Genomic DNA, 57,671 nt, shown 5'->3' on the forward strand with positions numbered 1-57,671 from the left:
GAGAGGTTCTGTGTTTGTATTCTGTTGTGGCTTTGTTGGTTGCGAGTTGCTGGGTATAGGTAACTGTTGAGCTTGCTGTGCAGAACGGTTAACCAATAGCGATAAGCTACTCACTGCTCCAATCACCAAACAGATATAGAGCAAGTAAAGGTGAATCGGTCGCAGTTGCGCTGCCGGCAAATGTCGCCAAGTAGGCTTAATAAACTGTATAGCCGACCCTATTGGAAAAGTGCTAGCAAACTCTGCCCCATTTAGACCTAACGCATCCGCAAAGCGTTTGATAAAGCCTTTAATATATACAGGTTCTGGTAACTGATCGAGCCGACCTTCTTCAATTGCATTCAATAAGCGTGCCTGAATTCGGGTTCGAGCCGCAACTTCCTCTATAGGGAGAGACTGTTCAGTCCGGAACTGGCGCAGACGCGATCCCAGTTCTTTGAGCTTCTCGATTTGTTCCTGCTGAAAATGGAGTTTATTCTCCTTCATAGACTGTACTCCTTGATATCTGCTGGCACGTTTACTGATGTTAGGTGGACTCGGTTGTGGAGGAAACGAATTTCAAACTCTTTCAGGGGACGGTAGTAACCACTAGGTAGTACCGATTCCCCCTTAGGTTGTAATTGAATCGGACCAATCGCAGTGCGGTGCAGATGAATCACTGGATAGCTTAGCAGTTCGGCGACACGACGAATCTGACGATTTCTCCCTTCTGTTAAAACAATCTCCAAAAGTGTTTCCTCTCTCCCACGCTTAAGTAGCCGGACTTGAGCAGGCAAGGTTTTTTTTCCCGACAGATCGACACCCTCACGCCAAAGTTTTAGTACTGATTCAGGCGGATGACCCTGCACCCAAACATGATAAGTCTTAGGAACGTGATGACGAGGATGGGTGAGATGAAATGTTAAGGCTCCGTCATTGGTTAGTAGTAGAGCACCTGTAGAATCTGCATCCAAGCGTCCTACAGGATGAATACCCTGTCCTCTGGAGAGGATAGGCGGCAGTAAATCAAGAACAGTAGCACGATGAGCAGAATCACGACAAGTGGACACAATTCCAAGGGGTTTATTTAGTAAAAGATAGAGTGGTTGAGGGCGATCGCTTGGTGCTACAGGTTTGCCATCAACTTCAATCAAATCTATTTCTGGATTAGCTTTTTGTCCCAGATGCACCACAGTATGATTCAGCCGAACTCGTCCCGCTAAGATCATCTTCTCAGCTTCACGCCGTGAGGCGATACCCCACTGTGAAAGAACTTTTTGTACTCTTTCTTCCATGATTCGACTACTGTGTGAGCGTTTTCATCTAGAGACAGGTGAGTTAGCAATAAACTACTTTATCCTCTGGGGCACCCTTCCAGGAAGCGGAGCGCTTGCGCCTAACACTGACCTGGATTGACTATGTACAAATATTACAAGAATGTGGATAATTGCAAGTGTTTCGCTTAGGGGTAAGAAAACAATTGACCTCGGAGGCATTATACCTAGGGATCTAAGCATGATTACATATAGTTTTCTGAGGTTAATTTGTGAGTGAAACTCCAAAAGCCTCGAAGTCCAAAAAAAGCCGAGTCATCAGTACCGTATTGTCACCAGCACTACAGCTATGGTTGCGATCGCAAGTTGAGCAGATTGAAGCCTTGCAGTTCAAGCTGATAGGGGGCGATCGCCAAATCCTCAGCGGTCATATTCCGACAGTCACAGTTACCGCAAACCATGCCGTCTATCAAGGACTGCATCTTAGCAAAATTCAGCTAGAAGGTACTGATATTCGCGTCAACCTCGGTCAAGTTATTAAGGGAAAGCCGCTACAACTTTTAGCCCCTGTGCCAGTCGTTGGTCAGCTACTACTCCAGCAAGCCGATCTCCAAGCATCGCTACAGGCACCATTATTATCGAAGGCATTGACTGAAGTACTAGATACACTGCTCAAATCCGATGAAACAACTAATCTAGTTGACTACATAAGCTCTAAACAAGTCACCTGGCAACAGATTGATATTGATGCTGAGCAACTCACCCTAAGAGGTAATTTAGCAGATGCAGAGCTTCGGACAGCACAAGTCGTCATTCGTGCTGGTCTTCAGCTAGTCACGCCCAGTGTACTACAACTGAATCCCCTCCAAATTCAAATCGAACCTGTGTTGCCAGCAAAAAACTTCGCTGCCTTTCAGATAGATTTAGGTCGAGACGTTGAACTCCAAGAACTTACTCTATCGTCTGGACAGCTAATCTGTAGCGGACGCTTGAACGTTATCCCTTAATGCTAGGTGTACAACCGCTTGTTCTCGTCACTAGACTTCTTGCTCCAAGTTAGGGAAAAGGTTAAAAGGGATGACCGATTTCTTGGCTGACCAGAGTTTCCTTGAACGTCTCATTCCTGGTCTTTACAGAGCTTAGATCTGCATCCCACCTCTAGAAGCTGATTACAAGCCCTGAAACTTTCAGGAGACTTGCTAATGTCAATAGTTTTGACTCACTGGGTCTGATAAGTTGATTAAATAGTAGATATTCAATACGTCTTGACATCGAGTCTCAGATTTGACTCCTCAACAATTCACGATGTCACGAAAAAAGTGGGTGGGATAAACATTATGTCGCTAGTTGTCCAGAAATACGGTGGTACCTCTGTTGGCTCAGTAGAACGCATTCAAGCTGTTGCTCAACGTGTTATGAAAACAGCAACTTTGGGGAATTCCCTAGTTGTTGTCGTTTCCGCAATGGGTAAGACTACCGATAGTCTGGTGAAACTAGCGAATGCGATCTCGACGAATCCCAGCCGTCGAGAAATGGATATGTTGCTTTCTACAGGGGAGCAAGTCTCCATTGCTCTGTTGTGCATGGCTTTACAGGAGTTGGGACAGCCAGCAATTTCCTTAACGGGCGCTCAAGTAGGAATTGTTACAGAAGCACACCATAGCCGCGCTCGGATTCTCAAAATTAAAACGGAGCGGATTGAACAGCATCTGAACGAGGGTAAGGTGGTTGTTGTCGCGGGGTTCCAGGGCATCAGTAGCACCGACGCTTTGGAAATTACCACACTCGGTCGTGGGGGTTCGGATACTTCAGCCGTAGCCTTGGCAGCGTCATTAAAGGCGAGTCGATGTGAGATTTATACCGATGTTCCAGGTATCTTGACCGCTGACCCTCGAATTGTACCGGATGCTCAGCTGATGGACGAGATTACAGCCGATGAGATGCTGGAGCTAGCTAGCTTGGGGGCGAAGGTGCTACATCCCCGTGCTGTCGAAATTGCGCGGAATTATGGTGTTCCTTTGGTCGTGTTATCGAGTTGGACAGATGACCCTGGTACAAAGGTAATTTCCCCAATGCCTCAACCGCGTCCACTGGAAGGGTTGGAGATTGCTCGACCTGTCGATGCGGTGGAATTTGATACAGATCAGGCGAAAGTGGCGCTTTTGCGAGTGCCTGATTGTCCGGGTGTGGCGGCAAGGTTGTTTGGTGAGATTGCCCGTCAAGATTTGGATATAGATTTGATTATTCAGTCAATCCATGAGAGCAATACGAACGATATTGCCTTTACAGTGAGCAACGGCATTCTCAATCGAGCCGAAGCCGTAGCACAAGCGATCGCACCTGCCCTCCGTACCCAATCTGCCGATCCCGAAGAAGCTGAGGTAATGGTTGCTCGTGGGATCGCAAAAGTGTCGATCGCAGGTGCTGGGATGATTGGACGCCCAGGCATTGCAGCGCAGATGTTCGTCACTTTGGCAAGTGCAGGCGTTAATATTCAGATGATTTCTACCTCAGAGGTCAAAGTTAGTTGTGTAATTGATATCAAAGATTGCGATCGCGCAATCACAGCACTCTGTCAAACCTTCAACATCAATAGTTCCCCACTCCAACTCCCAAAAGCAACTGAATCAATTCTCCCTACTCACCCCTCCCCTGTACGCGGTGTTGCGCTCGACCTCAATCAAGCCCGTTTAGCGATTCGCTATGTACCTGACCGTCCTGGCAGGGCAGCCCGTTTGTTCGGACACCTAGCCGAGCAAAACATCAGTGTAGATATGATCATCCAGTCCCAACGCTGCCGTGTAATTGACGGTGTTCCTACCCGCGACCTTGCCTTCACGGTGTCACAATCAGATGCGGAAGCCGCTCGGTTGGCATTAAAACAAGCTTCTCCTGATCTAGGGTGTGGAGAGATTCTTCTCGATACAGACATTGCTAAAGTCAGTATTGTTGGGGCAGGAATGGTCAGACAGCCCGGAGTTGCCGCACGGATGTTTGAAGCACTAGCTCAAAATCAAATCAACATTCAAATGATTACCACCTCGGAAATCAAAGTTAGCTGTGTCGTTGCCCAAGAGCAAGGCGTTATTGCCTTACAAGCGATTCACAATGCTTTTGGTCTTGCCGGAAGCAAAAAAATCCAAGTTTCTGCCTAGCTGTCAGGGAAAGTCAAAAAAGGTTCAAGATACCTAGCCTAGGGGCATACAGCTAGCTGTGTTAATGGTTTTATAGTGGTCTCCTGGAGAGATGAGGTACAGCGGGAGGTGTGTGAAACAAGAGATAGAGCAAGGAAAACAAAAAAGCTGATAGCTGACGGCTTTCTTCTATATCTCACCAAAGTGTATTTAGTCCTAAGCCCTGCAAACTGTTTACACCAGCAGCATCGGTGAGATTATATTGCAGAGGGGTTACGGTGATGTAGCGATCGCGAATTGCCTGAACATCTGTGGGGATATCTTTGGGAAGGTGGAGATGGTCGGGTTGTTCGACATCTTCGAGGGCTTCTCCAGCTAACCAGTAATAAATTTTGCCCCGTGGATCAACCCGTTTCTCAAAGGTATCGATATAGCGACGAAGCCCTTGACGAGTGATTTTGACACCAGCAATTTCTTCTGGTTTCACGGGCGGTACATTCACATTGAGTAACATCAATTCTGGTAGCGGTTGCTTAGAGAACTGAGTAACCAAGGTTTTGGCAAACCTCGCAGCCGCCTCAAACTCCCTTGAAGTATAGCTCGCCAAACTAAAGGCAACGCTAGGAATCCCTTCAATCACGCCTTCCATTGCGGCTGAAACCGTGCCGGAGTAGAGGATATCTGTACCAAGGTTAGAGCCGTGGTTGATGCCAGAAAGAACCAAATCCGGAAAGCTGTCCATTAATGCTCCAAGGGCAAGCTTCACACAGTCTGAGGGGGTTCCTGAACACGACCAAGCTCTAACGGTAGGATGAAAAATTGTCTCAATTTTTTCTGCACGGATGGGGTCGTGGAGCGTTAAACCGTGACCTGTGGCTGAGCGTTCGCGGTCAGGACAAACGACAGTAATCTCATGACCCGCTTCGGCAAGCGTATCGGCAAGAGCACGAATACCAAGGGCGAAGATACCATCGTCGTTGCTGATTAACAATTTCATTAAATAGTGATGCGGTAATCATGAAAGTCGTTGTTCGATTTTAGCTTGACAGTTGGGGTGACATAGAACAAGGGGCAGACCAAACCTTCCAGGCGCATCAGTCTGGAAGCAGGGGAAGAGTTTTTAGGGTGGGTTATTTTTGCCGAACTGGTCTAGAGAAGAGCATTGATCATTCAACAAGGTACTAAATACATCGAACTCCTAAGAGCATAGGTAAGCCTTACCTGTAAACTGGTAAAGGTAATCGGCTTCAATAATTTAGCTATTTCTAACCGCTTAGTTTAAGAGCCGATCGCTGAATTCAGCCACAGCAGTTTGTGGTTTTTCGTGTCAACCTACTTCGCTCATAGGTCTGCTTATAGGGTAGGTGCCACAATAATATTCAAAAACCAAAACTTAAAATCTCACTACCTAGCATGACCACTCCGCTCAACGAGCTTGAAGCCCAACTAGCCACACTGAAAGAAGACGCAACAAAAGCGATCGCACACGCTGATACCCTAGAGCAACTAGAACAGTTGCGTATCAACTACCTGGGCAAAAAAGGACAGTTGTCTTTGGTTTTGCGGGGTATGGGTCAGTTATCGCCAGAAGACCGACCCCGCATTGGGGCTTCAGCAAATGAAGTCAAAGAAGCGCTGCAAGAGAACTTAGAGCAAAAGCGATCATCCCTACAAGCGGCACAAATTCAGGCACAACTAGAAGCTGAAACTATTGATGTGACGATGCCAGGGGTTTATCGTCCTCAAGGTCGGCTGCATCCCCTCAACAGCACTATTGACCAAGCCCTAGATATCTTCGTTGGATTAGGTTATACCGTCGCCACTGGACCCGAAATGGAGACGGATTATTACAACTTTGAGGCGCTCAATACTCCACCTGACCACCCAGCGCGGGATATGCAAGATACGTTTTACCTACCGGATGGTAACTTGCTGCGGACTCAAACATCTTCGGTGCAGATTCGCTACATGGAAGCTAACGACCCACCAATCCGGATTGTCTCGCCAGGTCGCGTGTATCGTCGGGATACGGTAGATGCTACTCACTCGGCTGTGTTCCATCAGATAGAACTATTGGCAGTGGATGAAGGGTTAACGTTTACTCACCTCAAAGGCACGATTCAGGTATTTTTACAAGCCATGTTCGGGGAGGATTTACCGATTCGTTTCCGAGCCAGTTACTTCCCGTTTACAGAACCGTCTGCGGAAGTGGACGTGAAGTGGAAAGGTAAATGGCTAGAGGTGATGGGCTGTGGTATGGTCGATCCCAATGTACTTAAGGCAGTTGGATACGACCCGGAGATTTATACAGGTTTTGCTGCTGGTATGGGTGCTGAACGCTTTGCCTTGGTGTTGCATGAGATTGATGACATCCGTCGGTTGTACAGCAGCGATTTGCGTTTCTTACGGCAGTTCTAAGCACACGATCTAGGGATGCAGGTAATCATTGGTGTCAATATAAGACGAGAGCGAATGGAATTCGCCGCTACACAAACGAAGTCCGCCTGCGCGGACTGACGAAAAAATAAGGTTTTTGAAACCTGCGTAGGCGGTAGCTTTTGTTTGTGTAGCTGCGGTTTCAACCGCCAAGTCCATCTTAAATTCAAACCAATGGTAAGTAATACAGCCTACAAATCTAATCAATTAGTAGTTTTTGATGAGAACTCCTGGTTCTTTCTGGATAGGCAGGACATCCAAGGTATCGGTTTGGGCGCAGTACTTTAAGTCTTCGACAACCCCTAGACGTAGTAAACGTTTGCCGTGACTTGCCTGGTGGAACATCGCGAGTAATTGGTCTTTCCATTGAGCGTAGAGTGAGATTGCACCGACTACTTCATCATTCCCAACGAGTTCTTCTAACGGACAGTTGAGTTGGGTGCGTAGGCTATGTGCGATCGCACCAGCACAAACGGTATCCTCTAGTGAGTAACTACCTTCCCAACCTGACCCTACAAGCCAAATCGTCTCAGGTTGTTGCGCCACTATGTACTCGACGACGGCTTTGCGGTTCACCAAGGCAGCCGCTAGCACAACTGGGGCATCCTGTATCCGTTGTAAGGCGCGAGTGCCATTGGTGGTACTGATAAACAAGCGCCGTCCCTGGACTCGTTCGGGTGTGCAATCCAGAGGAGAATTACCCAAGTCGCAGCCAGCCACCGTTGCACCACCACGTTCCCCGGCTCGTAGGCGTTTTTCAGGTAACCACTCTTCGCTGACTTGCATTAGCTTTTCCATATCGCTGAAGACTTGAACCGCTTCTGCACCTGCATTTAAAGCTGTAGAAATTGTCGTTGTGGCTCGCAGGACATCGATTGCGATCGCACAGTCGGGTAAGTGGTCTGTTGGAGTTAGTTCGGGCGTGTGGTAGATGAATAGCTTCACTGGTTGGCTGTACCTCCTTATTAAATTGCTGACTTCCTAATTTTATGGGTCAGTGCTACCCGATTTGAGATTTTGGATTGAACTTTGTTCCACACCAAGTTGCATTCAAACACCTCTCCTAGGTAAGATCTATCAGCTCAAAGCGAATGGCTGAGCGCTGACTGCTACTTGAGATCAGCAATTAAATTAAAAAACTCGCAATCATCAATACCTCTCCATCAGAACGCAGGTAGGGAACTGAGGTATTTTTAAACCCCGTAATGAAGGGTCTGCCATACAGTTGCCAATAACTTGGACTCAGGTCATGCGCGATCGCTTTAAGTGCCCGAAGTTCTTCTGCTAGTTCGGCTGCCAATTCATTAATGCGCTCGGCATGGTCATAAGCACGTTGCGTTGCCTGTTCGACTTGCTCTTGTAGAGTAAGAGGTTGTTGAGGGGGTAATGGCTGTAACTCACGCTCTTTTTGCTGGAGTTGAGCTTCCAAAGCTGCGATCGCCTGATCAATGCCTTCAATTTCCGCTGATACTTGTGCGGCTTCCCTAGCTTGACGACGGTAAGCTTCGGCAATTGCTTCAGGTGACTGATTTTCTGGCAGTATCAGCTTCGCTGTCAGGGTATCTCGTTCAGTGCGTAACACTTCGATCTGAGAGCGAATCGCTTCAATTTCTGCCTGTATCTGATCCATCACTTATCCTGCTTAGGCTGTTAGTTTCGTGAAGCTTTTAGCTCCTTTACCCTTGACTCTCCCTGCCCTAGAACGGCAGGGTTTCTCGGAGGTTTCCTATGAACAAAAGCCTGCGTCAGCAGGCTTTGTTTTTAACCACAAAGGAACCGCGTGTGTCCCCTCCTTCAACAAACAGATTTCCGAAGCCGTAGGCAAGGATGAACGTTTGTAAGGAGGGGCGGTAAGCGGAAAAAAGAGATGGTATCATACTATATACATTTTTTAGTTAGACAATGCCCACTCGCAGAACTACCTTTCGCCTCTATCCCACTAACTCGCAGGAACAAAAACTGCGCTTTTGCAGGGCTATGCACAAGGAGTTGTACAATTGGGCGTTGTCTAACCGCAAGACTCAGTACCAGAAGTTTGGCAACAAAGTTGATTATTACCAGCAGCAAGGCAGCTTGCCAGCTTTCAAAGAAGTCTGGACAGAATACAAGTTGCTCAATGCTGGTAGCTTGCAAGCCACCCTGAAAAGGGTTGACTTTGCCTATCAACGCTTCTTCCAAGGGTTAGGAAAATATCCCCGATTCAAGTCAATTCGTCACTATTCTGGCTGGACATATCCAGACGGTCGCCAATGCTTCAAACTACACACCACAAGTGTTAATGGCTATCTTGAGCTAGGCGACTTGGGTATTCAAGTCCAGATGAGAGGAAAGGCAAGAGTCTGGGGGAGACCAACGACCTGCACCATTGTGTACCGCAACAATAAGTGGTACGCATCAATAACCGTTGATGTTCCAAGTATTGAGAGAGAACTAGGAATAGGTGCTATTGGGATAGATATTGGTTGTAATGCAGCCCTAGCTATAACAGATGGGGAAACCCATCAGTTAATTAAAGCGCCTAAGTTTTTGCGTAAAGCTGAAACTCGAATCAAACACGCATCTAAGTCAAAACGGAGAAAGAGAGCGCCAAATCGTAAATCTAAAACAAAGGCTTCTAGAAGATGGAAGAAGGCAGCTAGTCGAGTCAGTAAAATCATCGCACAAGTTGCTAACCAGCGACAAAACTGGGTTCATCAAGTTGCAGTAGAAATAACGCGCAGTAATAGCCTCGTTGCAACTGAAAAGCTAGAAGTCAAGAACATGACCCGTAAAGCCAAGAAGGGTAAGCGAAGACGGCAGAAGGCAGGACTGAATAAGTCCATCCTTGATGTTGGTTTTGGGATGTTGAAGTCCGCAATTAAGTACAAGGTAGAAGAGGGTGATGGGCAGTTCATTGAAGTCCCCACGAAGAAAGTTAAACCTTCTCAAACCTGTCCTAAATGCGGACATCAGCATCCCAAAACTTTAGATGAACGCATTCATCAATGCAGTGAATGTGGTTATCAGCAGAATCGAGATATCGCTTCTGCCGAAGTCTGTCTTTACTGGGTTAAAGGAACTTTGCCGGGGTTAGGAACTAACCTCGTAGGCGCTGATGGGTCTAGCTCTACTTCGTCACCCAAGGGACGCAAGTCCTGCGGAGGAATGAAGCAACTGGCTCAGAAGAAGCGTCAGAAATCTCAACCTGCTGTCGGGGATGCAGAAACCCCGACCTCCGCGTAGCAGGTCGGGGTAGTTCATCTTCAGAATACTTCGACAAGCTTCACTCGTGAGCAAGGAATTTATTTCATAACACCAAGTAAGGGGTGAGCCTTAGCGGTAGGTAGCTTCGGTGTAGTTAACGCACCATCCAATTGGGGTAGTGAAGCTGTTCTTGCAGAATCTTGCTGCTGTGCAATCAGCGGTAACACATTGCGAATCTGAGCCGTGACAGCTACAGTCTTCACATCATAGGTCTGTGTAGCAATCTTAGGATACAAACCAATACCGATAATTGGAACCAACAAGCAAGCCGTGATGAAGATTTCACGAGGATTAGCATCACCCAGGTAGTTATCAATCGCCAGTTCCGAATTCATGTTTCCGTAGAACACCCGACGCAGCATTGAGAGGAGATAAATCGGTGTCAGGATTAATCCTACGGCTGACAAGAGAACCACTACTACCTTGAAGGTTGAGCTATAAGCCTCACTGGTTGTTACACCGAGGAATATGGATAACTCACCGACAAACCCACTCATCCCTGGTAAGGCAAGAGAAGCCATTGAACCTGCTGTGAAGAGTGCAAAAACCTTGGGCATCATCTGCGCCATGCCACCCATTTTTTCCATGACTAGAGTATGGGTGCGCTCGTAAGTAACACCAGAGAGGAAGAACAGCGCGGCGGCAATCAACCCATGAGACAACATCTGAAGCACTGCACCATTCAGCCCCAACTCGGTGAATGAGGCAATACCAACTAGCACAAAGCCCATATGAGAAATCGAAGAGTAAGCCAGTCTCCGCTTGAGGTTTTCCTGAGCAAAGGCAGTCATTGCACCATAAACGATGTTGACTACACCCAAAACTACGAGAACTGGTGCGAAGTGAATGTGGGCATTGGGTAGCATTTCCATGTTCATGCGAATCAACCCATAGCCACCCATTTTGAGCAATACACCCGCCAAAATCATTGATACAGGTGCAGAAGCTTCGCCGTGTGCATCCGGTAGCCAAGTGTGGAGGGGAAAGATCGGCAGTTTCACACCGAAGGCAATCAGGAAACCTGAATATACCAAAAGTTCAAAGGCGGTCGGGTAGTGTTTGTCTGCAAGCTGTTGCATATCGAAAGTAACAGTATCGCCAAAGAATGCCATGGCTAGTGCCGCTACCAGGATAAATACTGAGCCTGCCGCTGTATAAAGAATAAACTTGGTTGCTGCGTAGAGGCGCTTTTGACCTCCCCATATAGAAATCAGCAGGTAAACCGGGACTAACTCCAGTTCCCACATTAAGAAGAATAAAAGTAAGTCCTGAGCAGCAAACACGCCGATCTGGGCGCTGAACATTACCAGCATCAGGGCGTAAAACAGACGCGGCTTCTGCTTAACTTTCCAACCCGCTAAAATTGCCAAGGTTGTCACCAAGCCAGTCAAGACAATCAGTGGCATCGATAATCCATCAACAGCCAAAGACCAATTCAGTCCTAGCTGGGGTATCCAAGGATACGTTTCGACAAGCTGGAATTTTGAGTTTTGTAAATCGTACTGACTCCAAAAGGCGTAAATTGTCAAAGCAAAATCCACTAACCCAACCCCAAGGGCATACAAGCGGACGGTTCGGCCCTCCTTATCGGGGAGTAGAGGAATCGCCAGGGAAGCCAGTAGGGGCAACAGAATGATAGTGGTTAACCAGGGAACTTGAGTAGTAATCATCACTGGGAATAAATACCTATCGTTGCCAACTTTTCTATTGTATTAAGTTTAGTGAAGCTTTGAGAAGAGTGATTAACCAAGTAAATCAAATCTTCATCATAGATAGGGATAAATACTTAACAAAGAACACAGGAGTTCAGAAGTTCAGGAGAATCTGTAAGTTGCTCCAAGTGTCATCCTCGTGCTATAGGAGGTAGCCTTGAGCCATAGCTTTTGAATAGACTTCTTGCAAAAGCTGAGGAGACAAAGCGATCGCGCTAGACTTTCCCTAGATGTAAACACGGTAAATGTTGATGAGCCTGAAAGACCGCATTTCGGAAGACATCAAAACCGCCATGAAGGCGAAAGACAAAGTTCGATTGGAAACAGTCCGCAGTATCAAAAAGGTCATCCTGGAAAAAGAAGTGAGCGTGCGCCCTCAGGGACAAGACACCCTCACAGAAAGCCAGGAAACTGAAGTCTTGGTACAGCAAGCCAAACAACGTCGCGAGGCAATTGAGATGTTTCGCCAAGCTGGGCGGGATGACTTAGTGGAACAACAAGTTCAAGAGTTAGCGATTATCGAAGAGTATCTGCCAAAGCAACTCTCCGATGAAGAGGTGGGTGTAGTTGTGGATGAGGTTGTTGCCTCTGTTGGGGCTAGCTCAATTAAAGATATGGGTAAGGTAATGGGGCCAGTGATGCAACAGCTCAAAGGTAAAGCGGATGGGCAGAAGATTCAAGCGATCGTGAAAGCGAAGCTAGGTGGTTGATTGTTATTTGTTGTTCGTTGTTTGTTAAAGACCTAGAAATAGCCAACAACCAATAGCCAACAACAAATTTAGACAGTTCTTGCTCCTTGGGTGTCGATAGAAAGCGATCGCGCTTGAGCCAAAATCCCTTGAGCCTTCCAAGCCTCTGCCATCGCTACCGCAACATCAGCCGCCTGTGCTGTATCCACCAATGCAATTAGGGTTGGGCCTGCACCACTAATTACCAGTCCGTAAGCCCCAGCTTTCAAAGCGGCTGAATTGACAGCATCATAGCCAGGAATCAAGGATTGTCGGTAAGGCTGATGTAATTTGTCTTGCAAAGCGGTTCGTAACCAGTCTCCTCGTCCGGTTTCCAAGCCTCTGATGAGCAACCCAAAATGGGCGATGTTAAAAATCGCATCAGCACGACTAATCTCAGTCGGGAGAACGCGCCGCGCTTCTTTGGTGGAAAGTTCAAAATCTGGAATCGCGATTACTGGCACAATCTCGCTATGCCAAGGAATGTCGCAAATTTCCCATGCCTTTAGAGGAGCTTCACCACTAGCAGCAAGGCGACAGCCTCCTAGGAGTGCGGGAACTACATTATCTGGATGTCCTTCGATTGCGATCGCTAATTTCATCACCTCAATCTGATCGAGAGGTTTCCCTGCCAACTGATTAGCCCCAACTAATCCACCAACAATTGCTGTTGCCGAACTACCTAATCCTCTAGCGAGTGGTACACCTAGCTCAATCTCAATGTGTACTGGCGGTGGTGTCTGCCCAAGGTGTTGGTACAACTGCAAAAATGCTTGGTAGGCAAGATTATTTTCGCTAGTGTCCACCAGTTTCGCCTCTGTTCCCGTAACACTAATCCTGACAACCTCAGCGTCATCTGACTGTGTAGGAACATCAGGGATTGCCTCAAGGCGAGTGAAGCGGAACTGATTGTATAGCGTCAACGCTGCGCCAATACAATCAAACCCTGGTCCCAAGTTAGCTGTTGTGGCAGGAACAGTGACAGTAGTAGTGGAAACAATAGACATTAGCAATACTCGAAATTAATCAGCAGGTTGCGATCGCTACTTATTATGGTTTATTTCTGCCCAACCATTTGGTTAAGAAGTCAAACAATATGAGTGAATCAGGACTTATTATCCTTTCCAATCAAAAAGTGGTGGAGCGATCGCATCATCACCCCACCACTTTTGTCTCATGTAATCTGACTAAGCGCTAAATCTCTCAACTTGAACGGCTACGAGTTGAAGATTTCTTTGTACCAGTCGAGGAGGTTGTCTTTTTTGTCGTTGTTTTGCGGCTACTGGATGTCCCTGTTGACTTCTTCGTTGTTGAACTGGTTGACTTACTCGATTTACTCGTTGATTTCTTAGTAGATGCCTTAGCCGCTAAAAGATCTACCGCCGTTTCCATCGTTATGTCTTCCACTGATTGACCTTCAGGGAGTGAGGCGTTGGTTTTCCCATGCTTCACATACGGTCCATAGGGACCATCGTAGATATTCACGGGTTCATTATCCTTGGGATGGGCACCTAGCTCTCGTAGGGCTTTCTTTGATTTTCCAGCAGCACGTCCTTTCTTCGGTTCTGCTAGTAGCTCTAATGCACGTTCTAGTGTAATTGTCAATACATCATCGCCTGCTTTGAGCGATCGATATTCTTTCTCTCCTTTCCCTTGGTCGTGAACTACATAAGGACCGAAGCGTCCCAGACTTGCCTGAATTCTGCCACCAGTAGCGGGATGAGTACCTAACGTGCGGGGCAAAGCCAGTAGCCCAACTGCCATGTCCAAGGTCACAGTGTCCATGGTGACGCCCTTAGGCAGAGAAGCCTGTTTCGGCTTTTTGTTCTCCTCTGAGACATCACCCAGCCGGACATAAGGGCCATAGGGACCAATCAAGATGTAAATCGGTTCTCCCGTTTCTGGATGAAATCCGAGTTTATCGGGTCCTTCAGTCTTCTGGCGCAGCAATACCTCCACCTGTTCTGGGTCGAGTTCAGACGGGGTTAAATCCTTGGGGATCGAAGCTTTGACTATGCCATCACCATTCTCTGCTTCGAGGTAAGCCCCAAATCGACCGATACGCACTTTGGCATCTAGGTTTTCCAGTTCCACTGTGCGGGCTTCGTTGGGATCAATCTGGCTTTCTTGTTCTTTGACTTGAGTTTCTAGTCCTTTCTCTCCTAGATAAAATTTCTGTAGGTAGGGAAGCCAATCCGCTTCACCTGTTGAAATCTCATCGAGAGTCTGCTCCATCTGCGAGGTGAAGCTCGTATCCACAAGGTTGGGGAAGTACTTTTCCAATAAGCCAGTGACGGCAAAAGCAGTAAAGGTAGGAATCAAGGCATTGCCGTTAAGTTGGGCGTAGCCTCGGTCAATAATGGTGCCAATAATGCTGGCGTAGGTACTAGGACGCCCAATCCCCTCACTTTCAAGCATTTTCACCAAAGAGGCTTCGGTGTAACGGGCTGGAGGTTGGGTTTCATGACCGTCGGCTTCGAGTTCCAGGCAGTTAGGATTGTCGCCTACCTTCAGGGGCGGTAGGATTACTTCCTGGTCTTCTAGGGCAGCTTCTGGGTCATCCGAACCTTCGACATAGGCGCGTAAGTAACCTGCAAAATCAATCCGCTTGCCACTGGAACGAAAACCCGCGTCTTCAACTTGCAACTGAACAGTTATTTGAGTTTGCCGTGAGTCCGCCATCTGGCAAGCAACTGTGCGCTTCCAAATCAGGTCGTAGACTGCGAGTTCTCGACCGCCAAGTCCTGTTTCTTTCGGAGTACGGTAAGTACTGCCTGCCGGACGAATCGCTTCGTGGGCTTCTTGAGCGCCTTTACTTTTGGTTGTGTACTGACGGGGTTTTGGGCTGAGGTACGGCTTGCCATACATCTGCTCAACACAACTCCGTGTTGCTGCGATCGCTTGTTCAGATAAATGCACTGAGTCTGTCCGCATATAGGTAATATACCCTTGCTCATACAGACTTTGAGCCGTCCGCATCGTGTCACGGGCAGACAAGCGTAGTTTCCGGTTTGCCTCCTGTTGTAGCGTCGAAGTTGTAAATGGTGGAGCAGGCTTGCGGACAACGGGACGTTCTTCGATGTCACTAACTGTCCAGGTTTTATCCGTGAGGCGTTCTTGCAGTTCTCTGGCTTCCGCTTCCGAAAGCAGCCTCACCTGCCGCCCAGCAATAATTTGACCCGTGTTGGGATCGAAGTCGCTACCAGTAGCTACCTTAACGCCAGCTAGAGAAACAAGCCGTGAATCAAACCGTGTTTTCTCCTGTTCTAGAACGGCTTTCAAATCCCAGTAGCTCCCCTGGCGGAAAGCCCGACGCAGTCGTTCTTTAGTCACCAACAGGCGCACAGCTACCGACTGGACACGACCTGCCGACAAGCCCCAAGCGATTTTCTTCCACAGCAAAGGGGAGAGGGTATAACCTACCAATCGGTCTAAAATCCGTCGAGTTTCTTGAGCATGTACAAGCTGTTCGTCGATATCACGGCAGTTTTTCAGAGCTTTTTTAATCGCTTCTTGGGTGATTTCATGAAACACCATCCGCTTGGTGGGGACTTTCGGTTTTAGCAGTTGCAGTAAATGCCAACTAATGCTTTCTCCTTCACGGTCTTCGTCTGTAGCAAGAACAAGTTCATCAGCGTCTTTAAGGGCATCCTTAAGCTGCTGAACAATTTTCTTTTTATCTTTGGGAACAACATATAGGGGTTCAAAGTTAGCCTCCACGTTTACCCCCAACTGCGCCCAAGGTTCCTCTTTTACGGATGCCGGAATTTCTGTGGCGGACTGAGGGAGGTCACGAACATGTCCCATCGATGCCTCAACACGATAGCTAGAGGGCAAGTAGTTACGAATGGTACGTGCTTTGGTCGGAGATTCAACAATAACGAGGGTTGACATAGGAATGTTAACTTCCTTCGGGGATATAGCAGCGGGCTAAACAGACAAACGTGATGAAGGGAGGGCGAAATGACGATGGCGAGTTATTCAAACGGAAGCTGAGGAGATACCCATAAAGAGATCAACCACCAGCCTTATTGCTAAATGTAGCTTGATATCTACTTATAGCCGATACTCAGTAGCAACCCTTAATGCTCCGGATTATGCCAGAATGAATGCCAACGTCCGGGTTCGGTGTGATTATAGCTGAGACATCCAAGCAAAGTTGGGGGAAGTACCGATGCAGCCAATTCGACAAGGGGATGTAATTTTGGTTACTGTAGAACCCAATCAGGGACAAAAGCCATCTCATCTGACTTTGGCAGAAGTTAAGAAGTTAAAGTGACAGGACATAAGCACCGCCTTAGTTAGGGATAAGCCCAGTTGTATGAGAAAGATGGCACCCTCTATCTGCGAGTCCTCTCAGAGACGGCTTTGCTTACCCACGAAGAGCATAACGCGATCGCAATTCCTCAAGGCAACTAGATGGTAAGGATTCAGCAAGAATATGAGCCTCAAGGCTGGCACTATGTCGCAGACTAACATTGAAAAGCTAACGCCACAAGAAATGCTAATTCCAGTTTACCGACTCCAGAGACAACTACAGGGTAAATATGGGCAGCCCATACTTGATTCAAGGAATTGGTTACGCCTGAATTTGCCAAGAATTGCAAGCTACTAAAATTAGATTTTTGGCAAGAATATACATTAATAAGAATCGGTTATGACGTTTATATCGAACCAATTTAATTATTAAAGATGACTTGTCCTAGTACTGGAGAAATTCATATCTTGCGTATCCCAACTAAGTTGAAATCAGCTAGAGAAGCGATAGGCTGGGCAATTTTAGGAAATTGAGCCAGATAAATTTCTGATACAAACCTGAAAGTTTTCTTGATAGGTTGACTATATAAATTTAAACTTAAAATAAAAAGAGATTTTCCTCTAAATTTACTGTCTAAGGCATAACTTAGACATTTAGAGTAAATTTAGCTGCTCAAGGGGTGAAATCACCGATAAGATAAATAAGGTCAATCTTGATACCAACATAGCCATAGACAATACTGATAGAACCTATGGATTTTGCCAATCTTGCTGCTCAGCTTAATGCTGGGATAATTTTGCCAGAGGGAATTGTAATTATTACCCTCATACTGGTTTTAGTAATTGATCTGATTGCTGGTAGGAGTGCCGCTAATGGGCTACCTTATGTTGCAATTGGAGGTCTTCTTACTGCCCTAGTCGTTCTGTACTACGAATGGGATGTTGCTGACCCGATCGCCTTTCTGGGGAGCTTCAACGGTGATGCCCTGAGTGTGGCGTTTCGTGGCATTATTGCCCTATCGTCGGTTGTAACGATTTTGATGTCGATTCGCTATGTGCAGCAGTCTGGCACATCCTTAGCAGAATTTATCGCAATTTTGCTCACCGCTACAGTGGGAGGAATGTTCCTCTCAGGCGCGAATGAGCTGGTGACCATTTTTATCTCACTGGAAACTCTCAGTATCTCATCGTACCTAATGACGGGTTACATGAAGCGTGACCCCCGTTCCAATGAGGCAGCATTGAAATACTTGCTGATTGGGGCATCAAGTTCAGCCGTCTTTCTCTACGGTGTCTCCTTGTTGTACGGCTTGTCTGGAGGAGAAACTCAGCTAAATTCGATCGCAGAGGGTATGACGGCTATCCAGTCGGGTGAATCTCTAGGGATTTTAATTGCGTTAGTATTTGCGATCGCAGGTATTGCCTTCAAAATCTCGGCTGTTCCCTTCCACCAATGGACACCTGATGTATACGAAGGTTCTCCAACTCCAGTGGTTGCCTTCCTCTCTGTCGGTTCCAAAGCAGCAGGCTTTGCGTTAGCAATTCGCTTAATGACAACTGCCTTCCCTTTAGTTACCGAACAGTGGCATTTTGTCTTCACAGCCCTTACCGTCTTGAGCCTAATTTTGGGGAACGTTGTCGCCCTCACCCAAACCAGCATGAAACGGCTGTTAGCCTATTCTTCCATTGCTCAAGCTGGTTTTGTGATGATTGGTTTGATTGCTGGAACTGATGCCGGGTATGCCAGCATGGTATTTTACCTCCTGGTTTATCTGTTCATGAACCTAGGCGGCTTTACTTGCGTTATTCTCTTCACCCTCCGCACGGGAACTGACCAGATTAGCGAGTACGCTGGTCTTTATCAGAAAGACCCTCTTTTAACTCTGTGCTTAAGCATTTGTTTGCTCTCCTTGGGTGGAATTCCACCATTGGCAGGGTTCTTCGGCAAAATCTACCTATTCTGGGCAGGTTGGCAGGCAGGGCTGTATGGCTTAGTCTTGCTGGGTTTGATTGCCACTGTGGTGTCGATTTACTACTACATCCGCGTCGTCAAGATGATGGTAGTCAAAGAACCGCAAGAGATGTCCGACTCCATAAAGAATTACCCAGAAATCCGCTGGAATCTTCCTGGTATGCGTCCCTTGCAAGTGGGTTTGGTACTATCGCTGATAGCAACTACCTTGGCGGGGATTCTATCAAATCCCCTGTTTACCTTAGCAAACAGTTCCGTTACCCGTACTCCAATGCTGCAACAGGCAAGACTTAACAATCAGCCTGCTGTCGTTAGCGTTCAGCCAATCTTAGATAAAGACACTGAAAGCTAACACTCTCATTATTTTTAGTAAACGCCTGACTTGAGAGAGTTGGGCGTTTTTTGTTTAGCAGATAGCTGAGGAAAAGAAGAAGTCGATCACTTTGCCTACAATATATCGACTCTCCGTTGACAAAGTTGAAGCGACTACTCACTATAGTTTTTTGTCCAATGTCCCGACAACTATTCAAAAAGTCATTGAGATCCAGATTAATAATCAGTAATCCTCAAACTTTATACTAAGTTTCAACAACCTTTGTAGAAAGCCCTGCATAGTCCCCCGTTGGGGTTTTTCCAACAATATAGACATCCAGACTTCTTTCACCCAGCCGATAGACCTTTATCTGATTAAGGTTGTGCTTGAGCATCTCGACAAGAGCCTTAAACCGATTGAGTGTTTCGTGTTCCTCTGGGTTGTGCCACTCCTGTTCAGTAGTCGCTACGACAAAAAAAGAATCAATGTCTACAACTTCAATAGGTGTGTCTACAGGGTGTCCTGTATGATGAAGAATTGTTTCTGGAGTGATAGCCAAGCTGTCTGATGATTCCCACAAGAAAACTTCAAAGGGATAGTCAGACTCGCTGATGAATAGTAAGCCATCAGAAGCTTGTTGAAGTTGGTCACTTAGTTCAGAGTTTTTCTTAGTCATTTAGGTCAGCCAGATACTCCTCTTTGAAGCTAGTCTGAAGATGTGGCTGTGTCTACAAGACTCTATCCGTAAAAGTAACTGCCAAGCCTGTAAGTTATCCATGTAACTACAAACCCCTAGTCTTGAATTCGGTTTTTTGACCATAAGCCGGAGGTAATTCTCAATAATCCCTCAACTGTCACACTCGTTATCGGTAACTCCAAGGCAATCTCTAGCTTTATTGCAGCTACACCGGAATAGTTTTGAGACATTCGATTCGATTGCTACTGCACTATCTTAAATTTTGGGATGTGCCAGTACCGCAATGATTCATACTACTGTTCAGCAACGCCCAGCAACGTCAATCACGTCAAAATAGCACCACCCATCAACTTAGAATAGCGATACTCCAACTCCGCTCTGATTAAAGGCACACCTTTGAGTGTCTCATTGTTGAGAATTATCTTCTCAGCCGCATCTCGCGCCAAGTTCAACACTTCTTGGTCTTCCACCAAACTAGCTAGAGCAAAATCCGCTAACCCTGATTGGCGCCTGCCTAATACTTCACCAGGACCACGGAAACGCATATCCATCTCGGAGATGAAAAAGCCATCCTGCGACTGTTCCAGTACCCCAAGACGCTGACGTGCTGTATCCGTTTTGGAACCACTCATCAGGAGACAGTAAGACTGATGTGACCCTCTACCAACACGACCTCGTAACTGATGTAATTGAGATAATCCAAAACGCTCAGCATTCTCAATCATCATCACTGTTGCGTTAGGGACATCAACGCCAACTTCAATCACTGTAGTCGAAACAATAATTTGAGTCTGATTATCACGAAAAGCATTAAGTGCTTCATCCTTCTCGGCTGAACTCATTCGACCGTGAAGTAGACCGACTTGAAACTCTGGGAATATCGTTTCAGATAGCCGCTGATGCTCTTCAACAGCAGAACGCACATCTAACTTTTCCGATTCCTCAATCAAGGGCAACACAATATAAGCTTGACGCCCTTGAGCAATTTCCCGACGCATCAGGTCGTAGGCGTGGTTGCGTTCCTTACCCGATAGAACAGTGGTATGAATTTGCTGACGTCCTGGTGGTAACTCATCAATCTGACTGACATCCAAATCTCCATGCAATGTCAATGCCAAGGTGCGGGGGATGGGTGTCGCTGTCATCGTTAGGACATGGGGAGACTGACCTTTTTGTTGTAAACGTGCTCGTTGCTGTACGCCAAACCGATGCTGTTCATCAATCACAACTAAGCCTAACCGCTGAAAATTCACAGGGTCTTGAATCAAGGCATGAGTACCAACGAGGAGGGGTAGTTCACCTGTTTCTAATTGAGCATGAATTTGACGGCGCTTTTTGGTAGTCGTGGAACCTGTGAGGAGTTCGACTGGCAGATGCAGGAGGTTGAACCAGCTAACTAGCTTGCGGTAATGCTGTTCTGCTAAAACTTCAGTCGGTGCCATTAGTGCAGCTTGGTAGCCAGATTGAATCGCAGCAAGGATGGCAACAACACCAACAACGGTTTTACCAGAACCGACATCCCCTTGCACTAAGCGGTTCATTGGGGTAGATGATTGCAAGTCTTTGAGGATGTCGCTAATGACTTGCTTCTGTGCATTCGTGAGTTCAAAGGGAAGGAGTTGATTGAATTGGTCAATCAGTTCCCCTGTGGGAGCGAGTACAGCACTGGTTTCTTGTCGCTTTTGAGCATGACGGCGTTGGAGAAAGCCTAACTGTAAATAGAAAAACTCGTCAAAGACTAATCGACGACGGGCGCTTGCGAGGAGTTCACTGTCTTGGGGAAAATGGATATTTGCGATCGCATCACTCACTCCAATCAAGCCATACTGCTTTCGTATGGCAACTGGAAGTGGGTCTTTGAGTTGAGACGTGTAGGGAAGTGCTGCAATTACTGCTCGTCTCACCAAGTCCGCAGGTACACCCTCCGTCAGAGGATACACCGGAACAACGCGCCCGATTTTTATCGAGTCAATACTACCGCCTGGACTATCTAAGACTTCCAGTTCAGGGTCTTCTAGGGTAATACCATACTTATTCTTCTTCACAAGACCAGACGCTGCAACGACTGAACTAGGGGGATATCGGCGCTTTTGTTGCTCCTGCCAGCCGCGATTACTATAGCGAGTCCCTGCAAAAAAACGATTGAGTTTAATTTGACCCGTAGGGTCTCTTAAGACGACCTCAAAAATGGTTAATTTCTTGTTGCGGGGACTGCTGAAACAGCTACAGCTTTTCACCGTACCCACAACAGTGACAGTTTCACCAGCTTCAAGCTGATTAATATTGACCTGACGCGCATAGTCGATATGGTCACGAGGATAGTAGTATAGGAGGTCACGAACTCTATGTAGACCGAGACGGGCTAAATATCCACTTTGTCTAACACCCACATCTTCTAACTCAGACAACGGTCGATCAAGCGTGAGCGTCTGGCTTTCTTTGATTTCGCTTTTGGCTGGTACAAGGGGTGTTGTGCGAGGAGACTTGACTTTAGGAGATTCTGAGGGTGAAGAAGTGACGTTAGACACATCAGCAGGTTCATTCTCCGCTAAGCGACTTAACTCGTCTTGCTGTAATTGGGAAAGAAATCGGCGAGTTTCAGTGACTAGATGTTGCCGCTGTTGAGCCGTCATTTGAGGATAACGGGAAAACGCGGCAGCAATTTCTTGCCACTGCCGTCGCTGGGCTAATGTTAGGATGTCCGGAGTTTTGCCAAAGCTGAGACAGAGGAACTCACTAAAGCGATACTGGTTGCCCAGCAAGTCAGTAAAGCCTTTGTCCGCTTCTACTGCAAGGGCTTTTTGCAATCGCAACCAATCTGGTGATTCTGTTCCCACAACTTTCTCCTATAGTTAGTTATTAGTTATTGGTTTTTTGTTTTTAGTTGTTAGACAGAATTTGACAAGTTGCCTAAAATCTTAGGGTTGATTTTTTATTTATTAAACAACCAACAACTAACAACCAACAATTAACAACCAACAACCAACAACTACTTATCAAACCAGCTAGAGCGCCATGCGGCTTCGGCTTGTGCAACAGCTCGCTCGCGTTGATATTTATGATACTCTCGCCGGAGTGTGTTTGCTTTGGCGGCAAGCTTACGAATTTGATTACGTGCAGCGGTTAAAGTTGGATCAGCAAACTCAATCTCTGATAATCGTAGATGAATTGCGATGATGCGCGTTAGGGTCGAATCTTCTTTTTCACCCTCACTTTCAGTTTCCATCAACAAATTTAAGAGATGGGGTGAGCCAGCGGTTGCATCCCCCGGTACCTCAACTTGGACAGCGGCTTCTAAGATAGCGACGGGTAACTTGTTGGGCAGGATACTAGTTTGTTGTAGTAGACGATTAGTATTCAAAGAGAGCGTTTGAAGGGTTTTTGCGATCGCTTCTTCCAACTGCTCTTGCCATCGCGCTAATTGCTCTGGTTTACTCAGCTCAGTCAGTTTAACGGTTTGAGGCGCAACTGGAGACTCATCATTTACTATCATTTCAACAGCATCTGGCAACTCATCTTGAATGGGTTCCTGCGGCTGTTCGTCACTGACAGGTGATGCCTCTGGTTCAGCTATCGTTTCTTGCTCATTCAAATTGGTTGAATCTTCCAGATGAGAAAGCAATTGTTCTTGAGCCTTCCCTCCTAGTTCGCGTAATGCTTGCTGCAACGTTTGCCGCTGATTAAATGACAAGCTCAAAAACGACTCAGGATACCCTTGAGTGCAAACCTGATAACTTGCCAAAATGAGCTGCTGCCGCAGGGCTTGCCCTAGTAACTTTAGATATTGAGAATAGGTACTGTGGAATTCTACCCTCAAAAGAGCGATCGCTTCCTCAAGCGTTGCCAAATCCTGTTCAATTCGTTCAACTGTTCGCGCCATAGTGTTCTATAACTGCTCAGTAGAGTTGTCTCCTTGCTGAGTGATTCCCTCACCCAGAACATAGCGGACAAAACGACGCACTCGAATATTTTCGCCCAATTGTGCGATCGCTTGTTTAACTAACTCTTCAACCGAGATACTTTGATCACGAATATATGCTTGCTCCATCAAACAAAGTTCTTTCAGCCGTTTCTCTATCCGGCCTTGAACAATCTTCTCTTTAACACTCTCTGGCTTATCTGCCAAGTCATCTCGGCCCATCTCAATTTCTTTTTCTTTGTCAGAAACTTCTGCTGGAATGTCGCTAACCTGGACATACTCTACATTCGGACAGGCAGCAATTTGCATAGAAATGTTCCGCACCAAAGCTTGGAATACTTCGTTGCGGGCAACAAAATCTGTGTCACAGTTGACTTCTAGCAGCACACCCACCCGACTACCTGTGTGGATATAACTTGCGATTAAGCCTTCCGCTGGCTCTTTTTCAGAATTTCCACCAGCAGCGGCAAGGAGTTCTCCTTTTTGGCGTAGCCGTTCAATGGCTTGTGCGATGTCCCCATCACTTTCTTGAAGTGCCTTTTTGCACTTCATCAAACCAACACCAGTTTTGGCACGGAGTTCTTGAACAAGCTTTGCTGATATTTCCTTCATGTTGCCCTACCGAATTCAGCTAGTTAGCAATAAAAGGCAAAAGTTAGCGAGAAAACGCTTTGCTTTTGCCTTTTTTCTCCCCCTTTGCTTAGGTAGGGCAAGGGGGAGAATCGCCGTTTACCTTCTGTTATTTGCCACCCATTTGTGCGGCGACTTCCTCAGCAAAGTTCGTTTCTTCCTTTTCAATGCCTTCACCCAGAACAAATCGGGTAAAGCGACGCACTTGGATGTTTTCACCTAGCTGAGAAATCGTTTGCTTCACCAACTCTTCTACCGTGATATTTTGGTCACGAATATAAGATTGATCCATCAACGATAACTCTTTTAAGCGTTTGTCAATTCGACCTTGAACAATCTTCTCTTTGATGTTCTCTGGCTTACCTGACAAATCATCCCGTCCCATTTCGATGTCCTTTTCTTTTTGGGCGACGTCTTTGGGAATGTCTTCTACCTTCACGTACTCAACGTTGGGACAAGCTGCAATCTGCATTGCAATGTTTCTCGCCAGTTTTTGGAACTCTTCGCGACGGGCAACAAAATCCGTTTCGCAGTTCACTTCAACCAGAACGCCAACTCTACCGCCAGTATGGATGTAGCTATCTACAATGCCTTCAGCCGCCACACGCCCGGATTTTTTCTCTGCGGAGGTAATCCCTTTTTGCCGCAGCCATTCTGTCGCTTTGTTGATGTCGCTGTCGTTCTCTTTAAGAGCCTTCTTGCAATCCATCATGCCAGCGCCAGTTTTGTCGCGTAGCTCTTTGACGAGTTTTGCCGAAATTTCCGCCATCTTCCCCTTGTTCCTAAATTTATGAACAGAATTACACGCTAATTATTCTTCTGTTTCTTCTACATCTTCTGTTTCTTCTACATCTGACGAGTCAATGTCGTCAGTTTCCTCTTCGTCGATGTCATACGCTGAGGTGTCGAAATCTTCGTAGTCTTCTTCGGCTTCGAGCTGACCATGACGCCCTTCGTAAATAGCATCAGCCAACTTACCCACTATCAGCTTAATCGACCGAATTGCATCGTCATTCGCTGGGATTGGAATATCTGCAACATTGGGATCGCAGTTTGTATCCAACATGGAAACAATGGGTAGTCCGAGCTTTTCGCATTCAAGAATTGCGTTGTACTCGCGGCGTTGGTCTACAATCACGACCACATCGGGGACTTTCCGCATCAGCTTGATGCCACCCAAGTACTTTTGAAGCTTGCCGAGTTCGCGACGCAGCACTGAGGCTTCTTTTTTGGGTAGTAAATCGAGAGCGCCACTAGCTTCCCGGCGTTCCAAGTCTTTTAAGCGCTCAACTCGTGTCTTAATCGTCTCCCAGTTGGTGAGCATCCCACCCAACCACCGTTGATTGACGTAGTAGGCTCCACAACGAGAAGCTTCTTGGGCAATGATTCCAGCAGCTTGCCGCTTTGTACCGACAAAGAGAAACTTTTTGCCCTGCTCAGATGCTGTACGCATATAGCTGTAGGCATCTTCCATTAGCTGGGCTGTCTGCACCAAGTCAATGATATGGACACCATTACGAGCTGTATAGATGTACTGAGACATTCTAGGGTTCCACCTACGGGTCTGATGACCAAAGTGAACCCCTGACTCCAGCATTTCAGCCAAAGAGATGACTGGCATAATTTTGAACTCCTAATTCGGGTTTATCCTCCATCTAGGTGGATTTCCTCTATAAAACTTAGGAAACACCCGAAATCCTAGATGTGTGAATTTTAGACAACCCTCTTAAGGTAACACAATTAAGCTACCACTGAGTTTAGAAGCTCTGGTTTATTCTTCGGGTAAATTTCCTAGAAGTCGTTTTTTTTCAGCTTGAGCGCCGTCTTTTAACCAATCAATAGGTTTCTCTTCTTCTGTTTTATCCGGGTTTACCCATACAACATTTCGGAGTTCACCTACCGGAACTGCTGCTTTATCAAAAAGTTTCCTTACGGTGTCATCAAGCGAAATCACAGTTTTATCTGTTGCTAGGGCGGCTTCAATAAGCCGGAAATCTTTAAGCATTGCCTCACAATTTTTTTCACTAGCAGTAATTGACTTAATTGTGTTCCATAACTCTTCATCGGCTGCAATATCAGCTCGATATTCGACCTTCTTCTTAGCCACCATTGTGCGAAGCCATGTACGAGCAAAATTTGACTGGTGTTTATTCCACTCTTCTCTGATATCTGGCGTCATAACGACTCGGTGGCAGATGTCCAAGATAGCTTGGAGAAAATCCCGGCAGTTAACTGATGTTGGATATGTTGCTTCTTTTCCACCAGAAGAACGTGCGATAGAGGCATCAATAACAAGACGTTTGGAAATTTTAGCTGCCATATCAACGCTGCCAAAGGTGAGCCTCTGCTGCATTTAGATAGCGGCTTTCTAGTTTCAAAGACACATCGCTAAAATCTTCAGACCAATCCCCAAAAGCTCCAGCATCATCTAATTCAGCGCTGTTGACTTCTGTAACACCATCCTCTCTGCGCGTAAACCAGTGAAGTTTTACTAAGTCTGGTGATAACTTACCCTCTGCAACTAAAGATTGAACCGCTAATAACAGTAATTCACTGTGCGTTTCCAGAACTACTCGTACACCCCGCTTTGCTGCATCTGCTAATATCTCTGCCATAGCAGCTTGAGCGCGTGGATGAAGATGAACTTCTGGTTGTTCCAAATAAACTAGTTGTCCTGGTTCTGCTACGAGAAGGGCAACTAGCACTGGTAAAACCTGAGATACTCCAAGACCCACATCAGCAATACTAACCATTTCTGTTGCTTCACCACTAGTTAGTGAACGACCTACACGTAGCTCAATGTGTACATCATTAATTTGTTTCGCATCAACCTTTGATGTCAGCCCAAGGGTTTCAAGGGCGCGTCCTATCTCTTGAAGTCGCTCATCCTTAGTTTCATTCCAGTAACTAAGCACACTTGCTACATAATTATCAAAAGTTCCAGGAAATTCTCTGCCGATAGCTGTTGTCTTATAGGTTCGTTCTGGATTACCTCTTAATCCTGGAATATGTATAAGCTTACGAATATAACTTTGAAATGAGCTAGAATAATTTGTTCCCCAACCAATTGACTCTTGACCTACAGCTAGCTCAAGCTCAAGAAAACATCGCTCCCTCTTAGCTTTATATTTAGGTTTCTCACCGTCTCTATCTATTTGTAAAAAAGATTCGTTGAATTTTTTGATATATTCAGGAAGATTCATCATGAAATCTTCATGTGACATTCTAGTGCCAAAGTTTGCCTTTAATTTATTACTAGGATTATTCCAAAGACTATAAGTTGTCTCAATAATTTCAACACCTTTGGAACTATGTTTATTGAAAGTACTTGTAAAAGACAAATCATTATCTATTTCAACAGATACAGTGAGACTATCAGATTTCTTTTTTACAGGCAATTGAGACAAGAATTGTGCGGCTAAAGTGAACTGAATATGGGAACCGTAAATTAGTAAAGCACCAGGATCATAGGAAGCTTCTAGCGTTTGCTTCATAAGCAACAGAGGCTGCATGATGCTGGATTTACCGGAACTGTTTGCACCAGCAAGAATCGTTAGCGGACGAATTTCTATGCTGCATTCTTCGTAGAGAGACTTGTAGCCACATACTGAAATCCCAGTAATTCCCGACACAAGTTTCTTGTCGTTGCTTTCAACGGATGTAAGTTGGGTCATTGTTTTGGGTTGGTTCTTTCCTTTGTTTTATCCCTTCTGCTGCATTTCAGCATAAGCAGAATAGACACCTTGGACGTTGTACCAGTTAAGGAAAATCCGGGCAATTTCTAGCGCTAATTGGGGCTTACCTTGGCTAATTAGCCACTGTAAGAAAGGAGCCATTGTGCGTTCGTTGAGGTGACCGCCAAGAGAGAGGATACCCCAGAGTATGCGGTGTAGCCAGGTCATCTGTATCATCAGCCGCACATTCCAGGTTGGGTGTTTTTGGTAGAATAAAACGCCCATACGCCCTCGTTGAATTTCTCTATCGATCATTCGGGGAATTTGGTCTAGAGCAAAAGGTGGATGCCAGTGATAGCCGACAGCTTCGGGACATTTGATGAGTTTTAATCCCAATTGTTTGAGTCTAACGCCGAGTTCTAAGTCTTCCCAGCCGTAGAGTTGGAAGCGAGTATCGAAGAGTCCAGCTTTTTCTAGCCATTTCCGTGAGATCGCAACATTCCCGGTTGCAAAGTAAGCGGCTGAAAAGTCAGTAAGCTTGTAGGGTTCCGATGTCGGATTATCGAAGTTGTTGGTGTTGATAACCCAGCCGTAAGTGAATAAGCGATCGCTTCCTAATTGCTTCTGTCCCTGCACCAACGCATCCGCATGGGATTGGAGGAAATGCTCGGTAACGACTAAATCACTATCAATGAAGATAATCGTGTCACCTATCGCTTGTTCAACACCGAGATTTCGTGCAGCAGCAGGCCCCTTATGGTCTTGAGAAAGCGATCGCACATGAGGAAACTCACTTGAGTGTGAATCCAGCCACTCCAACGTACCATCTGTGGAACCGTCATCGACTAAGACAACTTCATAGCCAGCGACAACGCTATCACCCCTGAGTTGCTGTTGTTCTATTGCCCTCAAGCATTTTTCAAGAATTGGTTTGCGATTATAGGTGGGAATGACAACGCTGATAAACACTCTTGTTTTGTACCGTAGAATCTTATTGATTCATTCAGCCTATCAACTGTCTGAGTAAGAACGTTAGCGCAGGTGGACTGAGGTCGGGGTGTCACATCAGACTGTTGCTTCACCAATCGGCACCGATGACTGAGAAAACATCTTCCGAATCAAGTGGAGTTCAAGTCCTATATGATAAAGACCCAATTCCCGATCGCCAATCCCCAATTGACCTGAGTTCGACTCTTCACGCTAAAATCATTGGGTTGAATACCTGGGACTAAATAGGATATAAGCCTAAAGGCTTCATTTAGTTAACGCAACCTGAATCCTCATGCAAGTTGAATGGCAAACTGCCAAAACCTACGAAGATATCCTTTATCACAAAACGGACGGCATCGCCAAGATTACAATCAATCGTCCCCACAAACGCAATGCCTTTCGTCCAAAAACGGTATTTGAACTCTACGATGCCTTCTGTGATGCTCGTGAAGACACGAAGATTGGTGTCATTCTATTCACAGGTGCAGGTCCTCATACTGATGGGAAATACGCTTTCTGTTCCGGTGGTGATCAAGGTGTGCGCGGGAAAGCTGGATATGTCGGCGATGATGGTGTTCCCCGCTTAAACGTCCTTGATCTACAACGCTTGATTCGTTCTATGCCCAAAGTGGTAATTGCTTTGGTGGCTGGATATGCGATTGGAGGTGGTCATGTCCTGCACCTCATCTGTGACCTAACCATTGCGGCTGACAACGCCATTTTTGGTCAAACAGGCCCTAAAGTCGGCAGCTTCGACGGCGGGTTCGGCGCTAGTTATCTCGCTAGAGTCGTAGGTCAGAAGAAAGCACGAGAAATTTGGTTCCTCTGTCGCCAGTACACGGCTTCTCAAGCACTAGATATGGGTCTAGTCAACTGCGTTGTACCAGTGGAGCAGTTAGAAACAGAAGGTATCCAGTGGGCAAATGAAATTTTAGCTCATAGCCCGATCGCAATTCGTTGCTTGAAAGCAGCATTCAATGCTGATTGTGATGGTCAAGCTGGCTTACAAGAACTCGCTGGGAATGCTACTTTGCTCTACTACATGACTGAGGAAGGTGCCGAAGGGAAACAAGCCTTCTTGGAGAAGCGTCCACCAGATTTTCGTCAATATCCTTGGCTACCCTAGTGTTCTCTAGTCTTTCATGCTCGTGGGTACAGGTATATGAACCTGACCTATGTATTGATTTATCTTTGCTTATATTTCTAGAAAAGAAAATTTAAACATCTATCTTAAGCCAGAAAATACTAAGTTTTTGAAATCTTTTCTTAGTTTCAACGACGTATTAAGATGCGATCGCTTTGCTGAAGTTTGCCAATACCTCATACTGTCGCTGCACAAACATAGATACTAAGAGTCTAAAGGCAAGAATCAAAAGGTCTAAGGAATCTTTTCAAGTTCTTAACCTTTCTTATGTACTCTAGAATACAGCTAGTAAAATGCACATTCCTTGAGACAATTTATTAGCTGCCAAACCATCTTTTTTACGAAGGTAAATTAGTGGACAAATTCTAGTTTCCCAAATCAGTCAGCGTTTAGAACTAATTGCCAAATGCACCCTAAACTTCTCGCAACTCAGGCTTAAGCTGATGGAAAACCTTTGTCTTTACGACAAACTAAGACAACTTTTGTGATCTTTCAGCCCATACATGGCTGACTAATTTTTGTTAGTCACTAAATAAGCGAAATTTAGTGAAACCTAGCCTAGCACTATAAATTCGAGAAAATTGGAGAGTAGGAAATCATGAGTAACCCACTTGGTAGTCTCAAGGATATATCACTAGTAACCAACAATTTTGGCGACAAATCAGTCTTTAGAGATATTCTTCTCGATTGGTTCCGTTTTCTAGGGGGAAAACCTGGTGAAGTTGTAGTTGTGGATTGTGGTAGTGATGCCGAGACACAAGCAATGTACTGGCAGTTGTATCAAGAAGGTTTGATTGATAAATTGCAGGTTATCCAATCAAATCATGAAGATAACTACGGTGGAAGTGAGACAGGATACATACAGGAATACACAGCTGCTGCAATTGCTAGTAAACCTTACATATTATGTTTTCATGCTGACACTCTACCTTACAGAGAAGGGCATGATAACTGGCTAGAGGAAGCTATTAGTTATCTTGATCGTGACGATGTTTTTTCTGTTGGTGGCTCGTTTAATCTTCCCTCAAAACATCATGATGCTTGGCTCGGATGGTACTACAGTAAGAAGTGCAGCCTGAACTTTGCTTTGATGAAGCGGAGTACCTATATGAAGGCTATCCATGAATTTGCAGGTTCCTTTATTACTTCAGGATTTAAAGAGGAAAACCCTGCTGAAGTAACAAATCAGAGCAGGTATGTGCTTGAAGTTGCTTTTGAAGAGTACATAAAGCGCCACAATGTCTACACCTTATGCAAGGTTGAAGATCCAAACTGGACGGTATTTCATACAAATGCTCATGAAGATCGCTTAAAAAAGATTCGTGAGAAATATTTAGCCCGCAAAGGCATTGAACGCTTTATCAATGTAGGATTTTCTGATGCAGAGCCAATTCCAGCTAATGCACTTTACTATGGACAGCCTCCAGTTGCACTCATTAAAAGGTTGAAAATTGCTTTTGGAAAATCATCTATAGGTCCTTACGGGCGGGAGCTTAAACAACGCTTTTCATCTAGAGTTGGCGATTCTAGTGAAGCAGTAAGCTAATAGCCTCAACTGGACTGCCAGAAATTGATTTTTCCTGTTATTAAGGAACACGCCCGTTTAGAAAACCTTGATGTTAAAAGCCTGAAGTTATTGCTATGCGGTAGCTTCAGGCTCATCTAGTGACAAATTATCTAGATCACTTGCAACCTACAAACCGGAGGTTGCATTTTTAGAGGCATAACCGAGCGAGGTAACTGCTCACTGATGGCTATATGTCTAATATTCGCTCACCGTATAAGACTTATCGGCTTGGTAGTGCTTTGGGTGAAAATGAGAGTATTTGGTTGGCTCAAGAAATCCAAGACTGGTTGATTTCCAGACCAGGGTAGTATTAGGGAGTAGCGAACAGGGATAAAGCTCGAAGAGACAAATCCATAATTGTTGAAATAGTGCTAAACATTGAAAAGCTAAGCAAGTCTTACAGTAAGCGACAAGTTCTTCAAGATTTGACGCTGTACATCCCGCCTGGAGAGATTTATGGATTGCTTGGTCCAAATGGAGCGGGTAAAACTACAACAATTAATATCCTCTGTAATTTACTCCAAGCAGATAGTGGAGTTATTACTATTAACAATGAACTCATTTCAGAAGCAACGAAGTTGCTAATTGGGGTTGCTCCACAAGAAAACTTACTTTATAAAACCCTTAGCTGCGAGGAAAACCTGAATTTCTATGCTCAGCTCTATGGGTTAAAAACTCAGCAGCGTAGGCAACAAGTACAGACTTGTTTAGAAGCCGTTAACCTAGCAAACAGAGCAAAAAGCCCCGTTGAAACCCTCAGTGGCGGGATGCAACGGCGGTTGAATATTGCAGTCGCATTAGTGCATCAACCGAAGTTAGTGATTTTGGATGAACCGACGACTGGGTTAGATATTGAGGCGCGTTATGAAATTTGGGACTTGATTCGGCGTCTGAAAAATCAGGGGGTTACAATTTTGCTGACGACGCACTTACTAGATGAAGCAGAACGTCTTTGTCAGAGAATCGGGATTCTGAAAGGTGGACGAATTGTTGCAGAGGGAAGTATGGAACAACTACGCCAATGCATTCCCGCGCAAGAGATTGTGGTGGTGCAGACATCTCAAGAGGAAAAAGCGATCGCACGCGCACAACAACTTGGCTTTACCCACCGACGCTACGGCAATGATTTAGCGTTTTGGCTACCCCAATCACTGGAATTGAAAGAAATTATCTCACACTTCGATGGGATTCCCCTCGACTCAATTGCTCGGCAACCCGTGCGCCTAGAACACATCTATGTTGAGCTGACACAATCTCAAAAAATTTAGCACCAATGGGTGTAGAGAGCACCGAGCGAATTTTCTAAAAATGCTCGGAGCCAAAGCTTCGTCTTTCTAAGTAAGAAAGTGGTACAACAATCGGCCAAAGAATTGTTGCCAATGCCAACACCCCCCAAGACAACCACCGTTCAGCTACAGACAAGTCATTCTCCCGCTTGAAAACTTTCAAGCAGGTAGCAAAACAGTAGAAAGCTGTTGAGGCGTAAAGCCCTGTCACAAATAAGACAAGCTCCTGCTGACTGATAGGGTTAAGAAGACACATAACCTGGCTCCCTTACTTAACAATTCTTAATATAAGATTAACAAAATCAACTTAATTGCAGTTTATGGTAAAAAACTTTGTTTGAGTAAAGCTACTTCTAAAGATAAGGTTTCTTGAGCTACACGAACAGTATATTACGCCAATTTTACAATCGGTGGTATTCGTATAGTGAGTGAGAAAAAGCAAGGTGATGCGTATAATTTCTGCATCAAAGATTACAGAAACAATAGATATAAGTAGATGAGAACCAAGCCTCAAATAGGTGGCGAGGCTGTACTTCTTTAACAGGATGGGGTTTGTAGTGTTGATAAAGCTTACACAAAATCAAACATTATGGTGCATATTGGTGAAAGCTAAACAAGCGAGTTCACTGTTGATAGTCCTGTACAAGTCTCTTCAGGCAATGCCAATAGAGGCACTTTAGCCAGGAAGTCACGTCTGATATAGGGAGCATTCTAGTTGAGCGATTACTTCAGAACGTTGAAAAATTGTGGTGGGTATAGTTTATGAAACTGAGAATTCTGGCTACCGTGTTACTCTTTGCTCCCTCTTTGTTAATGGCTCCAACTCAAGCACAGAACCCTGACCAAGTTAGACAACTGCAACTAACTGGGGGCTGTAGACGATGCAATCTCGTTGGGGTAGACCTTAGAGAGGCGAAGCTAAACAATGCCGACTTCAGCCATAGTGACCTGATTGGTTCTTTCTTAAGTAATGCCTCTCTAAGTAGTGCTTCCCTAAAGCGGGCAAATTTAGGTGGTGCTGATTTGAGTGGTGCTGACCTTAGTGATGCGCTGTTATGGGGAGCCTACCTGAGGAATGCCAGCCTGAGTGGAACTAATCTCAGTGGAGCAAACCTGGAGTACGCTGACTTAAATAATGCCAATCTAAGTGTTACTAACCTAACAGGTGCTAATCTAACTGAGGCTGAACTTAGGGGAGCCGATCTGAGTGGTGCTAACCTGAGTGGTGCTGACTTGAGCGCAGCTGACCTGAAGGGTGCAAATCTAAGTGGTGCTAACTTGAGCGGTGCTAATTTGAGTAAGGCTGATATGAGTGATACAGACCTGAAAGATGCAGTCTTGTGTAATACGACCACGCCTAAGGGAAAATTGTATAACCGTGATTGTTCCTAGACCAGCGCGGCAGAAATAACTGACCCGTAAAACTTCCCCATCTCCCCATCACCCAGTAAAGTTGTCAGAAACTTTTGCCTTGATGCACTAGCAAGTCCTTGAGTTGCTCAACTGAGTCAAACAAGTCTAAACAAACCGTCTTGAATCTGTTTTGAGTCAAGACGGTACGGATAAGTTAATCAAGTTGTTAAAAGCGACTCTCGACGTTCACTACCTCTGACCGCTCTGATGAGGAGTTTAGTCCTCCGTTGGTAGTGACGAAGTGGAGGAAGCGACAAAAACTCCACACCGCCGTTAGTCCTTAATTATTCCACCGTCCGTACATCTGCCGTCGCTCTCCTTCGATGTACGATGCTGAGTCACTGCGGTATAACCCTCATCCGGTAGCCTTTTTCTTAACTCCTGACAGGTTACTGCATTAGTAGTGGAATTCTATTCTCTCAATAGAGAGAATCCCTTATCGTGTTTTTACCTATCTTTAGATGGGGCTTTATAAGAGGGGACGGGAGGGTCATCCCATCCGCAGCCCAAGTTGATTGTCCTTTATTGTTTGTCAAAGATACAAATAACAAAGAACCAACAACAAACAACAATTTCATCAGCTTAATCGCTAAGGGATGTCTAAGAAGTTAAAAAAGTCTTTTCTCGTGCTTGTGGGCATAGCAATAACGCTAAGTGCTTGTAATGAAGTTACTGAGCGCTCTGGGCAGACAACAACGCCTGCCAGTCCCTCGCCAGCACCCCACGCGAGTGAAACTCTCAACCAGAATCCTGCGATCGCGAAAACTACAACCAATACACAGACCGAGCGGCAAAACTATAAGCCTATTTCGCTTTCTGAGATTGCTGATACCGAGGCGAGAGTTGGTAGCGATCCAAAAGCACTTGCCCTCTCTGCTTTTGGTAAGAGCGGAATAGAAGGAGGTTCACAACAGGTAACAGTGGATTATCCTCAACCGAATCAAGCGGTCGTAATCATCACTCAACTGGGTGTCGCCGATGATTCGGTTCGTGGCATCAGGTATCGTGCTGAATTTGTGCCGACGACAAAATCAGCCCAGGCACAGAAGCAATGGGAGATAGTATGGGCGGGTTCCCAGGTGACTTGTCAACCAGGGCGTGGTCATCAAGATTGGTCTAAGGAACTGTGCTTATAGATCACCCTGAAACAGGGGTAGTGTCAAAGACGCTCCCCCCAATTAAGCCTGACTAAGCTAATGTGCATTCAAATTGCCTGTAGGGAGCAGCCTAAATGCTTGCTAATGCTAGGTTTTCCCATTTTGAGTTTTGAATTGCTTAGATATCACCGCGAATTTCTTCAACAACGCCATCACGAAGCAGAATTTCGACGTTCATTTTCCGTACCAGGTTATCGCCTGGTTCAATGCGGAAAAAGCTTTCCATCTGCCCTTGACTCACTTCTTGGTCAATCTCCAGCATCTGCACTTGTTGAAGTTGCTGTAACTGCTGATTTTTCTGTTCTAGCAGTTCACTTTTCTTTTGATTGACCTGAACTTGAATGCTTTCAATTTGCTGCATGACTTGGGTGCCAGAGGGTTGCAGACTTTGCTTTTGAATTTCTGCGATCGCTCGTTGCCCTTGCATATCTAATTGTTGCAGTTGTGAGTCAATTTGGTTAATCTGCTCCTGAAGTTGTTGCTGAACCTCATCCTTCCATCGTGGTGTGACGATGGTTTTAATATTGACAGGTCGCTTCAAAAGTAGGCTTGATTTCAATTCGTCCATATATGTTGCGCTAGGTAGATCTGAAGGGATAAAGGTTCGTACTAACAGAGGTTAACCAAAAGTTGAGGTATGAAGGGTTCAGCTCACGGCTGCCCACCTTCCAATCTTCTAACTTTCCGACCTCAGGCAAACAACCCGTTAATAATATCGCGATAGCGTTCCGTGACGATGGGTCGCCGGACTTTCAGTGTTTGAGTCATCATGCCATTTTCAATAGAAAACGGTTCAAGAATCAGCTTAAACGCACCAATGCGATCATCAGGGCGGTAGCCAGGGCGATTTTGGACTTCCCGATTTAGTTCGGTGCGGAATAAATTCTGAACCTCTTTACTGTCAAGATCAATAGTTTTCCGGAACTCCTCTGTTGGGGTAGCAGCTTGATTGGGAAGTGAGTCGGGTAGAGGCAGGTGCAACTTCTCTGAAGCTGCCCATTGCTGGAGAGCTTCGAGATTAGGGACAATTAATGCACCAAGCGATCGCTGGTCTTGTCCTACAAGGATAATCTGGTCAATATAAGCACTGCGTAGACAAGCATCCTCAATCGGCTGTGGCTCAATATTTTCGCCATTTGTCAACACAATCGTATCTTTTGCCCGTCCAGTCAGTACTAAATCGTTCTGGGGGGTCAGCAAACCCAAATCACCGCTATCAAACCAACCTTCTGGATTGATTGCCTTAGCTGTTGCTTCCGGGTTTTTGTAATAACCCTTCATCACCTGTGAACCTCGGATGAGAACAAGACCGCGTTCACCCACAGGTAGAGGTTTACGGGTTTCGGGGTCAACAATCCGAATTTCTGTCTCCAGCATGGGGGGGCCTGAGGAATAGCGTAAATTACGCCAGGGTCGGCGCACATTCGTGACGGGAGAGGTTTCTGTCAAACCATAGCCCACCAGCACTTCAATGCCAATAATCTCAAAGAAATTGTCTAAGTGCCTTGCGAGAGATCCCCCACCACTAATCAGTTGATTGACTTGTCCCCCAGTTGCTTCGCGGACTTTTTGATAGACCAATTTATCGGCTAGTTGGTGAACAGGCCAAAGGGCAGCCGCCTGAACACTGGCGCTTAAGCGTTCGATAGCTGAAGGGTTTAAGTTATCTAAGCTCATTCCCTGCGACAAACGCCGTGCTTCAATGTAGCGTTGACTAACACCTAAGAAGTTTTGCACGAGTTTTTGCTTGTTTGCAGGTTGTTCGCGGAACTGCTTCTGGATGCCCTCATAAATGGATTCCCAGAGTCGGGGGACACCAACCATTAGATTAGGCTTGAAGTCTCTGAGGTCTTTTTTTACGTTCCGCAGGTTCGTGTACATCTGGGTACAGCCTTGGGAAAGGATATAGTACTCTACCGATCGCTCGTAAACGTGCCAAGTGGGGAGAATAGAAAGAACGCGATCGCCTGGTTGTGGCGTTAATACATCACTATAGGTTCTGACTTGGTGCAGCAGATTGCCATGCATTAGCATGACTCCTTTCGGTTTGCCACTGGTTCCAGAGGTATACATCAAGGTCGCTAATGTCTCCTTGTTTTGGGAGACGGGTGTCAGTTGGTGGGATGCGCCTACTGCCATTAACTGAGAGAAGTTAAGTATTTTTAGAGTTTCATGTGACGTGGCACTGTCGGCTGGTTCTTCATCAGAGAGGAGAACCACTAACTGAAGCGGAAGAGAATCCAGATGAGTGCCCAATTTTGTCAAGGTGTTGACGTCTTCAACAACCAAGCCAGTGCTGCCACTCTCTGCCAAAATAAACAGTAATTCCTCACGTTCTGCCTGAGCGCCACGCACAACATCAGCCGCACCTGCTGTTATGATGCCCTGATCGGCAATTAGCCAGCGAGGGCTGTTGTCAGCAAACAAGGCAATACGTGCAGGGATACCTGTTTCATCCAATGATCCTTGGAAACCTAAGGCTTGCAACCCCGCCGCAAATTGCTGAATTTGTTGATACAACTGGGCATAAGTGAAAGTTGAAGGTGCGCCTTTGTGTCCTCCAACTGCATGAGGGTCTTTTAGGGCAACGATAGTCTTAAACTGCTGGGCAGCAATCGGCCAGATTTCTGGCAGAGACTGCACTGAAGAATAGTCAACTAAGCGTTTTTGGTTAGCACGCTCTTGCGGAGTACGTTGAAAAGAACGGTGGTCGGCAGGGCTATTTTCTGACATGACTCAATCCCCTAAGTGGATCGGACTGCTTGTGTTTTTACCATACTCTTATACGAACTCAGAATAAGAGTATGTAGTGGACACAATTCTTTCCGTCCTCAGAAAGGCTTGTTGCTTACGCTCCAAGGCACTCTAATAAATTATTTCCGGGGGACAGTAAGTAAATTAGCAGATTCGATTTGCACTTCGCTAAGGCTTGCGATCGCACTGTCACTTCACCTGAGCGCCTCGCATGATTTGATCCCACCTTTCGTTCAAGTGTGTCATTTGTTTGCTGGAGGGCAGAGGAAGATATTTTATAATTTCCTTCCTTAGAGGGGTGTTGTCCTCTTTTATGAAAGATAATTGTTGTTTTTTAAATAAATGTTAAGCAGAATTTATAAAAAAATATTGCAGCTTCTTGAGTGCATTGCTAAAGTGTGCATAGATAGTTAATTCTGGTAGACGCTCGTATTGAGGAGACGTACCATCTATGCTCTACATCGCCCCTGAATCTTTACCGATTCAGTGATTCCAGAATTGCCTAATTAGGTATTTCTCCAACGGCGAAATCCCAAGCTTCGGAGCAAAAGCTCTAAGAAATACCTTTGTTGCTCGTTTGACTCGGCTTATGGCTACTCCCTTCGTGTTCCTGACTTGCAGAGCTTCATGTTGCCAGTCAAACTCAACGTTTACTGAATTCTTACTGAATGACATTTCTCCGATTTATCTACAAATCTGAGGTTTAAACACCAAGTCTTCTGGGAAATGTCTGTCAAAAATTGAGTCCAACTCGTACTCCAATCATGAGTCATTGTTTGTCTCGCTGCGTGCGAGTGGGATGCTTCATCTGCACTCATTTGATCGCCAAGTACTCGCTAATGGCGTAGTGAGACCATAACTGTAGAGGTTTTAATTTATGAACGTTCAAGGAAAAACAGCCCTAGTTACTGGGGCTTCCCGTGGAATTGGGCGAGCGATCGCTCTGGAATTAGCAAAACAAAACGTAAAACGCTTGTTGTTGGTTGCCCGGAACCGCCAACGGTTAGCGGAAGTAGCAACAGAAGTTGAAGCGCTGGGCGTAGAAGTCGTAATCTTGGCTTTGGATTTAGCTCAACCTGTAGAGGTGAATATTGCGATCGCGCAAGCATGGCGAAATCACGGGCCGATTCATCTACTCATCAACTGTGCTGGCGTTGCCCACCAAGCGCCTTTTTTGCAATCCCGACTGCCGAATGTACAGGAAGAGATCGCGATTAATTTGATGGGAATGTACACAATGACTCGTTTAGTTGCCCGACGCATGGCAACACAACGGGAAGGGACGATTGTTAATGTTTCTAGCTTAATGGGGAAGGTGGCAGCACCGACGATGGCGACCTATTCAGCTACGAAATACGCGATTTTGGGGTTTACCCAGGCTTTACGGGGTGAGTTAGCTACCCACAATATCCGGGTGATAGCATTGCTTCCATCCCTAACGGATACTGACATGGTTCGAGATTTGCAGTGGTTTCGCTGGGTGATGCCAACGACTTCGCAGAAAGTTGCTCAAGCACTTGTCGCTGGCTTGCAAAAAGAATCACCAGAAATTCTGGTGGGATGGCAAAGTCATTTAGCTGTGTGGTGCAACCGCATTGCACCTTGGCTATTGGAGAAGATTTTACTGATGGCAGCACCCTTGTCAAAGGATAGGCAAAAACGCTATCTAAGGTTCAAACAGGCTGGAGTGACGTTGCGTTAATATCTTTTGCCAAGAGGAATCTCAATCGCACTGAACTTTAGGAAGTTTAGTTGTTTACTGGAAAAACCCGGATGGGGGGGGCTTCCCCCCAAACCCCCCTTCTGGGGGACGGAGTGCCTACCTAGAGACCCCCTGCACAAGTAGGGCTAATCCATGTTCACGAAAGAAAGTTCGCAACACTATAAATTACATTTTGACTACTTGGCAAGTCTCCACAAGAGAGTCTTGCGGTCTTTAAAACTAATTTTCTCTTCGTACGCAAGCTCAAATTTGTAGTTTTTAGACTTCTGAAGTTCCGAACGCAATAAGGAAGTAGGAGGAGTGATTTCTAGCAAAAATACATCACTAAAGTTTTTTGAAGTTTCTAATAGCTTTTTTTGGCTCAGATCTTGTACCTCTTTTTTATTCTTGAAGAAAGGGTTAGGGAGGGTTTGAAGTAGCTGAAGATAAGATTTTGATTGAGAAAACTCTGTAGTTTCTTCCGGACTATTTACTAGTTGTAATCGCACTTTGGAGTCAAGTGCATAGCTCATTGACAAAATCCGATTGTAGTTGCTGTCGCTCCACAAAAGAGGAGCAGGAGACTGGTTAATAATTTTAGCTACTCGTACATTGTAGTAATCACTATACTTTGTCCACCAGGTATCCGATTGAGCAACTAAGCTACAAGAGATTATTCCGCAGGAAATCAGGATAATCGTAATTAACCGCCAAAACATAAACTGCCATCTACTAGGAGCTATATTACTCAGTTTTGTGGAGAGTAGATAGGCAACAGCGAGTTGAATTCCGAGATAGCTAGGGAGGTGATATCGAGCAATCGTTGAGCGTTGTCCTCCTGACTTTAAATCTAGCAACACAAGAGGCAAAGTCGTTGCTGCCATTAAGATTAAAACAAATAGCCAAACTGATTTTGGTGCTTGACGAAAAAGAAAATAAATTGCGTAAGCTACCAATAAAAAAATCAGTAGCATCAAGTAAGTGATGGGAGAATCATAACTAAATACCAGACTGAAAGGGTCTTGGCTTGCCACTTGCACATCAAGGAAGGCATGAATAAGATTAGCTACCCAACTTTGATAAAAGCTCAGGGGAGATAAGCTTTCAGTAGTCCATTCCCACTGTTCATAAGCTTGACGTTTGTTATTGAGAAAGATGAAAAGCCAGGGCGAAAACAGTAACAACCCTGATGTTGCCGCTAAGATGTAAGATTTGAGACGTTGACTCCATTGAAAGCGCTCCCTGATGAGTACATAAATTCCTTGTGCGATCGCAACCATTCCTGAAAAGAGATGAGAATACAGTGATAAGGCTAAAGTAAGCGCATAAATTATCCAACTCCGTTTGGTTTGGACTCGTAGGGCATAGAGTAAAGAGGCGCTTGCAAGCAAAACGCTTACTGTCCACAAGCTATACTCCCGCACTTCCTGGGCATACAGGAGATGAATCGGTGAAACGGCAACTAAAGCAACTGCTATCCAGGCAGTTAACGACGAATTAAATAGTTCTAGGCATAGCCAATACAGGCAAGGAAAGGCAAAAAGACTAATCAAGGCGGGTAAACGTCTTTTTACCGCTACCGATGAGCCAAATAACTGTTCCCAAAATCTTGCCTTGATGTAGTACAACGGTGGATGTATCGAGTCTTCTGAAGCTAAAACCTTTAGAGTATCAACTAAACCTCTTTCGGTATTAGGACGTTGATATTTTTGTAACTCCTCAATGCCAATTTCCTCCCCTGTGTAGGTGGCTTCGACAACTTCCTCTGTTGTGTAACCTGCAATTCGTAATGAACTGTAAGCTTCATCACCCCAGTAGACTTTTTGGTCTAGATTAATGAATCTAAAAAAGATACCTAGAAGCAACGCAACGATAGCTAAAAACCGTATTCCAGACAGCGAAAACCTCAAAGATTTGAGCAATTAATTCTCCTTCATACAACGTCTCGCTCTCTACTGAAAACTTCCAGAAAACGGTAGTTTAAGTATCTTCGCTGTCGCAGTTGATTTTGAAGACAGAAGCGAGATGATTAGTGATTCTGTGTGATGGAACTTTTAACGCAAGGTTAGCTAAGCTTTTAGCCTCCATAGCAAAGTTTGGCGGTCTTTAAAACTAATTTTCTCTTTATACACAAGCTCAAAGTTATAATTTTTATGCTTCTCCAATTCGCCACGTAGTAGAGAATCAGGAGGTGTACTTTCCAGGAAAAATACATCAGTGAAATTTTGTGGAATTTCTGGAAGCTTTTCTTTGGAGATTTCTGGAACTTCGGATGGAATCTCTACTAACTGTAGTCGTACTTTTGGACCAAGTAGATGGCTAAGCGCAAGAATTCGATTAGGGGCGCTATCACTCCAGACTAAGGGCGCAGGAGACTGATTAATAATACGCGCTACCTGGGCATTGTGGTAGTCCGTGTATTTAGTCCACCAAGTGTCTGATTGGGCAATTAACGCACAAGACACTACTCCGCAAGAAATCAGAGCAACGGTGATGAATCGCCAAAGCTTCTGCTGCAAATGGTCAGAAACAGCACTAATTTTTGTCGATAAAAGATAGGCAACGGTAAGTTGAATGCCTATATAGCTAGGGAGTTGATACCTGGCAATTGTTGAGCGTCTTCCGCCTGAAATTAAATCAGGTAGCACGAGAGGCAATGTTGTTGATGCCATCAGCACTAAGAGGAGTAGCCAAACTGTTCTTGGTGCTTCGCGAAAGAGAAAGTACATCGCGTAAGCGACCAAAACCACAATCGGAATAATTACATAAGTTGTAGGTTGATCATAACCAAATGGCAAGTCAAAAGGGTCATGGTTTCCGATTTGTACATCGAAGAAACCACGAACCAAATTTGTTAGCCACCGTTGATAAAAGTTTAGCTGGGAGATGTCTTGAACAACCCATGCCCAGCCTTTACTAACCCGACTTTCTTGCTTGATAAAGATGAGAATCCAGGGAATAAAAAGTGCTAATCCTACGGCTGCGGCGAAGAGGTAATCCCTTAGTCTTTTACTCCACCGCCAACCGTCGAGGCTTAGGACATAAATTCCGTGTCCAAGCACTACCATGCCGGAGAATAAATGGGAGTAAAGTGCGATCGCAATACTCAGCCCATACAGGCTCCAACTCCCCTTGGTTTTGACTCGGACAGCGTACAATAAGGAAGCCGTGGCGAACAAAACACTGACTGTCCATAAGCTATACTCCCGGACTTCCTGAGCATACAGTACATGAATTGGCGAAACAGCCACTAATGCGATCGCGATCCAGCCAGTCAAAGACGAACCAAATAATTCCCAACACAGCCAGTACAGGCAAGGGAAAGCAAGAAGGCTAATCAACGCAGGCAGACATCGTTTTATCCCTACCGAGATGCCGAACCACTCCTCCCAAACTCTCGCCATGATGTAGTACAACGGCGGATGGTGAGGCGCTTCTGTCGCTATCACTCTTAGAGTGTCACCTACGGTGCGTTCAGGATTGGCGTTTTGATAAAACAGCAACTCCTCGACACTCAGTTCACGTCCCGTGTAAAGTGCTTGAACAATTTCCTCGGCTGTATAGCCAGAAATTCGGGAGGAACTGTAAGCCTCATCACCCCAGTAAACTTTTTGATCGAGATTAACGAACCGAAAAACGATACCCAGAAGTAGCACGACGATGAGTAAAAACTGCACTCCCGTCAGTCGCCACTTCCAAGATTGGGCTAATTTACCGTCCATCACACCACACCTTCCCACAAAACCATTCCTGAACCTAAACACGTAGGAAGGAAAGATCGTTTTGTTATAGAGTACCAGCAGACCAAATACCTGTCAGCTATCAGCGTTCAGCTATCAGCTATTGCTGCCAAACCCTGAATTGATTGGGGAAAAGAAGCAAGATTGCTGAGAGTGATGCCAATCGCTTTCAAAAGACAAGGCATCCTTCTTCGATCCCTAGCTTTATAAGTATGGGATAAAGCTGACGCTTCGTCTGATCGGGGTACGATCATCACGTACTACCCACGGCTGCTATGTTGACTGCACGCTTACGCAAATTTCTAACAGGTTCTACCTCTAAAGTGTCCACCGCTCAGGTGAGGTTTTGGTTGAGCTTGAGCTTGACATTTGCGGCAATTTACAGTCTGTTAGCGCTGCGAGAGGCGTTTAGTAGTGAGTATGTGGTGCAGGATGATGCGCGGCAGCACGTTTTCTGGATGCAGCGGTTTATTGATCCAGAGTTATTTCCCAATGATTTAATTGCAGATTATTTCCAATCCGTAGCTCCGGCTGGCTACTCGACGCTCTATCATTTAGCAGCATTTTTGGGGATTAATCCCTTAACGTTCAATAAGTTTTTGCCGCTGGCAATTGGGTTAGTGACAACGGCATACTGTTTTGGTGTCTGTTTGGAGATGTTGCCAATACCTGCTGCTGGATTTGTTGCGGCGTTATTGTTAAATCAAAATCTCTGGGTTGAAGATGACTTAGCCTCCGCAACGCCTAGAGCGTTTGTGTATCTACTATTTCTCGCGTTTTTGTACTATTTATTGCGGCGTTCCTTGCTGCCTTGTTTGGTTGCGATCGCGCTTATCGGCTTATTTTATCCCCAGTGTATTTTCCTCAGTGCGGGTGTCTTAATTCTGCAACTGGTGAAGTGGCAAAATGGACAGCTTCGCCTTACTCAAGATAAACGAGATTATCGGTTCTGCTTTGCTGGACTGGGAGTAATTATTCTTGTCATGTTACCCTTTGCCTTGACTTCTTCTGAGTTTGGGCCTGTCATCTCAGTCGCCCAAGCGAGACAATTACCTGAATTTGCTCCAGATGGACGATCTGAATTTTTTCAGGAATCATTTGCAGATTTTTGGTTCTCAGGCGAACGGAGTGGGATGTTTCCCAAATCGCTATTTACACCTGTAACCCTTTGTACAGGGTTATTGTTACCTGTGCTGTTGAAATTTCCTTCTCAGTTTCCTTTAGGGCAACAAGTTAAGTCCAGTGTGCTGGTTTTACCGCAACTGCTGTTGGTATCTGTCGGGATGTTTTTTGCGGCTCACGCACTACTGTTTAAACTACACCTGCCTAGCCGTTATACCAGTTACAGCTTTCGGCTAATTGTAATTTTAGCTAGTGCGATCGCCTTGAGTCTCATTGTCGATGCCGTTCTAGGTTGGGCATTGTCGCCAACTCAATCCCCTCGTCCCCAAAGACAGTTTATCGCTCTCGGAATAACAGCCCTGATTGGAGCTACCCTCATTCTGTATCCTAGCTTTATCAAAAGCTTCCCCATGACTGCCTACGAAGTAGGAGAGGCACCGCAATTGTATGAGTTTTTTCAAAAACAGCCAAAAGATAGCCTGATTGCCTCCCTAGCAGAGGAAGTGAACAACATCCCAACGTTTGCTCAGCGACCAATTTTAGTCGGGCGGGAATATGCAATTCCCTATCATTTGGGCTACTATGGTCAATTTCGCCAACGGGTAATTGACCTAATTCGCGCTCAATATAGTCCCGACTTAGCAGATGTCCAAACGTTTATTCAAAAGTACGGTGTCGATTTTTGGTTGTTGGATCGAAGTGCCTTTACAGCGGAGTATTTAGCCAACAACGATTGGCTTCACCTATTTCAGCCAGTGACTGGGGAAGCGTTAGCCAGAGTCCGGCAGGGAACTCTCCCTGCATTGAGTAGCGTCATAGAAAACTGTTTGGTTGCTCAGACAGAGAGTTTAGTTGTCTTAGAGGCAGCCTGTCTCAAGTCAAGTCAACAGGAGTGAAAAAGGCTGCAAACCATCCATGGCCTACAAAATACCCAATGTGCCAGTTAAACGGACAGAAGGTGGGGTTGAGTTACTTGAGGGATTTCTTGATTACTTTATGAGTTAACCTCTATAAGATTCCCACCCTCAAGCTCTGGTAGGGCAGGAAGCGTCAATAACTTGGCTTCAGTCTGGCTAATCTTGCTCTTACTACGCTTGTAGAAGCGTCCCTACGAGTGGGACTAGGTTATGACAGCGGCAGCAATGCCATCTGTAGTCTGAGGTGCGCGAAGAGGAGAAGATGACAAACGCCCCCAATCCAGGCAACGAACCTGAATCCAATTCAGGAAACGAACCAGCACAGGCTTCTACCAGGCGTTCACGGTGGCGACAGCCGCGTCGTATCGGTATTGCCCTTGGTGTAATTTTTCTTGCCGGACTCGGTGGAGGGATTGGCTTTGGCTGGTTTTTTGTCCAGAGGCAATTAGCACCACTGGTGGAGAGAAACGTTGAACGGCTCCTCAATCGTCCGTTGCAGCTAGGGGAAGTGGAGAGCCTTACCTTTAATGGCTTGAATTTTGGTGCTGCTAGCATCCCAGCAACAGCAACAGACCCCGATCGCGCAACGGCAAAGGCGGTGGAGATAGCATTTAACCCAGTGCAATTTCTGTTGACTCGCACGCTAGAACTGGAAATCACTCTAGTTGAACCGGATGTCTACCTGGAGCAGAACAAAGAGAGACAATGGGTTTCCACTAAGCTTCAGCCTCAAGAGAAAGGAGCAATTGATGTCAAGCTTCAGGCGTTGCGGTTTCGGGATGCTGATGTTGTGCTGGTACCCAGGTCACAAGCGGGTAAACTTCAAGCCCCTGTAACCGTTGTCGTACCCTCTGGAGAAACTCGTTTTCTTGAAGAGAATCAGTTAATCAAGTTTGAGTTAGCAGGTCAGCTAGTTCGTGGAGGAAATTTCACCATTGAGGGACAAAGCCGCCCCTCGGTTCAACAAACTAACTTAGTGCTTGCTGGGCAGAACTTGGTGGCGACAGAAATCAGTCGATTGCTCCAACTGCCACTAGTGCTTCAAGCGGGTAACCTAGATGGCAATTTGGAAGTGCGAATCGAGAAAGAGCAGCCGTTGAAGTTTTTTGGAACCGCAAACCTGGAAAATGTTACAGCCAGAATTCCCCAGCTTCCGAAACCCTTTGCCAATACAAATGGGCGGTTGCGCTTTAGAGAGACACAAGTGCGGCTGGAAAACGTTAAAACGCTTTTTGGTCAAGTTCCTGCCGAAGCAAATGGGGTAGTCGATACCCAGTCAAATTACAATCTGACAGCCCGGACACAACCCGTTGCTGTGAAGCAGGTGTTGCAGACGTTTAATTTTAAAGAATTGCCAGTAACAGTATCGGGACAAGTCCAAACTGCGCTGCGAGTGACTGGGCCTCTGGCTAAACCTGTTGTTTCTGGAGAAGTCGTCACAACGAAGCCTGCTCTAGTTGACCGCGTGAATTTTCGAGCAATTAGTGCCAAATTTGGCTTCGTCGATTCCAGGTTAACGATTAGCAATCTCCGAGCCATACCAACTGTAGGAGGGGTAATAACAGGGAATGGCAGGGTACAACTGGGTGAGAAGGGGGGCGTAGTCTTCGACGTTCAGGCGGCTAATGTTCCCGGAGATGCGATCGCCAAAAACTACAATGTCAACCTACCTGTTCCAATTGGGGCAGTCTCAGCGAGAACCCAGATTTTTGGCTCCCTCGACAATCTCCAAAACCTTCGTGCTACAGGTTCAGCAAATCTCAATGTTGCTGGCGGTAGTGTCATCGCGAACAATGTACAGGTAATCGGTAAGCGCTTCAGCACCCAAGTCCGAGCCTCCGGTGTCCAGTTAGATCGTCTTGCCCAAGTCCCACCCTCGTTACGAGGTCCAGTTTCCGGTAATTTCAACCTTTTTGGCTCTCTGGATTCCTTCAGCCCTTCCACACTTCGGGGTAATGGTTCAGCGAGCTTAAATATTGCTGGAGGTAACGTTACAGCCAATAATATCCAACTCGCTAACGGGCGCTTCAGCACCCAAGTTCGAGCCTCCGGTGTGCAGTTAGATCGTCTTGCTCAAGTCCCACCCGCATTACGAGGTCCGATTTCTGGTAATTTCAACCTTTCTGGTTCTCTAGCTTCCTTCAGCCCTTCCACAATTCAAGGCAGTGGCTCTGGAAGATTAAATATCGCTGGGGGTACTGTCACCGCCAGCAATGTCGAACTCCGCAATGGTAACTTTACGGCTCAAGTTCAAGCCGCTGGTGTGCAATTAGGGCGTCTTGCTCAAGTACCACCCGCATTGCAAACTCCTGTTTCTGGCAACTTTAATCTCTCTGGAAGTTTGACATCTTTCAGTCCGTCCACGATTCGCGGTAGCGGTTCAGGACGATTAAATATTGCCGGAGGGACTGTCACGGCAAGCAACGTGCAACTCCGTAACGGTCGGTTTACTGCCCAAGTTCAAGCCTCTAGTGTGCAGTTAGGTCGTCTTGCCTCAGTTCCACCATCATTACAAGGTGGAGTTTCTGGTAACTTCAATCTCTCCGGAAGTCTGACATCCTTCAGTCCTAGCACGATTCAAGGTAGTGGTTCAGGACGATTAAATATTGGCGGAGGGACTCTCACCGCAAGGAATGTGCAACTGGGCAATGGTAACTTTACCGCCCAAGTCCAAGCCTCTGGTGTACAGTTAGGTCGTCTTGCCTCAGTTCCACCATCATTACAAGGTGGAGTTTCTGGTAACTTCAATCTCTCCGGAAGTCTGACATCCTTCAGTCCTAGCACGATTCAAGGTAGTGGTTCAGGACGATTGCAAGTTGACGGAGGCACGATTACCGCCAACAATGTCCAACTGCGTAATGGTAATTTTGAGGTTGCAGTTGAGACATCCGATGTACCGTTGGAGCGTTTTACCCAGGTGCCGCCCTCGTTACGAGGTGGTTTAGCTTCTGGTCGCTTCAACCTCTCTGGTAGCCTCGCGTCCTTTAGTCCCAGCACGATTCAGGGTAGTGGTTCAGGACGATTACAGCTTGGTGAAGGTACGCTCACAGCGAGTAATGTACAACTACGCAATGGTCGTTTTGAAGCTGTTGTCGAATCTAGTGATGTCCAGTTATCAAGATTTTCCCAAGATTTACGAGGAAACCTCGATGGTAGACTCAATGTTTCTGGTTCCTTAGCGGCGCTTTCACCTTCTGGGATACGAGCTAATGGGCAGCTAAGTTTTAGTGAAGGTGTTGCGTTTATTGACAAACCCTTGACAACATCACTCTCGTGGAATGGTCAACAACTAGCGATTCAACAGGCAAATGCTGAAGGGTTCGACGCTAGCGGTGTTGTAAGTCTCAACCCTGCAAATCCTGGAGTCCAGGCAATTCAAGCATTTAACCTCAATGTTCGCGCTACAGATTTGAATCTGCAACAGCTAGGGGAAATCCTACCTAATACAGTGGATGTAGCAGGACGAGCAGATTTTGACGGTAGCATTGCGGGTACAGTTTCTGCTCCCAATGTTAATGGAACGCTGGCACTGCGAGATTTTGTCGTTGCGGGTTTGAGGTTTGAATCCCCATTAGAAGGAAACGTGAATACAGTACCGGGGCAATCACTGAACCTCAATCTAGAAGGTGAGACTGATCAGATTCGGGTGGCGCTAGCACCGAACAACCAACCCATCTCATTTTTCATCCAGCGTGGCGATGCGATCGCTAGCGGTGAGCGACAAGGGGAAGTGTTGCGGGTTAGTACACAAGATTTTCCGATCGCAATTATAAAAGAACTCGCACCTGTCCCGGCGGCGATCGCAACTCAACCCTTTTCCGGCACAGTCTCCGGCAACCTGGATGTAAACCTCAACACGTTCGCTGTTTCGTTTAATGATTTGGCGCTCACAGGCCCAATTTTTGACCCCCGTACAGGCGACGACTCCCTCGCAGTCAATAGTCGCTACTTGCTTTCTGGTACAATTGCCCGAACTGCCACGAGTCCTGTATTTCAGAACCTGCAACTCCGGGTTGAACAGGGAGAACTCGAAACCCTCTTGGCTGCTCTAGAAGTATTCAACCTTACCAATCTAAGTCCTAACTCCGACGGTACGATTGAGGCTCCCGTGGCGGTGAACTTAGAAAACGAATCTCTGCAAACCCAACTGCGCCGTCTTTCAGAAATCGAAGCCCTAGCGCAACAACGTGAAGCTCAAGCAGCTACCTCCCCCTTACCAGATATTAACTTAGTGGATGGTCGCTTTAGTGGCACAGTTCAGGTTGATGGCTCTTTAGCCTCTGGCATCACCGCCCAAGTTAATATCCAGGGTGAAAACTGGGAATGGGATACTTACAACGTTGACCAGGTAAGTATTGTTGGTGAAGGCAGCTTTCAAAATGGTGTCATTACCCTGCTACCACTGCGTATCCAATCGGGAGACAGTCTAATTTCCTACGCTGGCACCATTGGTGGTGAGGCGCAATCCGGACAGCTACAGCTACGAAATATCCCCATCGACGAGTTGCAAACCGTTCTGCAAAGAACTCAGAATGTACCACCAGCACTGTCTGGCTTCACGGGTTTGTTGAATGCCACCGCTACACTTTCAGGAAGTATTAACAACCCCCAAGCCAGAGGCGAACTAAGCATCACTGATGCCACAATCAACAGAACACCTGTACAATCCGCTCAGGGTGGCTTCAGCTACGCCAATGCTCGCCTCAACTTTGGCAGCACTGTTCTGGTTTCTGGCACTGACCCCCTTAACATCAACGGTAGTATCCCGTACAAGCTGCCTTTTGCGTCTGTGAAACCAGCGGATAACCAAATAGCGCTTAACATTGATGTCCAAAATGAGGGTCTCGCTTTCTTAAATCTCCTTTCCGGAGGTCAAGTGACTTGGGTTGATGGACTCGGTGATGTGCAGTTAGCCATTTCTGGAACGCTTGACCAAGATGCCAGCAGACCTCTAAACCTGGTTGCTCAAGGGTCTGCGACTGTCGAAGCTGCAACAATCGCTGCCCGTGCGCTTCCTGAACCTCTAACGAATGTTAATGGCACAGTCTTATTCAACTTTGACCGTATCCAAGTTGATAATGTGCAGGGTCAGTTTAGTGGCGGTACTGTAGCCGCAGCAGGAACGATTCCCATTTCTCAACCTGTCCCCCAAGAAAATCCCTTAACTGTCAATATTGGTGAATTGGCAATCAATCTTAAAGGACTCTACAACGGTCGTGTCCAAGGTGACGTTATTGTGACTGGCACCGCCTTAGCTCCCCAAATTGGTGGTGAAGTCAACCTCTTTGATGGTCAGGTGCAGATAGGACAACGAGGTGCTGGCGCTGGAGGAACTGGTGCTGGGGGGGCTACAACTGCTGGCGCGGCTGGTGGTGGACAGGTGGCGAGTAATCTCACTGAGTTCAATAACTTAACGTTAAATCTGGGTGAGGGTGTTCAAATTAGGCAAGACCCAATTTTGAATTTCCTCGCTGACGGAACTCTCACGCTTAATGGACCTTTAGATGGAATTAGACCTGAAGGAATAATTCGGCTAGAACGTGGTCAGGTGAATCTCTTTACGACTCAGTTCCGGCTAGCAAGGAGCTACGAAAACACGGCTGAATTTCTTCCCAATCGAGGACTCGACCCAGTTTTAGATGTGCGGCTGCAAGCATCGGTTGCAGAAACAACGCAACGGCGGCTTCCGACTGACCCTCTATCAGCAGAAATTAGTGATGCCCCAACGTTTGGCTATGGCAGCGCACAAACGGTACGGGTTGAAGCACGGGTGGAAGGGCCAGCCAGCCAATTAGCTGATAACATCGAACTCACCAGCAGCCCCTCCCGTAGCGAGGTGGAAATTGTTGCACTCCTAGGCGGCGGTTTCGTTGATACCTTGGGTCGAGGCGATACTACACTCGGATTAGCAAACCTGGCTGGATCAGCACTATTAAGTAATGTGCAAAACATCATTGGTGATGCTTTGGGACTCAGTGAGTTTCGCTTGTTCCCGACAATTAATACTGATGAAGACGATCGCTCTTCTAGCTTAGGACTAACGGCTGAAGCAAGTCTTGATATTAGCCGGAGTTTTTCAATTTCTGTATTAAAGGAGTTAACGACTGAGCAGCCGTTTGAGTACAATCTGCGCTATCGACTCAATGATGAGCTTCTCTTACGCGGGGGTACAAATTTCTCTGGGGATAGCAGAGCGCTTATTGAGTACGAAAGGCGATTTTAGAAAGTTGGATTGTTATTGCCTACTTTTTTAGCAATAAGCGATACGACGCATTGATTACTGCCTTTATCGGGCTTCAAGGTAGTTTTCGCTGCAATAAATTTACTGGATGATTGGGTTTTTTAAGGAGCTTTCCGCCATGATTCAAGTGCCCAAATTCTCCATCCAACCCGGATACCGTCCCCAGGCAGAGGACACCAGCGTAGAAACAGATCTACTGACGTTTCACTTGCTCCGACAGCGGTCACCAAGCGAACGATTGAGTAGTGCTGCATCGCTAACCCGTAGTGCCCGTAAGCTCTCGTTGTGTTCCCTACGTCAACAATTCGGGCACCTTTCTCCAAGTCAGTTTGCCAAAAAGATTGCTTTGGCGTGGTTGCAAGAACATTGCCCTCCTAACTACATCCCAACAGGAGAGTCCTCTATGTGGATTCAGGATTCGGTTTCACTTGCCACCAAGCTGCATCCCATTTTTGAGGAATTAAAAATTTCCTATTACATTACTGGTGGAGTAGCGGCAATCGCTTATGGCGAACCCCGTACAACACAGGATTTAGACTTGGTACTGGCGATTTCTCCTTTGGATATTGATCGCCTCAGTGAAGCACTCACGCTATGCGGTTTTTATGTTCCTGGCATTGATGACGTGAAATCGGGTCGGATGAAAACCCTACAAATTACAGACATGGAGAGTATTAGCCGTGCTGACCTGATGATATCTGGAACTGATGAGTGCGATCGCCTGAAATTTGAACGGCGACGAGTGATTGAGTTTGAAGGTACAACACTTTACTTTGCCTCCCCTGAAGATGTCATTTTGAACAAACTACGTTGGCGGCAGCATTCAGGTTCTGAAAAACAATGGCGTGATGTTCTGGGCGTACTCAAAGTACAAGCTGAAACCCTAGACTATAGATACTTACAAGAGTGGGCTGAACGACTAAAGCTAACTGATGATTTGAATCTAGCTATGACTGAAGCCGGAATTTAGAAAGGTTTGGTTGCTGGTAGCCGAGAAGCATTGGATGCAGACTTACGAGCAATCAAGTACAGTTAAATCTATGTCTATTCTTGTAGTTGAAAACCTGAGCAAAGTCTACCCGGTAGCGGTCAAGGAGCCAGGGCTTAAAGGCACATTAACCCACTTCTTTCGCCGCACTTACCGCTCAGTGAAAGCTGTGCAAGATGTTTCGTTTGAGATTGGCATGGGGGAAGTGGTTGGGTTTCTCGGTCCCAATGGGGCAGGAAAAACTACTACACTGAAAATGCTCACAGGACTGATTCACCCCTCCAGTGGTCGCGTGAGAGTGGCAGGACACATCCCCTTCCAGCGCCAAGCAGACTTTTTACAGAAGATTACCCTCGTGATGGGGCAAAAGCAGCAGTTGCTTTGGGACTTACCCGCGATGGACTCCCTAAAAATCAACGCGGCTGTCTATGGGATGTCCAAGAAGGAATTTCGCCATCGAGTGGGGGAACTCACAGAAATGCTTTCCCTAGAAGACAAGCTAACTCAGCCCGTGCGGAAGCTTTCTCTCGGTGAACGGATGAAAGCTGAACTTTTAGCAGCACTCCTTCATCAACCTCAAGTCCTGTTTCTGGATGAGCCAACTTTAGGATTGGATGTCAATGCTCAAGTTGGTGTCCGGGATTTCTTGCGGGAGTACAATCGGCTCACTGGGGCAACGATATTATTAACCAGTCACTATATGGCTGATATTACTGCCCTTTGCCAACGAGTACTGCTGATTTACGCAGGTCAGTTGATTTACGATGGCTCACTAGATGGACTCGTCGATCGCTTTGCGCCTTATCGTGAGGTCAAGGTAGAACTAGCCAACCCCTTGCCAGAAGACAAGCTTTCTAACTTTGGGGAATTGCAAGCGGTGGAAGGTCGGGAAGTACGTTTCCTAGTACGGCGTGAAGGGCTAACAAGCGTAGTGTCCCGGATTTTGGCTGAGTTAGAAGTTATTGATTTAACGGTAACTGAACCGCCTGTTGAGGAAGTGATTGGTCGCGTCTTCCGGGCTGGAGTAGCCTCATGAACCGAGTGATTCCAAAAGCGAAGGCGTTCCTCTTGGTTTACTACGCCTACATGCTGGAGTATCGGGCAGAGTTGTTTTTATGGGCGCTGTCAGGGACTTTGCCACTAATTCTGATGGGTGTCTGGACAAAAGCCTCAGCGCAGGGGCAATTTGGTCTGAATCCTGGGGAATTTGCACGTTACTTTCTGATCGTCTTTCTAATCCGCCAGTTTACGGTGGTTTGGGTGATTTGGGAGTTTGAAAAAGAAGTTGTGGAAGGGCGGCTTTCTCCTCGACTACTACAACCTATTGACCCCGTATGGCACCATGTCGCCTCACATCTATCGGAACGTCTTGCCCGTCTACCTTTTGCGCTGGCTCTAGTTGGTTTATTTTTCTTACTTTATCCTCAGGCAATTTGGGTACCAAGCTTGTGGAGAGTTTTACTGTTTGTACCAGTGTTGGGGCTAGCGTTTGCCTTGCGCTTTCTGATGCAGTATACATTTGCGATGTTTGCTTTCTGGACAGAACGAGCAAGTGCGATCGAGCAATTCTGGTTTTTGTTCTACTTATTTCTCTCTGGCATGATTGCCCCACTAGAAGTTTTTCCACCCCTAGTACGTGAGGTTGCCTTATGGACACCTTTCCCTTATCTGATTCACTTCCCCGCTGCGCTTTTAATTGGGCTACCTGTAGATATTGTGCGGGGTTTGTTGATGATGCTGGGTTGGAGTTTACTTTGTTTCGTTGTGAACCGTTGGCTCTGGCGCAAGGGATTGAAGCAGTACTCCGGAATGGGGGCTTAGGTGGAATGCCGCTGACTTAAGCGAAAAATAGTCGTTTGTAGAAAAACCCTGCTTGGGGGGAAGCCCCCAAACCCCCCGCGCAAGGGTTGGTTGTAACTGAATTTCTTCGCGTCAGTGCCATTCGCGGCTTGGGTGAGACTTAGGTAAGAGTAGAGGCGATCGCTTTTTTCTCACTCAGTCAAAGGAGGAAGCAGGTCAAACCTCGATTGATTTCAGCGACAAGTTTCAAGCGTAGAAACTCCCCCAGACATCAAAATAGAGTCACCACTTGCACCTCAAAAACGCAAGCGCCAATCAGTCCCTTCAGAGGACTATCATTAACGATATTTTCCGTTATCTTTAGAGAGCTTGCGCTCTCAGCCATGCAACTGGCAGTGTCAACAACTTCTGAGGCTTTGGTACAAAGGCTCTTTGGTTAAAGACATCGTACTGGTTGCGTTCGATGACATCAAGAATGCCTTGGTAGAGCATCAAAGCTGCCCAAACTGGCCAACGAGAGTCCGTACTGAGTGCCCTGATACCCCGTTCGGCTTGAGTATAAAACTTACGCGCCCGTTGAATTTGGAAACGCATGAGTTCGCACCAACGATCATCAACAACCCCATCAAACAAGTCTTGCTCAGTGTAGTTAAACAAAGCAAGTTCTTCTAAGGGTAGATAAATCCGGCCCCGACGGGCATCCTCTCCAACATCCCGGAGGATATTGGTTAATTGATTGGCAATGCCGAGGGCGATTGCTTCTTCCACGGGGTCATCATCGTCTAGCTGGCGATCCCAAGGCGTTTTGCTACAAGAGTCAGCCACACCGAGAACAGCGCTGGACATCAACCCTACCGTTCCCGCTACCCGGTAGCAGTAGAGATTGAGTTCCTCAAACGTCTTATAGCGACTGCGGTACAAATCCATACGCTGACCCGCAATCATATCCCGAAAGGGTTGAATATCCATCGGGTAGCGTTCCAGTGTATCGACCAAAGCCACATCAGGGTCGTCAATTGGCTGACCTGCAAAGATCGACTCTAGCTGTTGTTCCCAACGGTCAAGCGTTTCCGGCGTTGTTAGAGGAGACTGAGGACCGTCCACCAGTTCGTCAGTACGGCGACACCAGACATATATCGCCCAAATAGCTCGACGTTTCTCTTCTGGCATCAGCAGTGTGCCAAGGTAAAACGTCTTGGAGTACTTTGCCGTAATCTGACGGCAGAATTCGTAAGCATCCGACCGGGGGGCCAGCGTTCTCATGCGTGGAGAGTTAGGCAGTTGGAGCATTCGTAGCAAGCTATTAAGAGTTGCAGCTATCAGCGATTAGCTTTCAGCCCTGAGTACTGGCTGTTGGGAGTCGAGAGTTGGCAACGGCGTGCCAATGGTTGATTTCCCATTACCGTCCAGTGGTTGGGAGTTGAGCGCTGAGCGCTGAGTGTTATTTATTGCCTGCGCTGTAAGCTTACCAGAAAGTACGGCGCCCTCCATACTCGCTAAGTAGCGTTGCATGGTGTAATCGCCAGTTAGATAAAAATTGGTAATCGGTGTCTCTTGAGATGGGCGATACTGTTGACGACCTGGCGTTGCCTTATAAACAGAACGCGGAGTCTTGACTACGTGAGATTTCAGCAATTTCGCTGGGTTATCGCCACCGAAGTGATTGGGGAAAAGTTTTTCCAACTCTACCACCGTCGCCTCAACGATTTCCTCGTCAGATTTATTAATCCAATCTTTCGCTGGTGCTAAGACTAATTCCAGCATCGAACGGTCAGGATTGGCATACTCCCGACAGGTGTTGCTCATGTCAGCATAGACACTAAGCAAAGGCGATCGCGAAAATAACAAATGGTCAATCTCCGTTAGCTTGCGGTCAAACCACAGGTGAACATTAATTACAGGAACACCCTCCAAGCCATCTAATTGCTTGAAGTAATCCATATTACGCCAAGGTTCGGGCAGCATCACCTTCAATGGGTCTACTGGCATTGCCGATACATAAGCATCGGCTGTCAGGACTTCATCGGCTGCCCCATTTAAACCACGAATCAAGAATCCCCGTACCGTACCATCAGAGTTCAGTAAAAATTCTTTAATCGGTGCATTCAATCGCACCTCGCCACCGCGTTCGGTAATGTAATCGACCATCGGTTGGCAAAGTCGCTCCGTCGGGGCACCATCTAAGAATGCCATCTTGGAACCGTTCTTTTCCTGGAGGAATCGGTTGAGGGCAGTCAATACCACCGTTGCTGAAATTTCATCAGGATTGATAAAGTTCAACGCCTTGGACATCGCGATAAAAACTTCCTTCTCCACCCTTGGCGGTACATTTTGCCGCTTCATCCACTCAGCAAAGGAGTATTTATCCATCTCCTCAACGTACTTCTGCCCATGAACAATAGCTGGGATTAATCCTAAACCAAAGCGAATCTTCTCTGGCCAAGTCAGCATATCGTTGTTGCGAAGAATCGCCGTTATGCCATTGACGGGTGCTGGTAAATCAGGGAAGTCAAACCGGGAATAAGTACCAGGTTTTTCGGGTTGGTTAAAGATCATCGTGTGTTCTTTCCACTGCAACCGATCTTCAATATCCAACTCCTTGAACAGTTGCAGCATATTGGGGTAAGCCCCAAAGAAAATGTGCAACCCAGTTTCGTACCAGTCTCCGTCTTCGTCTTTCCAAGCGGCAACTTTTCCGCCTAGAACATCTCGGCGTTCTAGGACAATTGGGGTATGACCCGCGTCAGTCAGGTATTTGGCGCAGGAGAGTCCTGCTAAACCCGCTCCGGCGATCGCAACTCGCATGTGTGTTGGTACTACTCTTAATTTAGGTACTGATAGGTGTATTCTCGAACTCATTATAGTTTGCATTCTGTTACATT

General features: G+C 46.3%; 45 protein-coding genes (1 of these 45 only partly in view). 20 read left to right on the forward strand and 25 right to left on the reverse strand.

The window, feature by feature from the left end; all coding sequences use genetic code 11:
* A protein-coding gene (locus AC5JL3_RS03060; RefSeq protein WP_496073082.1) for a helix-turn-helix domain-containing protein crosses the window boundary here: on the reverse strand, positions 1-486 show its 5' portion. Its footprint begins 285 nt before the window's first position; only the first 486 of its 771 coding nucleotides appear in the window; it begins with the start codon at positions 484-486; its stop codon lies off the left edge, out of view.
* Positions 483-1,274 carry a pseudouridine synthase gene (locus tag AC5JL3_RS03065; protein WP_496073083.1) on the reverse strand — a complete coding sequence of 264 codons (792 nt, stop codon included), beginning with the start codon at positions 1,272-1,274 and terminating at the stop codon, positions 483-485. Before AC5JL3_RS03065 ends, AC5JL3_RS03060 begins: the two co-directional genes overlap by 4 nt.
* 251 nt (positions 1,275-1,525) lie before the next feature.
* On the opposite strand from AC5JL3_RS03065, the gene AC5JL3_RS03070 reads away from it, so the two are divergent.
* Together AC5JL3_RS03070 and AC5JL3_RS03075 are read left to right on the forward strand one after the other, a co-directional pair.
* The gene (locus tag AC5JL3_RS03070; protein ID WP_496073084.1) at positions 1,526-2,260 is read left to right on the forward strand and encodes an LmeA family phospholipid-binding protein; all 735 of its coding nucleotides are present in this window, start codon (positions 1,526-1,528) and stop codon (positions 2,258-2,260) included.
* Positions 2,261-2,590: 330 nt separating this feature from the next.
* Positions 2,591-4,408, forward strand: a complete 1,818-nt coding sequence (locus AC5JL3_RS03075; RefSeq protein WP_496073085.1) for an aspartate kinase — start codon at positions 2,591-2,593, stop codon at positions 4,406-4,408.
* 175 nt (positions 4,409-4,583) lie between these two features.
* Here the strand turns inward: AC5JL3_RS03075 and surE are convergent, their stop codons facing one another.
* Positions 4,584-5,384, reverse strand: coding sequence for a 5'/3'-nucleotidase SurE (surE, locus tag AC5JL3_RS03080; protein WP_192217621.1), 801 nt, complete (start codon positions 5,382-5,384; stop codon positions 4,584-4,586).
* A 416-nt stretch (positions 5,385-5,800) separates the two neighbouring features.
* Here surE and pheS point away from each other — a divergent pair, with 416 nt between their 5' ends.
* Positions 5,801-6,805, forward strand: a complete 1,005-nt coding sequence (pheS, locus tag AC5JL3_RS03085; RefSeq protein ID WP_192217622.1) for a phenylalanine--tRNA ligase subunit alpha — start codon at positions 5,801-5,803, stop codon at positions 6,803-6,805.
* A gap of 225 nt (positions 6,806-7,030) precedes the next feature.
* Here the strand turns inward: pheS and AC5JL3_RS03090 are convergent, their stop codons facing one another.
* Positions 7,031-7,768 carry a 2-phosphosulfolactate phosphatase family protein gene (locus tag AC5JL3_RS03090; protein WP_496073086.1) on the reverse strand — a complete coding sequence of 246 codons (738 nt, stop codon included), beginning with the start codon at positions 7,766-7,768 and terminating at the stop codon, positions 7,031-7,033.
* A 181-nt stretch (positions 7,769-7,949) separates the two neighbouring features.
* Positions 7,950-8,453 (reverse strand): hypothetical protein, encoded by a 504-nt coding sequence (locus AC5JL3_RS03095; RefSeq protein ID WP_496073087.1) that lies wholly within the window; start codon positions 8,451-8,453, stop codon positions 7,950-7,952.
* A gap of 28 nt (positions 8,454-8,481) precedes the next feature.
* On the opposite strand from AC5JL3_RS03095, the gene AC5JL3_RS03100 reads away from it, so the two are divergent.
* The gene (locus AC5JL3_RS03100) at positions 8,482-8,664 is read left to right on the forward strand and encodes a hypothetical protein (RefSeq protein ID WP_496073088.1); all 183 of its coding nucleotides are present in this window, start codon (positions 8,482-8,484) and stop codon (positions 8,662-8,664) included.
* Positions 8,665-8,725: 61 nt separating this feature from the next.
* Positions 8,726-10,045, forward strand: a complete 1,320-nt coding sequence (locus tag AC5JL3_RS03105; protein ID WP_496073089.1) for an RNA-guided endonuclease InsQ/TnpB family protein — start codon at positions 8,726-8,728, stop codon at positions 10,043-10,045.
* A gap of 59 nt (positions 10,046-10,104) precedes the next feature.
* Here AC5JL3_RS03105 and AC5JL3_RS03110 read toward each other — a convergent pair whose 3' ends face one another.
* Positions 10,105-11,736 carry an NAD(P)H-quinone oxidoreductase subunit 4 gene (locus AC5JL3_RS03110; protein WP_496073090.1) on the reverse strand — a complete coding sequence of 544 codons (1,632 nt, stop codon included), beginning with the start codon at positions 11,734-11,736 and terminating at the stop codon, positions 10,105-10,107.
* A gap of 293 nt (positions 11,737-12,029) precedes the next feature.
* On the opposite strand from AC5JL3_RS03110, the gene AC5JL3_RS03115 reads away from it, so the two are divergent.
* Positions 12,030-12,488, forward strand: a complete 459-nt coding sequence (locus AC5JL3_RS03115) for a GatB/YqeY domain-containing protein (protein WP_496073091.1) — start codon at positions 12,030-12,032, stop codon at positions 12,486-12,488.
* A 68-nt stretch (positions 12,489-12,556) separates the two neighbouring features.
* Here the strand turns inward: AC5JL3_RS03115 and thrB are convergent, their stop codons facing one another.
* Entirely contained in the window at positions 12,557-13,513 is a 957-nt protein-coding gene (gene thrB, locus AC5JL3_RS03120) for a homoserine kinase (RefSeq protein WP_496073092.1), read from the reverse strand.
* Between the two features lie 196 nt (positions 13,514-13,709).
* On the reverse strand, positions 13,710-16,400 hold the full coding sequence (topA, locus tag AC5JL3_RS03125) for a type I DNA topoisomerase (RefSeq protein WP_496073093.1): 2,691 nt from the start codon (positions 16,398-16,400) through the stop codon (positions 13,710-13,712).
* A gap of 423 nt (positions 16,401-16,823) precedes the next feature.
* Between topA and AC5JL3_RS03130 the strand changes: the two genes are divergently transcribed.
* Both AC5JL3_RS03130 and AC5JL3_RS03135 read left to right on the forward strand, forming a co-directional pair.
* Positions 16,824-16,925 (forward strand): DUF8820 family protein, encoded by a 102-nt coding sequence (locus tag AC5JL3_RS03130; protein ID WP_496073094.1) that lies wholly within the window; start codon positions 16,824-16,826, stop codon positions 16,923-16,925.
* 590 nt (positions 16,926-17,515) lie between these two features.
* Positions 17,516-19,087 (forward strand): NAD(P)H-quinone oxidoreductase subunit N, encoded by a 1,572-nt coding sequence (locus tag AC5JL3_RS03135; protein WP_496073095.1) that lies wholly within the window; start codon positions 17,516-17,518, stop codon positions 19,085-19,087.
* 226 nt (positions 19,088-19,313) lie between these two features.
* Here the strand turns inward: AC5JL3_RS03135 and AC5JL3_RS03140 are convergent, their stop codons facing one another.
* The 10 genes from AC5JL3_RS03140 to AC5JL3_RS03185 form a co-directional block, all read right to left on the reverse strand.
* Positions 19,314-19,724, reverse strand: a complete 411-nt coding sequence (locus tag AC5JL3_RS03140) for a nuclease A inhibitor family protein (protein ID WP_496073096.1) — start codon at positions 19,722-19,724, stop codon at positions 19,314-19,316.
* 116 nt (positions 19,725-19,840) lie between these two features.
* The gene (locus AC5JL3_RS03145; RefSeq protein WP_496073097.1) at positions 19,841-19,975 is read right to left on the reverse strand and encodes a hypothetical protein; all 135 of its coding nucleotides are present in this window, start codon (positions 19,973-19,975) and stop codon (positions 19,841-19,843) included.
* 93 nt (positions 19,976-20,068) lie between these two features.
* Positions 20,069-22,582, reverse strand: a complete 2,514-nt coding sequence (gene recG / locus AC5JL3_RS03150) for an ATP-dependent DNA helicase RecG (RefSeq protein WP_496073098.1) — start codon at positions 22,580-22,582, stop codon at positions 20,069-20,071.
* 152 nt (positions 22,583-22,734) lie between these two features.
* Positions 22,735-23,625 carry a hypothetical protein gene (locus AC5JL3_RS03155; protein WP_496073099.1) on the reverse strand — a complete coding sequence of 297 codons (891 nt, stop codon included), beginning with the start codon at positions 23,623-23,625 and terminating at the stop codon, positions 22,735-22,737.
* A gap of 6 nt (positions 23,626-23,631) precedes the next feature.
* Positions 23,632-24,276 (reverse strand): translation elongation factor Ts, encoded by a 645-nt coding sequence (locus AC5JL3_RS03160; RefSeq protein WP_192217634.1) that lies wholly within the window; start codon positions 24,274-24,276, stop codon positions 23,632-23,634.
* 127 nt (positions 24,277-24,403) lie between these two features.
* On the reverse strand, positions 24,404-25,063 hold the full coding sequence (gene tsf, locus AC5JL3_RS03165; RefSeq protein ID WP_496073100.1) for a translation elongation factor Ts: 660 nt from the start codon (positions 25,061-25,063) through the stop codon (positions 24,404-24,406).
* 42 nt (positions 25,064-25,105) lie between these two features.
* Entirely contained in the window at positions 25,106-25,915 is an 810-nt protein-coding gene (gene rpsB, locus AC5JL3_RS03170) for a 30S ribosomal protein S2 (protein WP_496073101.1), read from the reverse strand.
* Positions 25,916-26,065: 150 nt separating this feature from the next.
* Positions 26,066-26,614, reverse strand: coding sequence for a hypothetical protein (locus tag AC5JL3_RS03175; protein ID WP_496073102.1), 549 nt, complete (start codon positions 26,612-26,614; stop codon positions 26,066-26,068).
* 1 nt (position 26,615) lies between these two features.
* Positions 26,616-27,968: an AAA family ATPase gene (locus AC5JL3_RS03180; protein ID WP_496073103.1), complete on the reverse strand. Its 1,353-nt coding sequence runs from the start codon at positions 27,966-27,968 to the stop codon at positions 26,616-26,618.
* Positions 27,969-27,995: 27 nt separating this feature from the next.
* Entirely contained in the window at positions 27,996-28,937 is a 942-nt protein-coding gene (locus AC5JL3_RS03185) for a glycosyltransferase family 2 protein (protein WP_496073104.1), read from the reverse strand.
* Positions 28,938-29,062: 125 nt separating this feature from the next.
* On the opposite strand from AC5JL3_RS03185, the gene AC5JL3_RS03190 reads away from it, so the two are divergent.
* From AC5JL3_RS03190 to AC5JL3_RS03205, 4 genes are all read left to right on the forward strand, one after another.
* A complete protein-coding gene (locus tag AC5JL3_RS03190) occupies positions 29,063-29,200 on the forward strand; it encodes a hypothetical protein (protein ID WP_496073105.1) in 138 nt (45 codons plus the stop codon).
* Positions 29,201-29,250: 50 nt separating this feature from the next.
* Positions 29,251-30,084 carry a 1,4-dihydroxy-2-naphthoyl-CoA synthase gene (menB, locus tag AC5JL3_RS03195; protein WP_192217641.1) on the forward strand — a complete coding sequence of 278 codons (834 nt, stop codon included), beginning with the start codon at positions 29,251-29,253 and terminating at the stop codon, positions 30,082-30,084.
* 616 nt (positions 30,085-30,700) lie between these two features.
* Positions 30,701-31,648 carry a glycosyltransferase family 2 protein gene (locus AC5JL3_RS03200; protein WP_496073106.1) on the forward strand — a complete coding sequence of 316 codons (948 nt, stop codon included), beginning with the start codon at positions 30,701-30,703 and terminating at the stop codon, positions 31,646-31,648.
* A gap of 389 nt (positions 31,649-32,037) precedes the next feature.
* A complete protein-coding gene (locus AC5JL3_RS03205) occupies positions 32,038-32,937 on the forward strand; it encodes an ABC transporter ATP-binding protein (RefSeq protein WP_496073107.1) in 900 nt (299 codons plus the stop codon).
* A 34-nt stretch (positions 32,938-32,971) separates the two neighbouring features.
* Here the strand turns inward: AC5JL3_RS03205 and AC5JL3_RS03210 are convergent, their stop codons facing one another.
* Complete coding sequence (locus AC5JL3_RS03210) at positions 32,972-33,211, reverse strand: hypothetical protein (protein ID WP_496073108.1); 240 nt, start codon at positions 33,209-33,211, stop codon at positions 32,972-32,974.
* 506 nt (positions 33,212-33,717) lie between these two features.
* On the opposite strand from AC5JL3_RS03210, the gene AC5JL3_RS03215 reads away from it, so the two are divergent.
* Positions 33,718-34,347: a pentapeptide repeat-containing protein gene (locus AC5JL3_RS03215; RefSeq protein ID WP_496073109.1), complete on the forward strand. Its 630-nt coding sequence runs from the start codon at positions 33,718-33,720 to the stop codon at positions 34,345-34,347.
* Positions 34,348-34,964: 617 nt separating this feature from the next.
* Positions 34,965-35,504 carry a hypothetical protein gene (locus AC5JL3_RS03220; RefSeq protein WP_496073110.1) on the forward strand — a complete coding sequence of 180 codons (540 nt, stop codon included), beginning with the start codon at positions 34,965-34,967 and terminating at the stop codon, positions 35,502-35,504.
* Between the two features lie 139 nt (positions 35,505-35,643).
* On the opposite strand, the gene AC5JL3_RS03225 is transcribed toward AC5JL3_RS03220, so the two are convergent.
* Positions 35,644-36,093 (reverse strand): YlqD family protein, encoded by a 450-nt coding sequence (locus AC5JL3_RS03225; protein WP_192217646.1) that lies wholly within the window; start codon positions 36,091-36,093, stop codon positions 35,644-35,646.
* Between the two features lie 122 nt (positions 36,094-36,215).
* Positions 36,216-38,258: an AMP-dependent synthetase/ligase gene (locus tag AC5JL3_RS03230; RefSeq protein WP_496073111.1), complete on the reverse strand. Its 2,043-nt coding sequence runs from the start codon at positions 38,256-38,258 to the stop codon at positions 36,216-36,218.
* 898 nt (positions 38,259-39,156) lie between these two features.
* On the opposite strand from AC5JL3_RS03230, the gene AC5JL3_RS03235 reads away from it, so the two are divergent.
* Entirely contained in the window at positions 39,157-39,981 is an 825-nt protein-coding gene (locus tag AC5JL3_RS03235) for an SDR family NAD(P)-dependent oxidoreductase (protein ID WP_496073112.1), read from the forward strand.
* A gap of 197 nt (positions 39,982-40,178) precedes the next feature.
* On the opposite strand, the gene AC5JL3_RS03240 is transcribed toward AC5JL3_RS03235, so the two are convergent.
* Positions 40,179-41,903, reverse strand: coding sequence for a glycosyltransferase family 39 protein (locus AC5JL3_RS03240; RefSeq protein WP_496073113.1), 1,725 nt, complete (start codon positions 41,901-41,903; stop codon positions 40,179-40,181).
* Between the two features lie 147 nt (positions 41,904-42,050).
* On the reverse strand, positions 42,051-43,703 hold the full coding sequence (locus tag AC5JL3_RS03245) for a glycosyltransferase family 39 protein (protein WP_496073114.1): 1,653 nt from the start codon (positions 43,701-43,703) through the stop codon (positions 42,051-42,053).
* A 293-nt stretch (positions 43,704-43,996) separates the two neighbouring features.
* On the opposite strand from AC5JL3_RS03245, the gene AC5JL3_RS03250 reads away from it, so the two are divergent.
* The 5 genes from AC5JL3_RS03250 to AC5JL3_RS03270 all read left to right on the forward strand — a co-directional run bounded on the left by AC5JL3_RS03250 (position 43,997) and on the right by AC5JL3_RS03270 (position 54,810).
* Positions 43,997-45,739: a hypothetical protein gene (locus AC5JL3_RS03250; RefSeq protein WP_496073115.1), complete on the forward strand. Its 1,743-nt coding sequence runs from the start codon at positions 43,997-43,999 to the stop codon at positions 45,737-45,739.
* Between the two features lie 283 nt (positions 45,740-46,022).
* Positions 46,023-51,983: a translocation/assembly module TamB domain-containing protein gene (locus AC5JL3_RS03255; RefSeq protein ID WP_496073116.1), complete on the forward strand. Its 5,961-nt coding sequence runs from the start codon at positions 46,023-46,025 to the stop codon at positions 51,981-51,983.
* A 136-nt stretch (positions 51,984-52,119) separates the two neighbouring features.
* Entirely contained in the window at positions 52,120-52,971 is an 852-nt protein-coding gene (locus AC5JL3_RS03260) for a hypothetical protein (protein ID WP_496073117.1), read from the forward strand.
* 70 nt (positions 52,972-53,041) lie between these two features.
* Positions 53,042-54,025: an ABC transporter ATP-binding protein gene (locus AC5JL3_RS03265; RefSeq protein WP_496073118.1), complete on the forward strand. Its 984-nt coding sequence runs from the start codon at positions 53,042-53,044 to the stop codon at positions 54,023-54,025.
* Positions 54,022-54,810: an ABC transporter permease gene (locus tag AC5JL3_RS03270; RefSeq protein WP_496073119.1), complete on the forward strand. Its 789-nt coding sequence runs from the start codon at positions 54,022-54,024 to the stop codon at positions 54,808-54,810. Before AC5JL3_RS03265 ends, AC5JL3_RS03270 begins: the two co-directional genes overlap by 4 nt.
* A 339-nt stretch (positions 54,811-55,149) precedes the next feature.
* On the opposite strand, the gene crtB is transcribed toward AC5JL3_RS03270, so the two are convergent.
* On the reverse strand, positions 55,150-56,079 hold the full coding sequence (gene crtB / locus AC5JL3_RS03275) for a 15-cis-phytoene synthase CrtB (RefSeq protein ID WP_496073120.1): 930 nt from the start codon (positions 56,077-56,079) through the stop codon (positions 55,150-55,152).
* A 36-nt stretch (positions 56,080-56,115) separates the two neighbouring features.
* Complete coding sequence (pds, locus tag AC5JL3_RS03280; protein ID WP_496073125.1) at positions 56,116-57,594, reverse strand: 15-cis-phytoene desaturase; 1,479 nt, start codon at positions 57,592-57,594, stop codon at positions 56,116-56,118.
* Positions 57,595-57,671 lie beyond the last annotated feature (77 nt).

The sequence above is a fragment of the Symplocastrum torsivum genome (assembly GCF_059505465.1).

What these genes read in the sequence shown, in the direction of transcription:
- AC5JL3_RS03190 (WP_496073105.1), top strand. Translation starts at nt 29,063, where the DNA reads ATGACTGAGAAAACATCTTCCGAATCAAGTGGAGTTCAAGTCCTATAT.
- topA (WP_496073093.1), bottom strand. Translation starts at nt 16,400, where the DNA reads ATGTCAACCCTCGTTATTGTTGAATCTCCGACCAAAGCACGTACCATT.
- AC5JL3_RS03155 (WP_496073099.1), bottom strand. Translation starts at nt 23,625, where the DNA reads ATGGCGCGAACAGTTGAACGAATTGAACAGGATTTGGCAACGCTTGAG.
- AC5JL3_RS03180 (WP_496073103.1), bottom strand. Translation starts at nt 27,968, where the DNA reads ATGACCCAACTTACATCCGTTGAAAGCAACGACAAGAAACTTGTGTCG.
- AC5JL3_RS03250 (WP_496073115.1), top strand. Translation starts at nt 43,997, where the DNA reads ATGTTGACTGCACGCTTACGCAAATTTCTAACAGGTTCTACCTCTAAA.
- AC5JL3_RS03210 (WP_496073108.1), bottom strand. Translation starts at nt 33,211, where the DNA reads ATGTGTCTTCTTAACCCTATCAGTCAGCAGGAGCTTGTCTTATTTGTG.
- AC5JL3_RS03075 (WP_496073085.1), top strand. Translation starts at nt 2,591, where the DNA reads ATGTCGCTAGTTGTCCAGAAATACGGTGGTACCTCTGTTGGCTCAGTA.
- AC5JL3_RS03135 (WP_496073095.1), top strand. Translation starts at nt 17,516, where the DNA reads ATGGATTTTGCCAATCTTGCTGCTCAGCTTAATGCTGGGATAATTTTG.
- AC5JL3_RS03215 (WP_496073109.1), top strand. Translation starts at nt 33,718, where the DNA reads ATGAAACTGAGAATTCTGGCTACCGTGTTACTCTTTGCTCCCTCTTTG.
- rpsB (WP_496073101.1), bottom strand. Translation starts at nt 25,915, where the DNA reads ATGCCAGTCATCTCTTTGGCTGAAATGCTGGAGTCAGGGGTTCACTTT.
- AC5JL3_RS03145 (WP_496073097.1), bottom strand. Translation starts at nt 19,975, where the DNA reads ATGTCTCAAAACTATTCCGGTGTAGCTGCAATAAAGCTAGAGATTGCC.
- AC5JL3_RS03225 (WP_192217646.1), bottom strand. Translation starts at nt 36,093, where the DNA reads ATGGACGAATTGAAATCAAGCCTACTTTTGAAGCGACCTGTCAATATT.
- AC5JL3_RS03255 (WP_496073116.1), top strand. Translation starts at nt 46,023, where the DNA reads ATGACAAACGCCCCCAATCCAGGCAACGAACCTGAATCCAATTCAGGA.
- AC5JL3_RS03270 (WP_496073119.1), top strand. Translation starts at nt 54,022, where the DNA reads ATGAACCGAGTGATTCCAAAAGCGAAGGCGTTCCTCTTGGTTTACTAC.
- AC5JL3_RS03230 (WP_496073111.1), bottom strand. Translation starts at nt 38,258, where the DNA reads ATGTCAGAAAATAGCCCTGCCGACCACCGTTCTTTTCAACGTACTCCG.
- tsf (WP_496073100.1), bottom strand. Translation starts at nt 25,063, where the DNA reads ATGGCGGAAATTTCGGCAAAACTCGTCAAAGAGCTACGCGACAAAACT.
- thrB (WP_496073092.1), bottom strand. Translation starts at nt 13,513, where the DNA reads ATGTCTATTGTTTCCACTACTACTGTCACTGTTCCTGCCACAACAGCT.
- AC5JL3_RS03235 (WP_496073112.1), top strand. Translation starts at nt 39,157, where the DNA reads ATGAACGTTCAAGGAAAAACAGCCCTAGTTACTGGGGCTTCCCGTGGA.
- AC5JL3_RS03065 (WP_496073083.1), bottom strand. Translation starts at nt 1,274, where the DNA reads ATGGAAGAAAGAGTACAAAAAGTTCTTTCACAGTGGGGTATCGCCTCA.
- pds (WP_496073125.1), bottom strand. Translation starts at nt 57,594, where the DNA reads ATGCGAGTTGCGATCGCCGGAGCGGGTTTAGCAGGACTCTCCTGCGCC.
- AC5JL3_RS03105 (WP_496073089.1), top strand. Translation starts at nt 8,726, where the DNA reads ATGCCCACTCGCAGAACTACCTTTCGCCTCTATCCCACTAACTCGCAG.
- AC5JL3_RS03140 (WP_496073096.1), bottom strand. Translation starts at nt 19,724, where the DNA reads ATGACTAAGAAAAACTCTGAACTAAGTGACCAACTTCAACAAGCTTCT.
- AC5JL3_RS03175 (WP_496073102.1), bottom strand. Translation starts at nt 26,614, where the DNA reads ATGGCAGCTAAAATTTCCAAACGTCTTGTTATTGATGCCTCTATCGCA.
- AC5JL3_RS03110 (WP_496073090.1), bottom strand. Translation starts at nt 11,736, where the DNA reads ATGATTACTACTCAAGTTCCCTGGTTAACCACTATCATTCTGTTGCCC.
- surE (WP_192217621.1), bottom strand. Translation starts at nt 5,384, where the DNA reads ATGAAATTGTTAATCAGCAACGACGATGGTATCTTCGCCCTTGGTATT.
- AC5JL3_RS03265 (WP_496073118.1), top strand. Translation starts at nt 53,042, where the DNA reads ATGTCTATTCTTGTAGTTGAAAACCTGAGCAAAGTCTACCCGGTAGCG.
- AC5JL3_RS03115 (WP_496073091.1), top strand. Translation starts at nt 12,030, where the DNA reads ATGAGCCTGAAAGACCGCATTTCGGAAGACATCAAAACCGCCATGAAG.
- crtB (WP_496073120.1), bottom strand. Translation starts at nt 56,079, where the DNA reads ATGCTCCAACTGCCTAACTCTCCACGCATGAGAACGCTGGCCCCCCGG.
- pheS (WP_192217622.1), top strand. Translation starts at nt 5,801, where the DNA reads ATGACCACTCCGCTCAACGAGCTTGAAGCCCAACTAGCCACACTGAAA.
- AC5JL3_RS03220 (WP_496073110.1), top strand. Translation starts at nt 34,965, where the DNA reads ATGTCTAAGAAGTTAAAAAAGTCTTTTCTCGTGCTTGTGGGCATAGCA.
- AC5JL3_RS03160 (WP_192217634.1), bottom strand. Translation starts at nt 24,276, where the DNA reads ATGAAGGAAATATCAGCAAAGCTTGTTCAAGAACTCCGTGCCAAAACT.
- AC5JL3_RS03245 (WP_496073114.1), bottom strand. Translation starts at nt 43,703, where the DNA reads ATGGACGGTAAATTAGCCCAATCTTGGAAGTGGCGACTGACGGGAGTG.
- AC5JL3_RS03200 (WP_496073106.1), top strand. Translation starts at nt 30,701, where the DNA reads ATGAGTAACCCACTTGGTAGTCTCAAGGATATATCACTAGTAACCAAC.
- menB (WP_192217641.1), top strand. Translation starts at nt 29,251, where the DNA reads ATGCAAGTTGAATGGCAAACTGCCAAAACCTACGAAGATATCCTTTAT.
- AC5JL3_RS03095 (WP_496073087.1), bottom strand. Translation starts at nt 8,453, where the DNA reads ATGGATCAGATACAGGCAGAAATTGAAGCGATTCGCTCTCAGATCGAA.
- AC5JL3_RS03260 (WP_496073117.1), top strand. Translation starts at nt 52,120, where the DNA reads ATGATTCAAGTGCCCAAATTCTCCATCCAACCCGGATACCGTCCCCAG.